This is a genomic window from Alteromonas lipotrueae (assembly GCF_019249255.1).
Classification (GTDB): Bacteria; Pseudomonadota; Gammaproteobacteria; order Enterobacterales; family Alteromonadaceae; genus Alteromonas; species Alteromonas lipotrueae.
Genome location: NZ_JAESDJ010000017.1, coordinates 1 through 57671, shown reverse-complemented (window position 1 = coordinate 57671; position 57671 = coordinate 1). Strand labels below are relative to the sequence as shown.

General features: G+C 44.8%; 52 protein-coding genes (1 of these 52 running past the window's edge). 29 read left to right on the top strand and 23 right to left on the bottom strand.

The window, feature by feature from the left end; translation table 11 throughout:
- On the top strand, positions 1 to 518 hold the final stretch of the coding sequence (locus KYS23_RS17930) for an AmpG family muropeptide MFS transporter (protein ID WP_218419671.1). Its footprint begins 817 nt before the window's first position; 518 of the gene's 1335 nt are visible here — the last part of the coding sequence; the start codon falls outside the window, past its left edge; it ends in the stop codon at positions 516 to 518.
- A 226-nt stretch (positions 519 to 744) separates the two neighbouring features.
- On the top strand, positions 745 to 2931 hold the full coding sequence (locus tag KYS23_RS17925; protein ID WP_218419669.1) for a response regulator: 2187 nt from the start codon (positions 745 to 747) through the stop codon (positions 2929 to 2931).
- Positions 2932 to 3012: 81 nt separating this feature from the next.
- Here the strand turns inward: KYS23_RS17925 and KYS23_RS17920 are convergent, their stop codons facing one another.
- From KYS23_RS17920 to rppH, 7 genes are read right to left on the bottom strand one after another with little or no spacing between them, the layout of a single operon-like run.
- A complete protein-coding gene (locus KYS23_RS17920) occupies positions 3013 to 3972 on the bottom strand; it encodes a sensor domain-containing diguanylate cyclase (protein ID WP_218419667.1) in 960 nt (319 codons plus the stop codon).
- Complete coding sequence (locus KYS23_RS17915) at positions 3972 to 4997, bottom strand: response regulator (RefSeq protein WP_159528578.1); 1026 nt, start codon at positions 4995 to 4997, stop codon at positions 3972 to 3974. The genes KYS23_RS17920 and KYS23_RS17915 overlap by 1 nt, the downstream gene beginning before the upstream one ends.
- Before the next feature lie 9 nt (positions 4998 to 5006).
- Entirely contained in the window at positions 5007 to 5840 is an 834-nt protein-coding gene (locus tag KYS23_RS17910) for a thymidylate synthase (RefSeq protein WP_159528576.1), read from the bottom strand.
- 12 nt (positions 5841 to 5852) lie between these two features.
- Complete coding sequence (gene lgt / locus KYS23_RS17905; protein WP_159528574.1) at positions 5853 to 6656, bottom strand: prolipoprotein diacylglyceryl transferase; 804 nt, start codon at positions 6654 to 6656, stop codon at positions 5853 to 5855.
- 4 nt (positions 6657 to 6660) lie between these two features.
- On the bottom strand, positions 6661 to 7467 hold the full coding sequence (locus KYS23_RS17900) for a sulfite exporter TauE/SafE family protein (protein ID WP_159528572.1): 807 nt from the start codon (positions 7465 to 7467) through the stop codon (positions 6661 to 6663).
- Positions 7468 to 7527: 60 nt separating this feature from the next.
- Entirely contained in the window at positions 7528 to 9819 is a 2292-nt protein-coding gene (gene ptsP, locus KYS23_RS17895) for a phosphoenolpyruvate--protein phosphotransferase (protein WP_159534349.1), read from the bottom strand.
- Between the two features lie 56 nt (positions 9820 to 9875).
- A complete protein-coding gene (gene rppH / locus KYS23_RS17890; protein WP_041453052.1) occupies positions 9876 to 10418 on the bottom strand; it encodes an RNA pyrophosphohydrolase in 543 nt (180 codons plus the stop codon).
- 116 nt (positions 10419 to 10534) lie between these two features.
- Between rppH and mutH the strand changes: the two genes are divergently transcribed.
- Positions 10535 to 11209, top strand: coding sequence for a DNA mismatch repair endonuclease MutH (gene mutH / locus KYS23_RS17885; protein WP_159528570.1), 675 nt, complete (start codon positions 10535 to 10537; stop codon positions 11207 to 11209).
- A 78-nt stretch (positions 11210 to 11287) separates the two neighbouring features.
- On the opposite strand, the gene KYS23_RS17880 is transcribed toward mutH, so the two are convergent.
- Both KYS23_RS17880 and KYS23_RS17875 read right to left on the bottom strand, forming a co-directional pair.
- Positions 11288 to 12373, bottom strand: a complete 1086-nt coding sequence (locus tag KYS23_RS17880) for a helix-turn-helix domain-containing protein (RefSeq protein ID WP_159528568.1) — start codon at positions 12371 to 12373, stop codon at positions 11288 to 11290.
- Positions 12374 to 12409: 36 nt separating this feature from the next.
- A complete protein-coding gene (locus KYS23_RS17875) occupies positions 12410 to 13915 on the bottom strand; it encodes a CYTH domain-containing protein (RefSeq protein WP_218398286.1) in 1506 nt (501 codons plus the stop codon).
- 177 nt (positions 13916 to 14092) lie between these two features.
- Here KYS23_RS17875 and KYS23_RS17870 point away from each other — a divergent pair, with 177 nt between their 5' ends.
- Positions 14093 to 14695 (top strand): TIGR04211 family SH3 domain-containing protein, encoded by a 603-nt coding sequence (locus tag KYS23_RS17870; RefSeq protein WP_201299236.1) that lies wholly within the window; start codon positions 14093 to 14095, stop codon positions 14693 to 14695.
- A gap of 120 nt (positions 14696 to 14815) precedes the next feature.
- Here the strand turns inward: KYS23_RS17870 and KYS23_RS17865 are convergent, their stop codons facing one another.
- From KYS23_RS17865 to KYS23_RS17845, 5 genes are read right to left on the bottom strand one after another with little or no spacing between them, the layout of a single operon-like run.
- Complete coding sequence (locus tag KYS23_RS17865) at positions 14816 to 16153, bottom strand: sensor histidine kinase (RefSeq protein ID WP_218419665.1); 1338 nt, start codon at positions 16151 to 16153, stop codon at positions 14816 to 14818.
- Positions 16146 to 16826 (bottom strand): response regulator transcription factor, encoded by a 681-nt coding sequence (locus KYS23_RS17860; protein ID WP_218419663.1) that lies wholly within the window; start codon positions 16824 to 16826, stop codon positions 16146 to 16148. Before KYS23_RS17860 ends, KYS23_RS17865 begins: the two co-directional genes overlap by 8 nt.
- 13 nt (positions 16827 to 16839) lie before the next feature.
- The gene (locus KYS23_RS17855) at positions 16840 to 19971 is read right to left on the bottom strand and encodes an efflux RND transporter permease subunit (RefSeq protein WP_218419661.1); all 3132 of its coding nucleotides are present in this window, start codon (positions 19969 to 19971) and stop codon (positions 16840 to 16842) included.
- On the bottom strand, positions 19964 to 21340 hold the full coding sequence (locus KYS23_RS17850) for an efflux RND transporter periplasmic adaptor subunit (RefSeq protein WP_218419659.1): 1377 nt from the start codon (positions 21338 to 21340) through the stop codon (positions 19964 to 19966). The genes KYS23_RS17855 and KYS23_RS17850 overlap by 8 nt, the downstream gene beginning before the upstream one ends.
- Entirely contained in the window at positions 21337 to 22710 is a 1374-nt protein-coding gene (locus KYS23_RS17845) for a TolC family protein (RefSeq protein ID WP_218419657.1), read from the bottom strand. Before KYS23_RS17845 ends, KYS23_RS17850 begins: the two co-directional genes overlap by 4 nt.
- Positions 22711 to 22875: 165 nt before the next feature.
- Between KYS23_RS17845 and KYS23_RS17840 the strand changes: the two genes are divergently transcribed.
- Positions 22876 to 24135 carry a YHYH protein gene (locus tag KYS23_RS17840; RefSeq protein WP_218419655.1) on the top strand — a complete coding sequence of 420 codons (1260 nt, stop codon included), beginning with the start codon at positions 22876 to 22878 and terminating at the stop codon, positions 24133 to 24135.
- A 148-nt stretch (positions 24136 to 24283) separates the two neighbouring features.
- Here KYS23_RS17840 and putA read toward each other — a convergent pair whose 3' ends face one another.
- Positions 24284 to 28081, bottom strand: coding sequence for a bifunctional proline dehydrogenase/L-glutamate gamma-semialdehyde dehydrogenase PutA (gene putA, locus KYS23_RS17835; protein WP_159528553.1), 3798 nt, complete (start codon positions 28079 to 28081; stop codon positions 24284 to 24286).
- 423 nt (positions 28082 to 28504) lie between these two features.
- Here putA and KYS23_RS17830 point away from each other — a divergent pair, with 423 nt between their 5' ends.
- The 11 genes from KYS23_RS17830 (at position 28505) to rpoS (ending at position 38599) form a co-directional block, all read left to right on the top strand.
- Positions 28505 to 30127: a methyl-accepting chemotaxis protein gene (locus KYS23_RS17830; protein ID WP_218419653.1), complete on the top strand. Its 1623-nt coding sequence runs from the start codon at positions 28505 to 28507 to the stop codon at positions 30125 to 30127.
- 141 nt (positions 30128 to 30268) lie between these two features.
- Positions 30269 to 31987, top strand: a complete 1719-nt coding sequence (locus tag KYS23_RS17825; protein WP_218419652.1) for a TIGR03545 family protein — start codon at positions 30269 to 30271, stop codon at positions 31985 to 31987.
- A 107-nt stretch (positions 31988 to 32094) separates the two neighbouring features.
- Entirely contained in the window at positions 32095 to 32385 is a 291-nt protein-coding gene (gene ftsB / locus KYS23_RS17820; RefSeq protein ID WP_013785529.1) for a cell division protein FtsB, read from the top strand.
- A 5-nt stretch (positions 32386 to 32390) separates the two neighbouring features.
- Entirely contained in the window at positions 32391 to 33122 is a 732-nt protein-coding gene (gene ispD / locus KYS23_RS17815) for a 2-C-methyl-D-erythritol 4-phosphate cytidylyltransferase (RefSeq protein ID WP_159528545.1), read from the top strand.
- Positions 33113 to 33586, top strand: coding sequence for a 2-C-methyl-D-erythritol 2,4-cyclodiphosphate synthase (gene ispF / locus KYS23_RS17810; protein WP_159528543.1), 474 nt, complete (start codon positions 33113 to 33115; stop codon positions 33584 to 33586). Before ispD ends, ispF begins: the two co-directional genes overlap by 10 nt.
- Entirely contained in the window at positions 33583 to 34653 is a 1071-nt protein-coding gene (truD, locus tag KYS23_RS17805; RefSeq protein WP_218419650.1) for a tRNA pseudouridine(13) synthase TruD, read from the top strand. The genes ispF and truD overlap by 4 nt, the downstream gene beginning before the upstream one ends.
- A 10-nt stretch (positions 34654 to 34663) precedes the next feature.
- Positions 34664 to 35407 (top strand): 5'/3'-nucleotidase SurE, encoded by a 744-nt coding sequence (gene surE, locus KYS23_RS17800; RefSeq protein WP_159528539.1) that lies wholly within the window; start codon positions 34664 to 34666, stop codon positions 35405 to 35407.
- Between the two features lie 42 nt (positions 35408 to 35449).
- A complete protein-coding gene (locus KYS23_RS17795; RefSeq protein WP_159528537.1) occupies positions 35450 to 36085 on the top strand; it encodes a protein-L-isoaspartate(D-aspartate) O-methyltransferase in 636 nt (211 codons plus the stop codon).
- Entirely contained in the window at positions 36082 to 36660 is a 579-nt protein-coding gene (locus KYS23_RS17790; protein ID WP_159528535.1) for a YqaA family protein, read from the top strand. Before KYS23_RS17795 ends, KYS23_RS17790 begins: the two co-directional genes overlap by 4 nt.
- 10 nt (positions 36661 to 36670) lie before the next feature.
- Positions 36671 to 37534 (top strand): peptidoglycan DD-metalloendopeptidase family protein, encoded by an 864-nt coding sequence (locus KYS23_RS17785; protein WP_159528533.1) that lies wholly within the window; start codon positions 36671 to 36673, stop codon positions 37532 to 37534.
- A gap of 72 nt (positions 37535 to 37606) precedes the next feature.
- Positions 37607 to 38599, top strand: a complete 993-nt coding sequence (rpoS, locus tag KYS23_RS17780) for an RNA polymerase sigma factor RpoS (RefSeq protein WP_129736278.1) — start codon at positions 37607 to 37609, stop codon at positions 38597 to 38599.
- A 62-nt stretch (positions 38600 to 38661) separates the two neighbouring features.
- Here the strand turns inward: rpoS and folA are convergent, their stop codons facing one another.
- Positions 38662 to 39150: a type 3 dihydrofolate reductase gene (folA, locus tag KYS23_RS17775; protein WP_159534347.1), complete on the bottom strand. Its 489-nt coding sequence runs from the start codon at positions 39148 to 39150 to the stop codon at positions 38662 to 38664.
- 347 nt (positions 39151 to 39497) lie between these two features.
- On the opposite strand from folA, the gene KYS23_RS17770 reads away from it, so the two are divergent.
- Genes KYS23_RS17770 through KYS23_RS17750 form a run of 5 tightly spaced genes read left to right on the top strand, consistent with a single transcriptional unit; the run spans position 39498 to position 41481 of the window.
- Entirely contained in the window at positions 39498 to 39866 is a 369-nt protein-coding gene (locus tag KYS23_RS17770) for a hypothetical protein (protein WP_159528532.1), read from the top strand.
- Between the two features lie 12 nt (positions 39867 to 39878).
- Positions 39879 to 40424 (top strand): hypothetical protein, encoded by a 546-nt coding sequence (locus tag KYS23_RS17765; protein WP_159528530.1) that lies wholly within the window; start codon positions 39879 to 39881, stop codon positions 40422 to 40424.
- Between the two features lie 31 nt (positions 40425 to 40455).
- Positions 40456 to 40662, top strand: a complete 207-nt coding sequence (locus KYS23_RS17760; protein WP_159528528.1) for a hypothetical protein — start codon at positions 40456 to 40458, stop codon at positions 40660 to 40662.
- A 4-nt stretch (positions 40663 to 40666) separates the two neighbouring features.
- Positions 40667 to 41164, top strand: a complete 498-nt coding sequence (gene sodN / locus KYS23_RS17755) for a superoxide dismutase, Ni (RefSeq protein ID WP_159528526.1) — start codon at positions 40667 to 40669, stop codon at positions 41162 to 41164.
- A gap of 2 nt (positions 41165 to 41166) precedes the next feature.
- The gene (locus tag KYS23_RS17750; protein ID WP_159528524.1) at positions 41167 to 41481 is read left to right on the top strand and encodes a S24/S26 family peptidase; all 315 of its coding nucleotides are present in this window, start codon (positions 41167 to 41169) and stop codon (positions 41479 to 41481) included.
- A 56-nt stretch (positions 41482 to 41537) separates the two neighbouring features.
- Here the strand turns inward: KYS23_RS17750 and cgtA are convergent, their stop codons facing one another.
- From cgtA to rplU, 3 genes are all read right to left on the bottom strand, one after another.
- Entirely contained in the window at positions 41538 to 42734 is a 1197-nt protein-coding gene (gene cgtA / locus KYS23_RS17745) for an Obg family GTPase CgtA (protein WP_218419648.1), read from the bottom strand.
- A gap of 172 nt (positions 42735 to 42906) precedes the next feature.
- Positions 42907 to 43164: a 50S ribosomal protein L27 gene (gene rpmA, locus KYS23_RS17740; RefSeq protein WP_013785541.1), complete on the bottom strand. Its 258-nt coding sequence runs from the start codon at positions 43162 to 43164 to the stop codon at positions 42907 to 42909.
- A 15-nt stretch (positions 43165 to 43179) separates the two neighbouring features.
- Positions 43180 to 43491: a 50S ribosomal protein L21 gene (gene rplU / locus KYS23_RS17735; RefSeq protein ID WP_013785542.1), complete on the bottom strand. Its 312-nt coding sequence runs from the start codon at positions 43489 to 43491 to the stop codon at positions 43180 to 43182.
- A gap of 791 nt (positions 43492 to 44282) precedes the next feature.
- Here rplU and ispB point away from each other — a divergent pair.
- Complete coding sequence (gene ispB / locus KYS23_RS17730; RefSeq protein ID WP_218398300.1) at positions 44283 to 45257, top strand: octaprenyl diphosphate synthase; 975 nt, start codon at positions 44283 to 44285, stop codon at positions 45255 to 45257.
- A gap of 4 nt (positions 45258 to 45261) precedes the next feature.
- Here ispB and KYS23_RS17725 read toward each other — a convergent pair whose 3' ends face one another.
- From KYS23_RS17725 to KYS23_RS17715, 3 genes are all read right to left on the bottom strand, one after another.
- Positions 45262 to 45981: a ZIP family metal transporter gene (locus KYS23_RS17725; protein ID WP_159528518.1), complete on the bottom strand. Its 720-nt coding sequence runs from the start codon at positions 45979 to 45981 to the stop codon at positions 45262 to 45264.
- A gap of 178 nt (positions 45982 to 46159) precedes the next feature.
- Positions 46160 to 47479: a Xaa-Pro dipeptidase gene (pepQ, locus tag KYS23_RS17720; protein WP_218419646.1), complete on the bottom strand. Its 1320-nt coding sequence runs from the start codon at positions 47477 to 47479 to the stop codon at positions 46160 to 46162.
- Between the two features lie 284 nt (positions 47480 to 47763).
- Positions 47764 to 49827, bottom strand: coding sequence for a transglycosylase SLT domain-containing protein (locus tag KYS23_RS17715; RefSeq protein WP_338081896.1), 2064 nt, complete (start codon positions 49825 to 49827; stop codon positions 47764 to 47766).
- Positions 49828 to 50276: 449 nt separating this feature from the next.
- Between KYS23_RS17715 and fadB the strand changes: the two genes are divergently transcribed.
- Positions 50277 to 52427 carry a fatty acid oxidation complex subunit alpha FadB gene (gene fadB / locus KYS23_RS17710; protein ID WP_218419630.1) on the top strand — a complete coding sequence of 717 codons (2151 nt, stop codon included), beginning with the start codon at positions 50277 to 50279 and terminating at the stop codon, positions 52425 to 52427.
- 18 nt (positions 52428 to 52445) lie between these two features.
- On the top strand, positions 52446 to 53609 hold the full coding sequence (gene fadA, locus KYS23_RS17705) for an acetyl-CoA C-acyltransferase FadA (protein WP_013785548.1): 1164 nt from the start codon (positions 52446 to 52448) through the stop codon (positions 53607 to 53609).
- Between the two features lie 89 nt (positions 53610 to 53698).
- On the opposite strand, the gene KYS23_RS17700 is transcribed toward fadA, so the two are convergent.
- The gene (locus KYS23_RS17700) at positions 53699 to 54667 is read right to left on the bottom strand and encodes an integron integrase (protein ID WP_159528510.1); all 969 of its coding nucleotides are present in this window, start codon (positions 54665 to 54667) and stop codon (positions 53699 to 53701) included.
- A 238-nt stretch (positions 54668 to 54905) separates the two neighbouring features.
- On the opposite strand from KYS23_RS17700, the gene KYS23_RS17695 reads away from it, so the two are divergent.
- The 5 genes from KYS23_RS17695 (at position 54906) to KYS23_RS17675 (ending at position 57491) form a co-directional block, all read left to right on the top strand.
- A complete protein-coding gene (locus tag KYS23_RS17695; protein WP_218419628.1) occupies positions 54906 to 55235 on the top strand; it encodes a hypothetical protein in 330 nt (109 codons plus the stop codon).
- Positions 55236 to 55374: 139 nt separating this feature from the next.
- Complete coding sequence (locus KYS23_RS17690; protein ID WP_218419626.1) at positions 55375 to 55749, top strand: hypothetical protein; 375 nt, start codon at positions 55375 to 55377, stop codon at positions 55747 to 55749.
- A gap of 100 nt (positions 55750 to 55849) precedes the next feature.
- Positions 55850 to 56197, top strand: a complete 348-nt coding sequence (locus KYS23_RS17685) for a hypothetical protein (RefSeq protein WP_218398127.1) — start codon at positions 55850 to 55852, stop codon at positions 56195 to 56197.
- A 108-nt stretch (positions 56198 to 56305) separates the two neighbouring features.
- Complete coding sequence (locus KYS23_RS17680; RefSeq protein WP_218398130.1) at positions 56306 to 56644, top strand: hypothetical protein; 339 nt, start codon at positions 56306 to 56308, stop codon at positions 56642 to 56644.
- Between the two features lie 571 nt (positions 56645 to 57215).
- On the top strand, positions 57216 to 57491 hold the full coding sequence (locus KYS23_RS17675; RefSeq protein WP_218419624.1) for a hypothetical protein: 276 nt from the start codon (positions 57216 to 57218) through the stop codon (positions 57489 to 57491).
- Positions 57492 to 57671 lie beyond the last annotated feature (180 nt).

Genomic DNA, 57671 nt, shown 5'->3' with positions numbered 1-57671 from the left:
TCGTTTTTTACAAAGAAATTGGTTTTTCAAATAGCGATATCGGCACTTACTCAAAGCTGCTCAACTGGTGGGTAACCATTATCTTTTCTCTGATAGGTGGGTTGGTCAATATTCGCTATGGTATTTACAAGGGCCTAATGACTGCCGGCATTGCTATGGCGGCTTCCAACCTTATGTTCTCACTTATTGCCACTACCGGGCCTGACGTTACGCTTCTGGCCGCTGCGGTCATTATCGACGGTTTTACGGCTGCTTGGAGCACCGTGGCCATGGTCGCTTTTATTTCCCTTTTGTGTAATCGCGCCTTCAGTGCCACGCAATATGCCCTTATGGCATCGTTGAGCGTAGCGGGAAGAACCTTGGTGGCCTCTAGTAGTGGATTTGTAGTTGATTTCCTTGATGGTAACTGGAGCCAGTTCTTTGTTATTACTGCACTTATGGTTATACCTAGCTTGCTGTTCCTACACAATATTCGGCATAAAATTACACATTTGGAGAAATCTAAAACTTCTGAGTAATAACGTTGCAATAACTCATTTCCCATCTAAAGTTAAACCATTGTGCATATAAGCAATGATGAGGAGATGGATTCGTAAGATGATGACCTAAACGAGTCTTACAATAAGCTTTCACTTAATTGCAATATAGCCTATTAAGACGTAATAGCGGCCTTAGAGAAGTCCAGTAAAAGCCAATAAATGGGTATAAGAAGACCAAGAGTAAGCGTAGTAGCATGGAGTCGCTATGAGCAAGAATGAAGTACCGTTCAACGAAGCAAAGCATTGGAATCTATACATCGCTACAGGGTTCGCTGTAGTTATATTGTGTTTTTTTGCCTATCTATATCACTTTTTACACACCCATTACACGTTGTCGCAATCGCTAAATGCGAGCAATTCACTGCATCATGCACTCATTGAAATAGAAAGACGCATTGAGACACTTACTGCTCCACAACCTTCAGATGAAATAGCCGCTATCCAGAGGGAATTAATGCCCCTTGCCGTTGAAGCAAAGTACCATTTTCAACATGCTTTTTTAATCGACGATGCACATTTCGATGACTTTACTACGCAAGCGCTAAGCCTAGAAACCTTTATCAGGGAGCAACAAAGAAGCACGTCGCTTACCCTTTCCGAGCAGGTTAAAGTCACCCTTAATTTACTACGCACCATTGTTGATTTACCCCCTAATGAAGTCGCGAACTATCTATCCCGCCCGCTTAGGCTTTCGCCACTCATCAAAGATATTCGGCTAGAAGAACAAATCACCTTAAATCGGCTAAGTCACAGTGCTCAGAATCTGAAGGTCAGCCTGTTCGTAACTACCGCCATGTTGGCACTTTCTCTTATGGCGCTGTGGTTATTTGTGTCCTCAAAAATTAACCGAAATAGAACTCCCTTGCCTAAGAGCGAAGCGCGTGTTTCTTCGAAACATCGAGAAGCCGAAGCCTTACTTGAGAATGAAAAGCGCGATTTTCTAAACTTAATGAGCCACGAGTTTAGAGGGCCAATTAGTGCCATTATTACTGCGCTAGAACTTATTCCTAACATGAAACAGCAGCAAGGAAAGCTTATTCAACAAGCTGAGCAATCATGCTATCGGCTATTGAATTTAACAAACAACTTACTCGATATCTTGTCGATTGGCAGCGAACAAGATAAACACATCGATCGTGTTGACCTCATCAGCTTGCTCGACGAATGCATCGCCCCTTACTCCGTTCAGGTCAGAGGTAAAAAAGTCGAATTCACGATGCATTGCAATCATAGCGTGCCGCGTTTTATCGAAGGAGATGCCACTAACTTATCTAAAGTCATCCGTAACACGTTAGACAATGCCGTTAAGTTTACACCCAATGGCATTATCCACGTAGATATCACAACCCGGATTAAAAACAAAAAAGTATTTTTGGTCATAAAAGTTAAAGACTCAGGACTAGGCATTGCAGATGACATAAAGCCTAAAATTTTTGAGCGCTTTTTCCGTGGGGAACAGCCGCTAGATCACAGGTTCCCGGGTGCTGGCATTGGGCTCACCATCGTACAAAAAAGCATTGTTCAACTCGGTGGCAGCCTTTCGTTTACTAGCCAAGAGGGCATTGGCACTGAATTTGTTGCTAATATTCCTATTACGCCTTTGCCAGATAACGCCCCCCCACAACCTAATACCAGCAATGCACGCTTCGCCATTGTTGATGATTTAGAAATTTCTCGACTGCATATTCAAAACATTATTACGAGCGAAGGATTTTCCGCGCGTTGTTTTGCTTCAGGTTCAGACCTACTAAGCCTGCATGATGAGTTACTTCAATACACCGCCATTTTCGCCGACCTTTACATGCCGGGTATCGATGGCCTAGAGCTTACTCGAACACTTCATGCTATTTACGGAAAACGTACGCCACCTATTGTGGTGTTATCGGCTACACCGGATATTGCCAACGTTATTGCAAACAGTCAGCTTGAAGTATGGCAATCTTTTGTTAAGCCTGTAGATAAGAACCGTATTGTGGATACCCTTCACCACTTAGCGCAGCCTAACAAATCCGCCTATCAGCCAGTCAATCATGCCAAAATACTGGTGGTAGAAGATGAGCCGATAAACGCACAAATGCTGGAAAACATGCTGATATGCATGGGGCACTCACCTAAGACAGTAAGCAATGGTAACGACGCCATCATTCTGGCCCGTGAAGAGTCTTACGACGCTATTTTGTTAGATATTAACTTGCCTGATATAAGCGGTTTAGAGGTGGCAAAGATTATCAAAGAGAAAAAGCCGAATATCCCCATTGTTGCTATTACGTCTAACGCACATAAAGACGATAGAAAGGCCTCTGAGCTTGCTGGTATTCGCTACCATTTGGTCAAGCCTGTTACCTTTCAAGAGTTGAAAAATACCTTAGGATTAACCCTGCTGAAATTATAAAGAGTAGACGCAGGGTTGTTGCGATAAACTTAGTACCAACTTAGCGTGAAGCGACCGGAAATGACGACGTAAATAGTAGCGTTAAACTTCAGCTAGCGGGCTAATACAGTATTTGTTTCGCCCACTTTCTTTAGCTTCGTAAAGCGCCTGATCGGCTTTTTCAAGCCAAGCCATGGAGCTTTTACTGTGAGGGTCGAACTCAGCTAAACCTAAACTCACCGTAAAAGTAATCTCTTCACCATCATGCTCTACCACCATACGCTCAGTTAAACGACGAATACGCTCAGCCACTATGACGGCTTTTTCAACTGAGGAATCAGTAAGAATAACGGCAAATTCTTCGCCGCCATAACGGCCCGCTAAATCAGTTTCCCTGACACAGCGCTTAATAAGGGCGGAAAGCATTTGAATAACTTTATCCCCTGCTTGATGACCATAAGTATCGTTCACTTTTTTAAAGTGATCGATATCTAACATCATAGCGGTGCTCGCCTTATCTTGGCGCTTTGCTAACTTATAAGATTGCTCCAAACGTTCCTGCCAGTATCGACGGTTGAATAACCCAGTTAAGCCATCAATTCGACTGGCTGTTTTTAACTCTTCATTCAGTCTTTCCATACCAATTTTGCTAAGCGCTTGGTCTGTTACGTCATAAACTACGATACAGAACTTCTCCACTTCACCGGATTCAGAAACTAAGGGAAACATAGTCACATTCTGATACATGTAACTGGCTTGGCAAGTAATAGGTCTATTACCGCCAAATTTAAATAAGTATTGGCGCTGTTCCCAAATAATGAATACGGGGCTTTTCAGATTAAAAACAGGGCCTGATTTAAGCCTTAACCATTTTTCATCAATCTCAGAAAAATGCCTAAACAACGAGGAGCCTTTAATATCGTGCGGTAAGATTGAAGAGTGGTTTTCCATAAATTTGTTCCACGCTTCAACTGTGAAATCTCTGTCTAACACGACAATACCCACTTCTATAGAGTCGAGCAGTTCAGCAGGTAAATTTCCGTTTTTGGTAAGTGAAATCATTATGAAGCTTCCTTTTCTACATCCACTAAACGACCATAAATATGGTTCATCGCTTCATCGGGAAACAGCAGTAATAAATCGAATGCAATATCTCTGGCTTTAATAGCGTAACCAATCTCAATTGCCATTACTTTACCCCACTTCTTAACGTTGTCGTTAAGTAACGCAGCAAGCCCCTGATGACGACCGAGCAATACGGGAAGCGTATGACTAAATGACACGTTTAATTGTTCAGACAGTCCATTTAGGCATGCGCCGATTAAAATGTTCGACACATCCATTAACGCTTCAAGCTCTAAGCTTCCAGTGGATTGGTGGGCATCATATTTTAATAACTCAACAATATTTTGCGAGTTAGTATCATTGAAGATAACCAACGCTTCACCACGAATTCCCGCACTGACGAAACCTTTTGACACCGCCGACACACAGTCGTTGCGATTTATCTCGGCGATAGCCATCGACAGTTCGTTACTTTCTAGCAAATTGACATTGGGAATAGGCAGGTGGACAAACTCGCCCATAAGCTGTGCTAGGCTTTCACCTGCCCGGCCCATAGCGATGTTAACCATTTCGCGATATGCATCTAGTTTGTCGTCCAACGACGACGCATCGGTGTCTCTTGCAACAGCTTCTCGCTGCACTGCAGTCGAAACACCACTATAAACACCATACGAGGCTAAAATGTTGGTGAGCTTTTCGTTATCGATAGGTTTACGAATGAAATCGATGGCACCTAAGGCCAACATTCGCTCTCGCGCTTGCGCTTGCACATCTCCCGATACCACGATAACTAAGCAAGGTAGGTCTTCTTTACGAATGGCTTCCATCGTTTCATAGCCATCCATGACAGGCATATTCAAGTCAAGAAAGACCACATCGCCTTTACCAGCACGTATAACCTCTAGGGCTTCTTGCCCATTGCCGGCAAATGAAATTTCTACATCCCAACCGTCTGGGATACTACGCGCCATTTGACGTCGTGCAAAGCCTGAATCATCACATATAAGAATAGGTGTAGACACAAAACCTCCTTATATTGCGACGGGTGCTTTTATGTGAGGGTGAGACTGATAGCCTTTAAGCGTAAAGTCCTCAAATGAAAAATCAAAAATATCTTTCACGCTTTCGTTTAATTCCATAACGGGCGGCGCGAAAGGCTCTCGGCTTAATTGCAGGTCAACTTGCTCTAGATGATTACTGTATAAATGCGCATCGCCTAATGTCAGAATGAAATCACCTGGTGCTAGGTCACATACTTGGGCGATCATCATGGTAAGTAAGGCATAGCTGGCAATATTAAAAGGTATACCTAAGAAAATATCACCGCTGCGTTGATATAACTGACAGCTCAATTTGCCATCAAGCACATAGAACTGAAACATGGTATGACAAGGCGGCAGCGCCTGCTTGCCCATACTCGCATTTTCACTTGGTGAATATTGCGTATCAGGCAGTACAGACGGATTCCATGCACTGACAATAAGACGGCGAGAATCTGGATTGGTTTTAATTTGTTCAATCACGTCAGCTATCTGATCGATAGTTGTGCCATCGCCATTGTCCCAACTGCGCCATTGCTTGCCGTATACCGGGCCTAATTCGCCATCTTCTGTTGCCCAACCATCCCAAATGCTCACGCCATTTTCTTTTAAATAAGCGATGTTACTTTCGCCTTTCAAGAACCATAGCAGTTCGTGAATAATGGATTTAAGGTGGCATTTTTTCGTGGTAACTAACGGAAAGCCTTGTTGTAAATCAAACCGCATTTGATAGCCAAATACACTTAACGTACCGGTTCCAGTGCGGTCTTCCTTTTTTACACCTGTATCACGTACATGGCGCATCAATGCGAGATATTCTTTCATCTTTCTTCTTATTTATTGTTTAGTTTGTTGCTGTTGGCGGGTGTAGGCTCGCACTATTAACCCTATGCCCAATGCAATCATAGGTAAACATAATAGCTGCCCCTGGCTTAGCCCCATTTGATACAAACCAATGTGAGCATCTGGCTCTCTAAAGTACTCCACGATAAATCGGAAACTCCCATAGCCAAGTAAAAAGACGCCACTTACCGCGCCAACCGGTCGAGGTTTAGCAGAATAAAGCCATAAAATAACAAACAATAATACGCCTTCCAAGGCAAATTCGTATAGCTGGGACGGATGGCGAGGTACATTACCGGCATTCGGAAAAATGATAGCCCAGGGCACATCAGTGGTACGGCCCCATAATTCAGCGTTAAGAAAATTTCCAATGCGCCCCGCGCCCAAACCAATTGGCACTAAGGGAGCAACAAAATCACCTAAACGTAAAAACGTGGTTTTCATTCGCTTAGCTTGCCACATCAAGGCCACTAATACGCCAATAAGTCCACCATGGAACGACATGCCACCTGCCCATATTTTAAACAAGTAGAGGGGGTTTTCTAAAAACATACCAAACTGATAGAAGAACACATAGCCTATGCGTCCACCTAAGATCACACCAACAAAGCTCCAGAACAATAAATCACTAAGTTGCTCTCGCGTCCATTCAGTTCGAGACAAGCGCTTTTGCGCTAACAAATACGCGGCGATAAAACCAACAAGGTACATCATGCCGTACCAACGGACACTTAATGGCCCGAGGCTAAAAATAATAGGGTCTATACTGGGAAAAACCAAATAACTGCTTTCAGCCATACGCTTAATTAATTCCTACAAACATTTTGATACTTACCAACACCAGCAAACACGCTAGCATTGCTTTTAAAACCCGAGTATTTACCCGCTGGCCCAACTTAGCGCCAACACCTGCGGTAAATATTGATGTAGTGACGATACCTGCCGTGGCTGGCAAATATACGTAACCTAAACTCCATTGTGGCATACCTGGTTGCTGCCAACCCGCAGCAACAAAACTGGCGGTGCCAAAAACCGCGATTAACAATCCACTAAATGCAGCGCAGCCAATCGCCAACCTTATATTAATTCTGAACCACACTAAGGCAGGCACTAACAAGGCACCACCACCAATGCCCATCAGTGCGCTAATTAAACCTGTGCCACTACCAACGCAACTTAGCACCCATGGAGATGCTTCACTGTCTGATGTTTTCTGCTTACCAAATATCATTTGTGCAGCAATAATAATCACCAAAATTGCAAAAATGTCTTTTAACAGTGCACCAGAAATATGACTGGCAATTTGTGCCCCTAAGATAGCACCTATGGCTATGCCCAACCCAGTATAAATCACCGTTGGTTTATGGATATTACCTAAGCGGTAGTGTGCGAACGCAGACGACATGCCGGTAAATATGATGGTAGAAAGTGAGGTAGCAATGGCCACTGGCATCACTGTCTCAACGGTCATACCAGCAAAGTGAATCAGTAAATAAGAGAGTACAGGAACGATGATAAGACCACCACCTATACCTAACATACCTGCTAATAAACCGACGACCACGCCAAGGGCTAAGCAGCTCACAAAAATGATGGTTAACGGTTCCATTCAACATCCTTTATCACACAGCAGAATCTAGCATTTACATTGCTAGCGCCATGTCTAATTTTACGCACCTGCCCGTATTAACCCACCTAAGCCTTTTGTCTCTAAATATTCGTTTAAATGTCCGAATACTTGTTCATGGCTTTGCGACGTTAACGCGAGAGAAAGAAGCTGTTTGCTTTCTGCCAGCGACACCTTACGAATAAGCCAATTAATTTTTCGAATGTTGAACGCATTCATACTTAAACGTCGATACCCCATGCCCATTAATAAAATGGCACCTGCTGGTTCACCGGCAATCTCGCCACAAATGGTAACAGGGATCTGGTTCTCGTTTGATTGCTGCACAATATCGTAGAGTGCAGCTAGTACCGCCGGGTGGTAACTGTTGTACAGCCCCGCCACACGGGTATTGTTTCTGTCTACGGCCAACAAATATTGCGTTAAATCGTTACTGCCCACCGAGAAAAAATCCACGTGTTTCGCAAGTTGAGGCAGTTGATACAACACCGAGGGCACTTCTAACATAATACCTAACTTAGGCCGCTGAAGTGTTTCACTCGACTCGCAAACCTCGTCACATATCTCAAAGTAAGCCTGGTTAACTAAGCGCTTGGCTTCTTGCACTTCTGCCACCGTGGATATCATCGGTAGCATAATGCGTAAGTTTTTAAGCCCGATACTGGCTCTTAGCATCGCTCGAACTTGTACCAAAAATATCTCAGGGTGATCGAGTGTTAATCGTATGCCCCGCCACCCTAAGAATGGATTCTCTTCATTGATGGGAAAATAAGGAAGAGGTTTATCCCCCCCAACATCAAGCGTACGCATGGTAATAGGTAAATCGGGTGCAGATTCTAAAATTTGTCGGTAAAGCTCGACTTGCTCTTGCTCAGATGGAAAACGCTCCCGCAGCATAAAGGGAATTTCAGTACGGTACAGGCCAATACCCGAGCCAATATGGCCAGCATTTAGCTCGGCTTCGGCTGACAATCCCGCATTGATATACAACGACATGCGGCAGCCATCTACGCTTTCACAAGGCTGCCCAGCTTCAGCGTCTATACGCTCTGTTATCGCAGACTCTTCTTCAATAAGCTGAATAAATTCAGTTTTGATGTTCCGCTCTGGGGAAACAATGACTTCGCCAGCATAACCATCGAGTAAAAGCTCTTTACCTTCAAGCAGTGCAGGAGACACATTCTGACACCCCATTACTGCTGGCACCCCCATTGCCCTTGCTAGAATAGCGGCATGAGAGTTATTCGACCCACGTATAGAAATAATGCCTTTGAGCTTTTCTCTTGGAAATTCAGCCAGCATAGTTGCCGATACTTCATCTGCCACCAAAATACTGTCTTCGGTAGCGAGTTTTTCTACCAGCTTTTGCCCTTGGCCTTCGGTAAGAATGTTGGCCAGTATGCGATCGGAAAGGTCAACAATATCAATGGCACGCTCTTGCATGTAAGGGTCGTCCATGGCGCGAAACCGCGCGGCATACCCATCGACTACCATTTTAAGTGACGACGCGGCATCCCACCCTTGCCTGATTTTCTCTTCTACTTCACGACCTAAACTATTGGCATCTAGCAAATGGTGGTAAAGCTGAAATATAGATTTAACGTCATCAGGAATATCATCATCTAAACTTTTCGATAAACCATCTACATGTTGGCGCGTGACTTCCACGCCTTTACGGTAGGTTTGTATTTCGTCGTTTGGATTTTTACTGCGTTTAACAACCCAGTTTTTTAGGTTAAGTGATTTATCGGGTGAGAAGCCTTTACCGATAGCTAACCCGGGCGACCCTGCAATACCAGAGACATTTTTTTGTAGGGCAATACTGTTCACACTGGCAGTATTGTTCAGTGCACCGCGCATATCAGCATTGGTAATTTCAAGTGCAAGTTGCGCCGCTAGGGTAACTAAGAACGCTTCTTCGTCTTCACTGAAACGGCGCATTTCACTTTGTTGTAGGGTTATGACACCTAACACTTTACGCTGGTGAATAATGGGCGTACCCAAAAATGCGTTATAATTTTCTTCTTTAACTTCAGGATAGTGTTTGAATCGAGGGTGATGCTGGGCGTTTACAATGTTAAGCGGTTCTTCACGCTGACCGACTAGACCAATTAAGCCTTCAGAAAAGCCAATATGAACTTGCTCTACTGCATCAGGGTGCAGACCATCGGTGGCCTTAAGAATAAAGGTTTGTTTCTCGTAATCGGCAAGATAAATAGAGCATGAGTCTACATCCAGCGTTTGCTTAACGCGAGATGCCAGACGAAACAAGGCAGTATCAAGCGCAGGAATTTGATTCATTTCCTGCACAATACGTTTAAGCGTGGTTAACATTGCGCCTTTGTGACCCTTAGTGTCCAATCGCTACTCCCTATACTTTCCTCGTTCGCCTAGCCTCGTCTTCGCTTTTTACCGCGCTTTTGCGACGACGTATTATGACGCTGTTGTGGGCGCTGTTGAGCAGCCATGACAACAGGGGAAAATTCCTTCATAACCCGGCGGTATACGTCTCGCTTGAACGACACGACATTTCTAATTGGATACCAATAGCTCACCCAACGCCAATCATCAAATTCTGGGTGCCCTGTTTTCAATACATTCACGTCCCGCTCATTACAGTCAAGCTGCAGCAGGAACCACTTTTGTTTTTGGCCTATACAGACCGGATTACTTCCCTGACGAATTAATCGCTTAGGTAGCTTATATCTAAGCCAGTTACGTGTAACACTTAAAATGGTGACATCTTTCGGTGTCAGCCCCACCTCTTCGTGCAGCTCGCGGTACATAGCTTGTTCGGCAGATTCCCCTTCATCAATTCCGCCTTGAGGGAACTGCCATGAATGTTGACCATAACGCCTTGCCCAAAATATTTGACCCATTTTGTTGCAAATCACTATGCCCACATTCGCACGGAATCCATCGGCATCTATCACATAGACTCCCGGGCACACTATACTTTTATATCTCTGCATTCTTCCATAATATATACACCATTCAAAGCATTAATCGAAATTCATGCTTTCCTTATAGAAAATTACTGAGCTTAACTATGCGTCCACCCGACTCTCCACCTGAAAATTCAACCACATTATTAGCGCGCTGTGATGCGATTGCGGGCTTAACCTTAGGGGAATTAGCAGCCATGGCTGACGTTGCCATACCAGAAAATTTACAGCGTCATAAAGGGTGGCCTGGCATGCTGATTGAGCGTTGGCTAGGTGCCAGTGCCGGCTCTAAGCCTCAACAAGACTTCCCAGAATTAGGCATTGAGCTTAAAACTATTCCCATTGATGCCAACTTTATGCCCCTTGAAACCACCTATGTTTGCTACGCCCCCTTGTTGATGCAGCCAGGATTAACATGGGAAACAAGTAATGTGCGCAATAAAATTCAACAAGTGCTGTGGTTACCTATCGAAGGAGACAGACGTATTCCATTGGCACAGCGCAGAGTAGCCAGTGCTTTTTATTGGCAGCCCAGTGAGCATGAAAATGCCATGTTACAGCAAGACTGGGAAGAGCTCACAGAGCAAATTCTAACGGGGCATGTGGAATCAATTACCTCTCGCCAAGGCGAGGCATTACACCTTCGCCCTAAAGCCGCCAGCGGCAAGATCTTAACTGATGCTTTAGGTCCGCAAGGTGAACGAATTAAAACTCGCCCTCGAGGGTTCTACTTGCGTAAAACCTTTACCCAGCAAGTGCTTTATAACGCATTTAGCTAATATGACCTTGAGCATGGCGTTGTAGCTTGGAGTAAGTTGAGTAAGTTGAGTAAGTTGAGTAAGTAAAATTCTACTGAACTAGCTTGTCTCTTCGCTGTTGCGTAGATGTTTCACTAACACATCACCTAGAAACTTATCAGAGTTTAGACCTAAGCGTTTTGCTACTTTCGCTATTTTTGCATCACTTCGCAGTAGCACATTTTTGGCGTAGTCTAGCCGGTACTGATACACAAAGCCGCGGAAGTTCTTCTTTAGTTCTTGGTGTAAAGCAATAGCCAGCGTAGTGGGATCTACTCCCGCCTCTTCGCTAAAGCCTTTTAGTGTTAGCCCGAGTTTTTTGTAGTTTTTACCATCAATCATGGTTCGCTTAGCTTGGCCAATAACCGCTCGTATTTCAGCCGGCTTTACCACGCCTTCGTCCAGTCGCTCGTAATCTAACGGTGACGGTGACGTAGTCCTGGGAAAAGTAAGGCTGAATAACACCACAAGTAGAGAAACGCCAAGGGCCATATGGTGTAGGCTTTCCCAATAAGGCACGATAAAAAAGCCAAAGGTAGCAGCAGTCACCAGTAAAATACTGGCAAACGCCACTACAACCGTGTTTGCCATTACGCTGGCAAGCCTTGGTACGCGAAACTCTTGAACGTCAGCCGCCTGCTCAGGTAAATGTCTATGGTACATTTGAATGTGTTCAGTGATGAGAATGCCAATGAGCAGCACGCAGAACCCCGTGGTTAAAGAGGCCAAATAAGCAGGCCAAAGCATTAATGGCTCACCGCTTGGAGAGGCTTCGAGCCACTGTAGTTTGGCTTCAGTCGGAATTAGTAAAATCGTTAGTTGCAACACGGCCATTACCCAAAAAGGCACCCACAATCGTGAGCGCTTAGATGGATAAGCCAACAACATAGGCTTTACCATTCTATAGCTACACGTCATCATCAGCACCGCAAAGACGTCTGACAGCCCATAAAGAGGCGCCAGTTGGGTTAACTGCCACAACCGCATCCATTCATCTAACATGAAAATGGGCCAGCACAGAATTGCAGCCGCTAGCCAAGGGTTTTTAAATATACGGTGACGATAATAAACAAACCTTACTACCACAATAAAATAGAAGAACAGCGCCGCATAAAGGGCGTAGTTGTACACAATATCTGCTTTCACCTTACTGCATCCTTGTTCGCGATTTACCTAATAGCATTACCAGTAAATATCTCGTTCTAATGCAACTGCGCGGGTTCGCTCCATCACTTTGACGAGCACGGTAAGCTTGCTGCTTGTCCATTTGCTAAGTTCATCTTGCGTTTCTAATTCTGAATCTTGTACTGCTTGGCGAAGCATAAGCAACGCATTAAGCTCTTCAATACCGGTTAACAAATCTAACCAAGGTGCTCTGAAATTGCCCCGCTCTTCTACAAATAAATCGCCGAGTAAAAAACCACTCCACAAGGTTTGTCGAAGCACGATCTCTACTAGCGTATAGTTTGCAGGCCCCATGGTTTTATTGGCAGGCATACTTTGCTGCACCGTTTGCCACCCCTGAGATAACCATCCTTTGGCATGATCTAAAACCAGCAAATCATACCCTGTGGCTTCTCTACGCCATGGCTTCGCGTTGATTAAATCGATAGCTTGTAACTTAATATCGGTAGCCATGCTATCGAAAAACAAACTCGCGGGATCATGGGCATGCAATAGCCCAGCTTTACGCCCCTGCAAGTAGCTGACTATAGCGGGGTGTTTGCTCAACGTTTTGTGAAACAAACTTTTTTTAGACAATAAATACCGCAAGCTTTGTAAATCGTCCTGCCATGCCCATTGCTGCGCATAAGCAATTAGCTTTTTGTGTAACGCGAGCATTTCAGGGCATTGTAGTACCGGCAAATACAAAGACACGCTTTGTAAAAGCAAACGTACGCTTTTGGCCACTTCAGCTAAAGTTTTGATAGAGCCACTTTCAATAAACACGTGTTCATGGTGCTGCCAATGGGCTAAAGCCAATTGAAGTGCATTTGAAAAGGCTTCTTCGGTAGACGACTTTGGATTGAGCGCTAAAAAATCGGGCAAGGGTTTTACTTTGGCGTTAAAACCATGCAGTAACTGATACCCCTGCGCTGCTTTAGACACATCACTTAGCCTGACATCCATACACGAGTTGATGTGTGTAGCTAATATAAACAGACTGTCTAGGTCACCGTTTTGCAGTTCGAGCTCAATTTCGTTGATGGGCGAACTGGCTTTATCGGTAGCCGCTTCGCCGCAATCGAGTACCACCTCTACACGGCTCTTCTCCACCTCTAGAATATAAGCATGACGGGTAAAGTGGGTACTAAACTGCTTTTCCAATTTACTATTCATGCTGGGAATATTCCAGCTAGAAGGCCATACTGAATTATCAAACAGGGTTAAGTCGGGTTCAGGCGAATCAAGATCAATATTGTATTCTGCACGTTGATGTAAACCACCACTGACTTTCCCATTGGTTTTTAAGGTTTGCTCGTAGCTGCCATTATTGCCGCGTACACGAAACCCCATCTTACTTTCTTGAAAATCATGATTGACGGTATCGTAATAATCGTTTTCAAGCCGAAGTTCGGTGTGAGAAATTAGGGTGATATTATTCTTTTCAAAAAGCGGAAGTACGCGGTCTTTAAATGCTTGATGCGCACCATCTTGAGTAACAAATTTTAGTTCAATTTCAGACATATTTGCGCAGTGGCACACGAGGTAATGTTGCAACCTTACCTGTCTCCAAACTAATTCGCAATGACACTGTTAACTGGTTGCGATGAAATTAACCAGTAGACAAAAGTGGAACAAACTTGCCTTTATCGCGGTCAACCAATACCATCTGATTGTTTTAGACGAGTATTTGGACTACCTATGATTCGAAAGTGGTTAGCAGTTGCCCTTTTTGCATGCTCTTGCCAAGCGCTGGCTCTTCAAGAGAGCGATACGCTAGAAGCGTCGTCGTCGCACTATATTCGCGATGATTTATTTATTTTCCTACACACGGGACCAGGCCGGAACTACCGTATTCTCGGGTCTGTAGAGGCAGGCACCCCGATTACTGTGATAGACCGTGATGCTGATGCTGAGTTTACGCAAGTAACCGATAATGAAGGCCGTAAAGGGTGGGTTGAATCAAAGTTTGTTAGTACAGAAATGTCGCAAGCGGAGAAACTCCCTATGCTAAGTGAGCAATTGGCACAAAGCCAAACCAGCTTACAAACTGCACAGCGGGAGAATGCGAACCTGCGCCAGCAGCTTAATGAAGCCCGCCAGCAAATCACGCAACTTACCACTGACACTGAACAGCAAAGCAACGATATTCAACGCTTAAGTGCACAAGTAGAAAGTGCCGATAAAGATGAATTGGTCACCTGGTTCACCCGTGGCGGTATGGTAGCCGGTATCGGTATTATACTAGGTGTTTTGATTACCTATATGCCTAAAAAGCGTAATCGCAGTAAAGAGTGGATGTAATTTATTGCGAGCACTCGCGATAACGCTGGTACTAAAAATGTAAATAAAGAAGAAGCGGCTTTAAAAGCCGCTTTTTTATTTCAGGACGAAACATCATGCACGCAAAAGCAAATTCATTTTTTAAGTATCTGGATCATTCGGTTCATGTAATTCGAGTTTAACGTGATACCCACTAGGCACAGCGCCCGCTTCAAATTCCCACTCTAACTTCTCTGTTAGCTTGGTAATTAATTTAAGTCCTAGGCCGTAACCTGTATCGTCTAGCTCTGGTTTGTGAAACATAGCATCATCAGCATTGTCTACACCGCCCACTCGCTCATGATTTTCTACCGTTAATGTATTGCCCTGTAAATTAATTTTCACCACACCGCAGTCGGTATGCTGAAAGGCATTACGAATAACATTGCCAATAATTATTCTACTGGCCGTATCAGGAAGGAACATTTCGGTACTCGGTACGATTAACTCGACCTCCACCGACTTTCCTTTTAATAAATAACTAAGATCGTCACAAAGCTGTCGCACCATTTCTGACACATCTACATTGTGATAAGGCAACGCTTGGTCGTTATCGCGGGCAAGCCAAAGTAAGGTTTCAGTTAAATCCGTCATGGTTTTCGACGCATTATCAATACGTGCCAATGCGTTTACTCTTTTACTGTTGGTAGTCGGCATATGCGATTGTTGCTGTTCTTTTGATAACACCCGTTGCAAGAGTTCGGTGCTACTACGTATCACCGCTATCGGGGTACGTAGTTCATGGCTAGCATGGTTCACGAAGGTGCGCTCTCGCTCCAGCGTTTGCCTGACACTTTGCAAACTGTTGTGAATGAGAGAAGCAAGTACATTAAGTTCTTGATATCTAAATGTTGGAATAGGCGCATCAAGTTGCTTTTCATCCAGCCCAGCAGCCCACTGTTGAAGTGTTTCAACGGGCCTGGTTACGCTGCGCATAATCAATAGCAAGCTGGCGGCGAAAATACCCAGCGCCGCTAATCCAATAAAAATACTCACCAATTCATGACTTAGCCATACAGGCCCTTTACCCCTCCCCCGTGGCCCACTAAACATTTGTGAAACATACCGTATTTCGCCATTATCTAGTGGCACCATTACTAGGAATCGTGCCGCATAAGGTCGCGTAAAAAACCAATCTCTTTTAAGGTCTTTTTCAAGCTGGTAGGGAATGAGCTTTTTACTTGAAAATGATTCAAGAATTTCATTTGGCTGCTGATCAAATTGAGCGCTAATGTAGAAGTTCAAAACGCTTTGTGGTGAGCTTTCAGATATGTCTGTGGTCGTGGCGACACGCACCATGGTGTGGCGCAACATACCGTCCATACCTTGGAAAAACCGATCTGAAGAAAATATAGAGAATAAGGTTATCAACACACCGCCGACGGCCAACAACGTCCATAAAACGTATCGTCGTAAACTTAGATGCAAGCCTTTAACCATGGTCTGCATCCTCGGCTAGGTAAAAACCACTATTGGGCTTACTTAATACTGAAATAGAGGCGTTCGCATGCTCTAATGCTTTGCGTAAATGATGCATATGCACTTTTAGCACATTGCTTTCAGGCACACTGTCCTTCCATGCTGCTTCTATCAGGCGTTCACGGCTCACTACTTCACCTTTCGCCAACATCAATTTTTTAAGTAAGGCGTAGGTAATTGGGCTTAGCTTGATATCGTTGCTACCAGCCTGTGCTTCTTGCCCGTTTATTTTCAAGGTTACGTTTCCCATCGCCACCTGATTCACTTGCGCCGAACGACGACCCGCTAAGGCGGTAACTCGTGCGACTAATTCTGCCATAGCAAACGGTTTCACCAGATAATCGTCGGCACCTTTTTGAAAGCCTGCAAGCTTATCTTCAAGCTGATCACGGGCTGTCAGCATGATAACGGGGGTGTCATTTCCATCATTACGCATGCGTTCGCACACGCTCAACCCATCCAATCGAGGCAAATTAATATCAAGTACTAACACATCGTATCGATGTTGATTGATTAGCTGCAAGGCTGCCACGCCGTTGCTGGCATGGTCGCATTGCATATCTTCTAGTTCTAAGTAGTCAAGAACGTTACCGGCTAACCCGATATCATCTTCAACCAGCAACACCCGAATCATCTCTTCCACCTTCTTAACCCGCCACCTGCATGGCGGCATTTTTGGTTTTACTACCAAATCGTGCTACATCTTCATAAATTAACAGCAATGCGGGGATTAATACTAATGTAATGGCGGTGGCAAACAAAATACCATAACCCAGTGATGCGGCGGCTGGTATTAGAAATTGTGCCTGAATAGAGGTTTCACCCAATATTGGGTACAGCCCTAAGAAGGTGGTGATAGACGTGAGTAATACCGCCCGAAGACGACTTGAACAGGCTTCAACCACAGCATCTTGCACCCGCATACCCGCTTCTTTCAATGCATTATAGCGTGACACCAATAGCAAGCTGTCGTTTACCACCACACCGCTTAATGCCAAAATACCATTGAGCGACAAAATGCTGAGCATTAAACCATTACTCCAATGCCCTAATACTGCACCAACAATGCCAAATGGAATGGCGGTCATAATAATCAGCGGCTGAATGTAAGACTTAAGCGGAATAGCCAGCAAAGCATATATAGAGATTAACGCTAATATAAATACGCTTTCCATGGAGCTTTGCGTTTCTTCTTGCTGTTCTGCTTCACCAGCAAAATGCAGTGATAAATCTTGGTACTGGCGAGATAGTGTTGGAACAAAGTTTTCGTTTAGATAGTTCACTAGTTCAGTGGCGGTTATTACATCGCTATCGACTGACGCACTAACAGTGAGTGCACGTAGCCCGTCTATACGCACGACTTGCTTTTGCTGAACAGCTGGCGTCATAGTGGCAATAACACTTAACGGTACTACCGTTCCATCATCTAAACGAACACGAGTATTCATTACATCCGATGGGTCCATTCGGTCTTCTTCTGGGTAACGCACACGCACTTTCACTTCGTTTTTGTTACGTAGGTAACGCTGAACAATTTCGCCGCCAAACGCTTTCAACAACTGTTGTGATAAGCTTTGGGTATCCATTCCAATGGCACGCCCTTCGGGGGTAAGTTCAAAACGCATCATGGCTTCACCTGGCGTTAACGAACTTTCCACGCCGAAGACACCGTCTATCTCTTCTAATGCTTCTTGGAACGCTGTATTTGCAGCGGTTAACGTGGCGTCATCAATACTTTTCAGCTCTACACGAAACGCATCTACCATTTCCCGCCTAGCCTGTATTTTAAGCTTTTTCACGGCCTCTAAGTTTCCACTTAGCGCAGCCCAACGGGCGGCTAATTCATCTAAGGTGTAAGGCTGCTTTTCGGCTAATGATATGGTGATAGTACCACTTTGATCGCCACTTGCAGTTACCTGCAAACTCTTCATACCGCTTTCACCAACGCCCTTTTCTTCCATCAATTGTTTATTGGCTTCAATCGCTGCGCGCTCTAAACGTAATAAATTTCGCTCAGTTTGACCAAAACTAGCATCGCTATACAAAGACATATTGGCCGATACCGTATCGCCCTGCATACTTGGAAAAAAGCCTACTCTAACCGCGCCGGTTAACGGCAAACTCATCACCACAATAAATAATGTGATGAACAGCAACACCGCGGCATAGCGATAAGTAATCGTCGCGCTTAGCGCGGGTTGATAAAGTTTTTCGTTAAACCAATTTAACCCATTATCCGCTCCGCCCTGCACTTTTCCCCATAACCCGGCAATGCCCTTTTTGCCCGTTTTTTTAGTGGGAAGGTGTGCTAAGTGGGAAGGTAAAATAAGTTTAGATTCCACTACTGACAGTAAAAGGCAAAGCGTAACAATGGTGCCAAACTGCGAGTACAAGGTACCCAAACCACCTGATACGTTCGACAATGCAAAAAAGGTAGCCACTGTGGTTAACACGCCAAATATGGTGGGCACCGCTACTTTACGGGTTCCTTCAATGGTGTTCGCCAAGGTGTCGCCGTATCGTTGCCGTGTGGAATAAACGCTCTCGCCCACCACTACGGCATCGTCCACCACAATCCCCAACGCCATAATGAAGCCAAAGGTGGTCATCTCATTAAGGGTCATACCGGTATACGAATCGGTCATGAAGTACAAAGTACCGAAGAAGATAAATGGCAAACCTGCCGCCACCCAAAAAGCGACACGCAAATTAAGAAATACTGCCAAGGTGATAAAAACCAGCACGATCCCCATCAAGGCATTGCTGGTTAACAAGTCTAAACGTTCGGTAATAAGCGTACTTCTGTCGTACCAAGTTTCCAACTGTACGCCTTCGGGTAATAAGCCACGCTCGTGCCAGTTATCAACTACGGCATGCGCCTGTGCAACCATGTCAGTCACATCGCCGTATTTATCCATGAGAACTTGCAGGCCATAACCATTTTGACCGTTATACCTCGCTAAAGAGTAACTATCGTCGGCGAATGTGTCGGTAACTTCTGCCACGTCACCTACGGTTAACACGGTTCCGTCGTCTGAGGTAACAAGGGGGATCTTGGCAAAATCACCCGCGTAATAAGCTTGTTCTGACGCTTTTAAGCGAATAACCTTCTCTTCGTTACGTAGGCTTGTGGTTAACGCGGTAGAAGACTCTTCGTTTATTCGCGAAGCCACATCAGATAAGGTTAAGCCGTACGCTTGTAGCTTGGCTTCATCTATTTCTATCGACATCATCGGGTCGATAAAACTGCCCGCATTAACATCTCGAATATCGTTTTGAGCCAACAAATCTCGCTCTAATTGCTCTCCTAAATACTGTAATTCGGCATGGCTGGCATTACCGAAAAGCTGCACCCAAATTACGTGTTCGTCACGAGTTGCTTTATCAATAATGGCGTTTTCGGCATCAGAAGGTAAGTTTGAAATACTGTCGACTTCGGTTTTTATGTCGTTGAACAATGTATCTAAATCGTAGTCTGTTTCTTTTTCTACCTGAACACTGGCGCCATTCGAATTAGACGTAGAGGTAATGCGCTTAATTCCCGGCACGGCTTCTAGTGCATTTTCGATTTTTATCGCAATGCCTTCTTCAGCTTGCTCGGCATCACCACTTTCGTAAGTCATAGAAATAGTGACAAACCTAGGCTCCATGCTAGGAAAGGCTTCTTTTCTAATGTCGCCGTAAGACACCAAGCCCAACACGATAAGACCAACCATCAAAAGGTTGGCGGCAACTGAATTTTGCGCAAACCATGCAATAATGCCTTTATGATTATTCATTGCCACTCCCGTCTATTACGGGCTTCACTGGCGTATTCACAAGGTAGTTATTCAATGGCCGCGCTACAATTAAGGCCTCGGAAGTCGAAGCATTGGGCTCAATGTAGGCGTAACCTTCATACTCAAAAAGTACGGTCGGGGTGAATTTATTGAGTAAGTTTGTATCTGGTGCAACAAACCATACTTCTTGTTTTTGAGATATTGCCGAAGAGGGGATCTTCCATACGTTGTCTAGCTCGCGCCCTTCTATTTCGGCCGCTAAAAATGTACCGAAATATAAAGGACTAGATAGCATAAGTGGGTTCTCTACCACGGCAATGGCGCGGCGCTGACGGGTATCTTCGTCTTGATGAAGCTCTATACGTTCAATAGTTGCACGCCAGTGGTGCTCGCCTGTGGTATCGGTTAACGACACGTCCCAACCAGGCTTTTCACCCACTTTTACTTGCGGTAACTGCGCCCATTGGCTCGGAGAAAGTGGGATGGATATTTCAGCCACATCGATGGAATACAACTCGGCCACTTGTGTGCCAATTTGTACATAGCTTCCAGGTTGAATGCTGCGGCTCACGACCAATGCATTAAATGGCGTACTAATATGTGAAAACGCTAAATCTCGCTTTGCAGCTGCTACGTTTTGCTCGGCTTCACGTAATGCAGCTTGGGCCGATTTGAGCTGTGGCGCGCGCAAAACTAACGCTGACTCAGGCTCACCAGTTAGGCCTGAACGCGTCCATTCATCTTGCGCCTGAATACCTTGAAGTCGTTCCTCTTCAAGGGCTACGTAGGCAGTTTCATAAGTGGCTTCTGCGGCGGCTAACGCTTGGCTATAGTCAGTTTCATCTATATAAGCCAATACTTCGTTTTGCTTCAATAAAGCACCGGTTTCAAAACGTGGCGACAAAGACGTTATTTGTCCGCTTACCTGCGCGGATAACGTTAGCATATGAATGGCTGCTGCCTGTCCATAGCCTTTTACTTTTGCACTGTACGTAGTTGGAAATATTTTAACTACGCCTACTTCAGCTATATCTGCGGCAGTGCTTGTTGTTCCTTGAGCTTGTTGCTGCCCTGAACGTTTTGCCATACCTTGATTTGGGTTAGACATTGCGCGCGGGCCAGGTTTGCCCGACTGAGGTCCACCCGCCGTTTCCATACCCTTTCGGCTAATTTTGTCGCTAGTTGGTTTTTCTGCACGTTGACTATCGGCCTGCTCAATCACGTTTTCGGCGTTAGCATTTCTAGGGCCATTGGCTCCTTTAGATCCTGGCCCCGGACGACCACCGCCTAGTTGGCTCATGGTATAAACTACGGCGATGACAATAGTCATAGCAGCAGCAAGGGTTACGATAATTTTTTTCTTGTTCATAGTGACACTCCAAGGCCTAGCGCAAAACCTAAGTCGATACGATTACTTAATTGAGAATATTGAAGCTCGACGCGCTGCGCCTGCAAATTGAAGGTAGTGTCGTAAACCGACAGTAAATCTAAAATATCCACCAAGCCTTGGCGATACTGCCCCGAAAATGTGTCGGCGCTACTTAAGGCATTCTGATAGGCGATATTTGTGTAGTACTGGCGCTGGCTGAGCGCTTTTTCATTGTCTAATGCGTCTTGTACTTCTTGCACAGCCGTTAGTAAGGTTTCACGATATTCCCACCAGCTATTCAGCGCGGTTAATTCAGCATCATCGATTTGTGCTCGTAAGGCCCCGCCTTGAAATAGGGGCGCGGTTACCTGCCCCAATAAATTCCACAATGGGTTAGTAAATAATGATTGAGACGGCGAAGTGCCAGTGTCAGTAAGACCTGCTGATAAATTAATACTGGGTAAAAGTGCTTTGTATGCCACTTTTACGTTGGCTTCACTGGCCTTTATTCCGAAATAAGCCGCTTGTAAATCTGGGCGTCTTGCTAAATCTTGTTCGGGTAAAGAAATTAAAGGCTCAAGTACCTCTGGAAATTCGCTGACTAAGGGAAAGTCTGACAAGGATTGCTCTTGGCGACCTAGCAATACGGCCAATGTGCGCTTCGCGACACTAATGCTGTTTTCATACAAAGCGATAGAGGCGCGGGTTGTTGCACTACTCGTCTTCGCGTTGTCTAAATCGTCTAATGTACCTAGCCCTGTGCGATAACGCTTAAGTATAATACTTTCGCTATTTTCATAAACGCGCAAACGTTCTTTTTCAATCGCAAGCAGTTGCTGCTGTGTAATAATATCTAAAAAACTTCGAATGACACTAGCTGCCAGTGCATCGCGAGAAGACTGATAAGCAGAACGTGCGCTGGCAGCATCAAAACTGGCAGCGTCCACGCTATCGCTAATTTTCTGCCATAAGTCCAACTCCCAACTTACGGTTAGCCCTGCAGTATAGCTTTCATTACTACCTTCAATTTTACTGCCTGAAAAGCTCGCATCAAGATTTAGGTTGTCTGCTGAATCTGCCGACTTTATCGCCACCTGTGCTTTTCGCAGCGTGATAAGGGTTTGCTGCAAGCTGGCATTATTTTCAAGTGCTTCATTTAAATAGCCTTGCAGACCTTGCACCGATACCAAGTTCGTTAGTGACGTTGCCGTTGCCGCTTCACTTGATTGTGCTTGCCAAGCAATATCGTCACCTGTCATTTCAGAGGCCGACTCGCTCAGCGAGGGCGTATCATGACTGGCACACGCACTTAAGCCAATCAGAAGCGCTATGGCCATTGGCATGAGTGATTTTTTACCTAACCCGTTCATAAGAATTCTTTTATTACCTATCCTGAACACAGGATGACATAACGAGGGTTAAGGCAGGGTTAACGCAATATTCACGGTAATAAAAACTCAACTTATGAACAATAATCTGAGTTAGGATGTAATGAGACGTACTGAATTTTTTAAGTTTTGACAGGAAATGGACTAATGCATAACTCATGTAAAATTGTGCCCCTCGCAGTCGCTATCGCATTAGCGGGTTGTTATGGCGATCAATCTGATGCCCAGTCAGATGGCAAACTTGGTTCAGAGCCTGAGTCAAAGCCTGAGTCAAAGCTTAGCGCCGTGAATCAAGAGGCGAGAGAAGGCAATACGTCAGCATTTAACAACGCTTCTTTAGTAACGCCAGTAACTACTGTTGACTGTACTTTAGAAGATGGGAGTAGCAGTGCGTGCATGCAAATTACGGTTAAGCACGTACCTGACGATTTGGAAATTGGCCCTTTTTGCCCAACAACCCTAGATGATGAAGGCGGCGTATGGGGATGGACTGGCGAAAACGCGGGTACCTATCGAATAAATGCTTCATTTTTAAAGATGCTAAATGAACTGGGCTATCATTTTTACGATGATGACGGCTCTGTACATGTGGTTGATACCCTTATGTCAGCGCCAGAAGAAGACAATACCTGCATTAATGTTGCCTTAGATGACTCGGTGACCATGACGATGTTAATCCCTACCGAGCCAAAGAAAGCGGCCTCGGCTACTCACTTAGATACGGTAGCAAAGGTTGGCGTTGGTTTAGACGGTGTACCTATTTTTGCCGATGCGCCCAGCATTCAAGAGACAGGCCACATGCCTGCGCTTGACGCCTGTGGTGGACATGTCGATCCTGGCGGTTATTACCATTGGCACGCCACAGCTAGTGACATAGATACCGCGTTCGCGACCGAAGGGGTAACCGCCGATTGTCACGTTCATCAAGATAGCTCAGCACAGTTTGGCTATGCGTTCGATGGTTACCCTATTTTAGGCAGTACTGACAACACCCACATTCAACCTGAAGATTTAGATGAATGTAATGGCCATACGGGTGCGTTAAAAGAAGGTGAGGCAGCGCAATATCACTATCATGCATCGACCGAATTTCCCAATCTACCGACATGTTTGGTCGGCGTACCGGCCGCAGATAATTTTTCTACTACTGCCAAGATAGGTATTGGCTCTGTCCGTCCTGAAGGACAAGAAGGCCCGCAAGCAGGTCATCAGCAAGGACCTCAATCAGGCAGAATGCCACCAGGTTTTGGTGAGGCGGCTGAGGCTTTAGGGATAAGTGAGCAAGCCCTAATGGAGGCGCTGAAAGCAAATGGCGGAAGGAATGCCGACTTATCCGCGGTAGCGGCCGACCTTGGCGTAAGTGAAGCCGACCTAAAAGCGGCATTGCCCAAACCTCCCAAGCGCTAAGGGCGTTTGTTGATACAACCCTCTATTGCAAAACCGTTCAGTAACAAAAAAGCCAGTCTTTACCAGACTGGCTTTTTATTTTTTATGCGAGCTAAGCGCTACTCGCTTTGTCTCTAAGGTTTAGTTAGCGACATTTGCGCAATAATAATTACTCGTCATCTTCAACTAAGGTCATTAGTGATGTATTACCACCGGATGCTGTAGTATCGATACTAATGGTTTTTTCAGTCATTAAACGCTGAATCAACTTGTCGTTATATTCAGCGGTGATCACTGGCAAGATAGCCCCTTCACGCGATGACAGCATTGCGGTAATTCGCGCCGTACGTTCAGTGCTTGAATCCACAACCACGCCCGCTAAGTCTTCATCCATCAATAAGGCATCGAAGTGACCTAAACGCGCTACTTGGAATACCCCTTTCGGCGCACCAGTAGATTCAAACTTGTTTTGAATCTCAATAGCTTCTTCGTAGAAGATTTCAGATACCACCGACACCACCGTGTTGCCTGTGGCAAGTGCAGTAACAATAGACAGCATCCAGTACTCAAACGATACGTCTTTATCGGCGAAACATACCAGGGTGCCTCTGGGTTCAAGGTAAAGTTTGTTAGATTCACCTGTAGGACCAGGAAGCTCGGTAGGTTTCGCTAACTTACGCTCAACACTGGTTAACTGCTGGCGGGCAGTGGCCAACGTGCGGTTTAAATCATCAGCTAGGTCGTCAACAATGTCGACCTTCGCAATTTTGGCTAATAGCTGACGCACCATAGATATACGGTCGTTTAACGCCATATGACGCCACTGGGCTTCAACTTCCTTAGCTTGATCCATCACTACATGGGCACGTTCGGCAATTTTATCGTCACCGACTAGCGCGTTATCAGTACCATCAACATCATCAATCAATGTTGGTTTCGGTGTAGCACGTTCCATCATTAAACGTGGCAAGTAGTTAGGCCCACCCGCTTTTGGACCCGTACCTGATAACCCACGTCCACCGAAGGGTTGTACGCCAACAATAGCGCCAATCATGTTGCGGTTAATATAGACATTACCTGCACGGCTCTTCGCAGCAAGCTCGTATGCACGCTCTTCAATGCGCGAGTGAATACCCATGGTTAGGCCGTAACCCGTACCATTAATTTGCTCTAAAACATTGTCTAGCTCTTTAGATTTAAAGCGCACTAGATGCACCACTGGGCCAAAGACTTCTTTTTCCAACACATCCAAGTTATCAATCTGATAAAGCGTAGGTGGGAAGAAAGTGCCGTTTTCAGTGCCTTCAGGCAGCTCGTTTCGATAAAGCAGTTTTCCTTTTCCTTCCATAAAGTCTACATGGTCGGTTAGGCTCTTCAGTGCTTTTTCGTCAATAACTGGGCCAACATCAGTGGCCAGCATGGTCGGATCGCCAATGGTTAACTCTTTCATGGCACCGGTTAACATCCTGATAAGATCATCAGCAATTTCTTCTTGCACGAATAATACGCGAAGGGCTGAACAGCGTTGCCCCGCACTTTGGAAACCAGAATGAATAACATCATCAACTACCTGCTCTGGTAGCGCGGTTGAATCCACAATCATGCAGTTTTGCCCGCCAGTTTCAGCAATTAACGGTACTTGCTCGCCACCACGGTTGGCAAGTTCTTGCGAAATTAGCGTGCCCGTTTGGGTAGAACCGGTAAACATCACCGCTTTAATGCGTTCATCAGAAAGCAGGGTTTCACCTACTTCTTTACCTGGGGCAATAATGAGTTTTAACGCGTCTTCAGGTAGGCCTACCGACTGCATAATGTCCACAGCGCGTTTCGCCACCATGCTGGTTTGTTCAGCTGGTTTGGCAATAACCGTATTACCGGTAACCAATGCTGCGGATACCTGACCTAAAAATATTGCCAGAGGGAAGTTCCACGGGCTAATACACAGCACCACACCACGAGGAAGCAAGCGCTTGTCTTCTGCAAGTTCTTGGGCACGGGCCGCGTAGTAACGACAAAAATCCACCGCTTCACGTACTTCATCAATGCTGTCTTGCGCGACTTTACCTGCTTCACGCATGCAAATAGCAATAAGTTCTGCCATGTGGCGCTCTAGGGCATCAGCGGAGCGATTAAGAATTTCAGCACGTTCTGAAGTGTCGCGCTTAGACCAGGCGTCAAAGCCTGCATCTGCGTCGTCCAACGCTTTGCGCATATCATCAGGTTGTGCGTAATAATGGTAACCCACCACATCGTCGTGGTTCATTGGGTTTCTTACCGCTGTTGCGCCCTCTGGAACACCATCGGTTACACTGTAAAACTCTTGCCAACGCTCTAGTTCGTGTTGTAGCGCGGTAACCGCGTTCACGTCGGTTAAATCTAGTCCGCGAGAGTTATCACGTTCAGGTGCGTATAAACCACGTGGTGTTTTAATTAGTTTGTTGAAACGCACTTTAAGGCGCTGGGTTTTTTCAACCGGATCTTCAAGCAATGACTCTACCGGCTTTTCATCGTCTACAATAGCGTTAACGAACGACGAGTTTGCGCCATTTTCTAATAAGCGACGAACTAGGTAAGCTAATAAGTCTTCATGTTCACCCACAGGCGCATAAACACGGCACTGAATTTTTTCTTCGGTTACTACCGTATCGTAAAGGGTATCGCCCATGCCGTGTAAGCACTGGAACTCAAATCCTTCTTTATCGTCGCCAGCCAGTTCAATAATTACTGACGCTGAGTAGGCGTTGTGAGTAGCAAACTGCGGGTACAAGGTATCGCGGTATTCTAATAGGCGATTTGCACAGGCATGGTAAGACACATCGGTAGATGACTTACGGGTAAATACAGGAAACTCTTCTAAGCCCGCTTGTTGGGTAAGCTTAATTTCCGTATCCCAGTAGGCACCTTTTACCAGTCGAACCATTAACGAACGGCCGACTTCGAGTGAAAGCACGCGCAAATGTTCAATCACATGGATAGCACGTTTTTGGTAGGCCTGAACTGCGAGACCAAAACCCGTCCATCCGTTTAAATCTTCATCACGGAAAACCGCTTCAATAATATCTAACGATAGCTCTAAACGGTCGGCTTCTTCTGCATCTACCGTTAAGCCTATATCGTACTCTTTAGCCAGCATGCATAGCGCTTTTAAGCGCGGCGGAATATCACGCATTGCGCGCTCTCTGTGCAAGAATTCAAAGCGCGGATGTATTGCCGACAACTTAACTGAAATGCCCGGCGAACGCTTAGGTCCGCGGCCGTTAGCGGCTTTACCAATCACTTCAATGGCTTTAACGTAAGAATCGTAATAGCGGTCTGCATCTTCCATCGTGCGGGCGCCTTCACCCAACATGTCGTAAGAATACACATAGCCTTTGGTTTCTTTTTCCTTCGCTCGTTCTACTGCGTCTTTAATGGTTTCGCCCATCACAAACTGACGACCCATTACCCGCATGGCAATATTCATTGCGCGGCGGATAACCGGCTCACCTAAGCGACCCAAGGTTTTCTTCAACAGTCCAAACTGTTCTTTCTTGCGCTTGTCAGCATAATTGACCATGTTGCCAGTAAACAATAAGCCCCATGCTGAAGCGTTCACGAACAAAGAATCTGAATTGCCAAGGTGTGGTGTCCACTGCCCTTTAGATAATTTGTCGCGGATGAGTTCATCTTGCGTATCGCCATCAGGCACACGCAACAAGGCTTCAGCCAAACACATCAATACCACACCTTCTGAGGTGGATAGTGAATACTCATTTAACAACGCATCTACGCCACCATGGCCTTCTTGGTCTCGACGAATTTGCAGTACCATTTTACGGGCGCGTTCCCACGCACGACTTCTCGCACGAGGGTTTACCTCAGCAATGGGTAAAATTTGATCTACAGCCACAGATTCACTAATTCGATAGTAGTCTCGAATGCGCTGGCGTAGGGGAGATGTAGTATGAAGTGTGTCGTTAATGAGCATTGCAACCCTTTATTCGAATAGCTGTAGAAAATGGTTCCGGTAACGTAAAACTAGCATAACGTTACATGGAAAAAATGAATTAACAAGTAAAGCTAAGCTTTGCTTGAAGCGCCCCACCTAAAGTGGGCCGCGCTTGCGTCAATAGGTATTTAAACTTCGATCTTCTCAATGAAGATCACGATATCGCCGAAATTGCGCGGATACTAGCATAAATGCGTCTTTCGCCAAGCCCTCGCTGTCAACTTTTTGCACCACTGTGATAGGGCACCTAAGAATGCAGATGAATAACATTTCGCAGATATTTATAAATAAGAAGCGACGCGCCAAGAATGTTAATTAAATGTTTAAAAAATCTAAAATTAAGGCCAATATCTCTAATATAAGGTCTACACTAGATAATATAAAAAGTGGAGGTTAACGCTAATGTGGTTACGCAATTTTAGTTTAATTCAAAGGCTCAGCATTATTGTTGCGCTTACAGCGCTGTTATTTCTGGTGCTAACCGGTGTGGTATTAAACCAGCACTATAAGGCTCTGAAAGAAAAGTCGTATAAAGAAAATCAACATCTAGTAGAAGTTGTTCATACCTTACTGGCTAATTTTGAAGCACTGGAAGGGGTTGATGAGGAAACCGCTAAACAGCAGGCGCTGACCGCAGTTAGCCGTCTTCGGTATGATGAAACCAATTATTTTTGGATTCAAGACGCCACCCCCGCTATGGTAATGCACCCCATCAAACCATCGCTGAACGGGCAAGATTTACGAAGCTTTAAAGATGGAAACGGTAAAGCGTTTTTTGTGGAAATGGCCCAACTGGTTAAGTCTTCAGGCAGTGGCTTTGTTGATTATGTTTGGCCACTACCAGGTGAGGAAACGCCGGTAGACAAAATTTCGTATGTTAAAGAGTTCAAACCATGGGGTTGGACTGTAGGTTCAGGTATTTACTTATCCACTCTTGAAGCAGAGTACGCCAACTTACGCAATTTGCTTATCGTTATTTGTATTATTAGCGTGTTATTGGTGGTAGCGCTTATCTTCTATATTGGCGGCAGTATTGTTAAACCTGTCCATGAAGTCACTGAAAGAATGAAAGATATTGCCATGGGAGAGGGCGATTTAACACGGTCACTTCCAGAATCAGGCCACGATGAAATAACGCGCCTTGCTCGCTACTTCAATGAATACACCAATAAAATGCGGCAATCCTTGTTAGGTATACGTGAAAATATCACCGCCCTAACGCAGCAAGCCGTTCTGGTTGAAACCGTTAGCCAAGACAGTAACAGCCAAGCGCAAAGCCAAAATGAAAACATGATGCAAGTTGCCGTGGCCATGGAACAAATGACCACCCAAATTCAGCAAGTGAGCCAAAATGCAGATACTGCTGAAACTAGTACTAGCGGCGCACGAGCCAATGTAGAACAAGGCACCAGCGTAGTAGAAAGTACCGTGAGTGATATTCGTTCTTTGACGTCGAACATTGAGAGCGTGAGCCATGTGGTAAGCGAGCTTGCCGAACAAACTAACAGTATTGGCGCGGTACTAGACGTTATTCGCGGCATTGCCGATCAAACCAACTTACTTGCACTGAATGCTGCTATTGAGGCCGCTCGCGCTGGGGAACAAGGCAGAGGATTTGCCGTGGTGGCCGATGAAGTGCGTACCCTAGCCAGTCGTACAGGCCAAAGTACCGATGAAATTCAGGCGATGATTGAGAAGCTACAAAGCAATGCAAAAGCCGCCGTAGACGCCGTGCAAGTCAGTCAGAATGCTTCAGCAAGTACGGTGGATAATGCCAACAAAGCGAACGATAGCTTAAAAGAAGCCGACCGGCTTATGAATGAGATTTCAGGTATGAGTAGCCAAATTGCTCGTGCGACAGAACAACAGGCAGAGGCCGCCAATGAAGCCAACATTCGCATCAATGCGCTGTCTGGCGCTGCCGATAACAGTCTAAAAACGGCGGAAAAATTAGCGAGTGCCAGTCAGGCACTCAAAGCTAGTTGTGTGGCTATAAAAGAAATTGCTAGCAAATTTAAACTTTAGTGAACCAAATTAGTCGTAAAAAGGAAGGTATTCACAGGTTTATACTACTTCCTGCGTATGGAAGTATTTAAAGCGGTGCTTTAGACTGGTTATCTACATACTGTAGATAACCCGCTAAACGTCGTTTACAAGGAGTGATATATGAGCAGTGATAGTAAAGGGATCCCAATCAAATTTTGGGTATTGGGCTTTTTTGTTCTACTTATCTTAGTGTATGTTTTATTTGCTAATACCATTATTAAAGCCGTACTAGAATCAAAATTAGGCGAATCTTATGGTGCTGAAGTCAACATTGCCGAATTTGATCACTCTTTATACCCTACCACTGTTACTCTTAGAGGCATTGGCTTAACCAACGCAACAAAGCCTTCTCACAATCAAGTGCTAGTTGGCGAAGCAAATGCTGACGTTGCCCTAATGCCGCTGCTTTCCAATCAAGTTGTGGTAAACAACCTGAACTTACTTGATGTGCAATTTGACCAAGTCCGTGAGCACGAAGGTGAAGTTTACCGGGTGCCTGAAAGCTCACTGTCCTACGATGAAATTAAAGCAAAAGCCAAAGAAGCAGTGCCTTCTGTAGACGAACTGCTTGCCCGTAATCCATTAAAAACGACCGCCGCTGTTGCCGAGGCAAAAGAAGCCTACGCCACCTATTCTGAAGGCTTGAAGCAAGAATATGAAAACTTGCCTGATAAAGCACGTATCGACTATTACAAAACCCAGGTTGCTGCGCTTAAAGAAACGAATTACAAAGATCCTCAAGCCCTCATTCAAGCCAAATCATCGTTAGATAAATTAAAAGAAGAAATGAGTGCAGATCGTGCGCTTATTAGCAGCTTTACCGAAAAAGCGTCGAATGCTAAGAGTGCGTTGAGCAACTCGGTAAAGGCCTTAAAAGAAGCGCCTAGTGAAGATTATGCATTACTTAAAGGCGTGATTGCGGGCGATGAAGCGGCATTATCTCAAGTGACTTACTTTGTATTTGGCGACAAAGCCGCTGAATATACAGAGTATTTAATGTCGGCCATGCAAATTGTGATGCCACTACTTCAAGGCGGTGATACGCCCGAGGAACCTGCAGCCGATATGCCTTCTATTTTGGTGAAACAAGCAAACGTGTCTGTGCTTTGGCAAAACGAGTCGATAAGCAGCTCATGGCAGAACATCACCAACACCCACAGTGTGTTTGGTGACCCAACGACCTTTACCATTGAAGCGGCAGGCGACATGCTTAAGCAATTTACCTCAAGTGGTGAATTCTGGATTGATGAGAGTGGTGTAGATGCAAGCCAAGTGTGGGAACTAGCTGGTGTGAATATGTCGAATATTCCAGTAAGCGGTAATGAAACACTTAATGCCGTAATGAAAACCGCACTCATGGCGACTACCGGCTCAATGAAAGTCGTTGATAATCAGCTTAGCGGCAACGGTAAAGTTAACTTGCAAGAGTTAGTGATGGAAGCCACAGGTACTAGCGATGTAACTAGCGCTATTGCCTCTGCACTTCAATCGTTAAGTAGTTTATCAATGACCATGCTACTTGATGGCACCATAGCTAACCCTGGATTTAATATTAAGTCAGATTTAGATAACAAACTGGCGCAAGCCGCTATTTCTCAGCTCACCGCGTCTCAGCAAGATAAGCTTGATGAACTTAATACCAAGCTAAATACGATGGTTGCCAGTGAGCAAGATGCCCTGTCTGGTGAATTGGTTGATATTAATGCAATGCTAAGTGCGGCACAGGGCGACAGCGGCGCCTTACAAGAATTGCTTCAAAGCCAATTGAGCAGTGTGGTTGAAGAACAAAAGAATAAATTGTTCGACAAACTCAAAGGTAAATTAGGACAAGGTGAATAAAGCACCTTTGATTCCTTTGCCCTTCGCGGCATAATAGGTAATAACGCAGAGGGCAGTTTACTGCCCTTTTTAAATTTTCCTCCGCTTACCGGTTTTCAGGTGACTTTGTGTGGCAAGATAAATGGCTTCCTATTGTACTCATCACCCTATTAGGGTTGTTGCAGTATCGGCTATGGTTTGGGAAAAATAGTATTCCTGACTACCTCAGTCGAGAGCAGGAAGTGAAAACTCAAGCGCAGCAAAACGCAAACCTTGCACAGCGAAATGCCCTGCTAAACGCAGATATCACCGACCTTAAAGTGGGTTTAGAGGCTATTGAAGAGCGCGCTCGCAACGAACTAGGCCTGATTAAGCAAGGGGAAACTTTTTACCGGATTTTACCGCCAGAAACTAAGTGAGTAACATGACATCCTCCTCTGTAGTTGCGGTTATTCCCGCAGCTGGTATTGGCAGCCGAATGCAGGCTGATCGCCCCAAGCAGTATTTACCCCTTCAAGGGAAAACGATTCTTGAACACACCGCTGAATTACTGCTAAATCATCACGCCATCGATTACCTTGTTATAGCCATCAGCTCTCACGATACTTACTTTCCCTCTCTTTCCCTTGCTAATAATCCCAAGGTGAAAGTTGTAGAGGGTGGCAATGAACGGGCTGACTCTGTGCTAAATGCAATAAATACCCTACCAGAAAATACCTGGGCATTAGTGCACGATGCCGCGCGCCCTTGTGTAAGCGCTCATGACATTACTAATTTGCTGGCGGTGATGGATAATAGACAGGTAGCTGGTGGTATTTTAGCTTCTCGGGTTCGAGACACCATGAAACGAGGCTCTGCCAAGCAAGCGGTTAATGCCGGCTTCCCCACTGTTCTTCATACTGAAAGCAGAGAAAATTTATGGCATGCCCTTACGCCGCAGTTGTTTCCCACTACGCTACTTAAAAGCGCCTTGCGGGATGGCCTAGCTGCTGGCGCAACAATTACCGACGAAGCATCAGCCATAGAGTACGTTGGCCACACGGTTGCACTTATTGATAGCGACCCTGCAAATATTAAAATAACCCACCCAGGGGACTTACCCTTGGCAGATTTTTACTTACATCAACGACAGAAGGCACAAACAGAATGCGAATAGGACACGGTTTCGACGTTCATAAATTTGGTGGCGAAGGCCCCATCGTTATTGGTGGTGTAAGCATTGACTATGAACACGGCCTAGTCGCCCATTCTGATGGCGACGTATTGCTACATGCATTATGTGACGCATTACTTGGTGCTGCAGCCTTAGGGGATATTGGCAAGCATTTTCCCGATACCGATGATGCCTATTCAGGCGCCGATAGCCGTGTATTACTCAGGCATGTTGTTCACGTAATAAATGAAAAAGGCTATACCTTAGGCAATGCAGATATGACGATAGTGGCGCAGGCCCCGAAAATGGCACCCCACATTCAGGCCATGCGAGAAATCATTGCCAAAGACTGTCATTGCGAGCTTGATGCGATCAACGTAAAAGCTACCACGACAGAAAAGTTAGGATATACAGGCAGAAAAGAAGGCATAGCTGCTCACGCGGTAGTGCTACTGGAAAAGATATGAAACCATTACATACACAACACTGGAATTACTATTATAGTAAACCCGTATCTACCGGTTTATTTAAGTTTCAAGCCGACGACTTTCAAGTGGTGGAAGATTTAGGTTACGAGCCCTACGGTGAAGGCGAGCATCAGTTTGTCTTTGTCGAGAAAGTGAATACCAATACTGCTTTTGTTGCTGAGCAACTTGCTCGTTACACCAAATTACCCCTTCGCCAAGTGACGTACGCAGGCAGGAAAGATAAATATGCTCTTACCCGTCAGTGGTTTGGTTTACATGCGCCAGGGCAAGCTGATTTCGACTTTAGTGATTTTGAGCTAGAAGGTGTACGGGTTATTAAACAAACTCGCCACAATAGAAAACTTCGCACCGGCCAATTAAAAGGCAATGCTTTTACCATTACTCTACGCCAAGTTGTGCATCCAGAAGCCATTGAAGCGCGTCTTCAGGAAATCGCTAAACATGGTGTGCCAAATTACTATGGCGAACAGCGATTTGGCGTCATGCGGGTGAACGAGCAAGGAGAAGTACAGCGCGGTGGCAACCTGGCCATGGCCGAGCGTATGATAAATGGCGAAACCATTCGCCACAGAAATAAGCGCTCTATGGCACTGTCGGCCTTGCGTAGCTGGCTATTCAATGAGGTCATATCTATTCGTTTAGAAAAGGAGACCTTCGATAAAGTACTTACCGGTGACGCATTGGTATTAACCGGCTCAAACAGCTTCTTCATTGACGATGACAAGCAGCAAGACAGTCAGCAACGTTATGAAGACAAAGATGTATGTCCTTCGGCACCGCTGTGGGGTAAGGGTGACTTGATCACCACGTCAGAGGCAAACGCCACCGAAGAGCAGGTTGCATCTACTCACCCAGAAGTTATCGACTTCTTAGGGCAATGTGGGTTCGAGCAAGAACGCCGTGCTATAAAAATATGGCCATCGCAACTTGAATGGCAAAGTAAGGGTGATACATTAACCCTATCGTTTTCATTACCTAGCGGCTGTTTTGCCACATCCGTACTTAGGGAATGTGTTGAAACCGTTTCTCCCATTCATAGTATTTAGTTGAGATTGTATGAAGATCCTAATGAGTAACGACGATGGCGTGTTTGCAAAAGGCTTAGCTATTTTGCACGAAACCATCTCCAGCGAGCACGATATTACTGTTATCGCCCCCGATCGTAACTGTAGTGGCGCAAGTAACGCCCTTTCGTTACATCAACCCCTTCGTATTCAACGTATGGATAGTGGGTTTTATTCTGTCAACGGCACGCCATCAGACTGTGTTCATTTAGGTATCAGCCGAATTCTAAAAGATGACCCAGAATTGGTAGTATCTGGTATTAATCATGGTGCTAACTTAGGCGATGATGTAGTTTATTCGGGTACGGTAGCGGCGGCGACGGAAGGCAGATATATGGGCTTACCCGCCATTGCAGTGTCGCTTGCCAGCAAGAAAGGTGAAAACTTTGAAACGGCGGCACGGGTAGTGCTAGATATTATTCGTAAACTTCAATCTCATCCTTTACCTGCAAATCAAATTTTGAACGTAAATGTTCCGGATATACCTTATGATGAGCTTAAAGGTATAGAAGTAACCAGACAGGGTCGCCGACATCGCGCTGAACCTATGTTTGAAGATAAAGACCCGTTTGGCCAAACCATCTATTGGTATGGCCCAGCAGGTTCAGAACAAGATGCCGGCCCAGGTACAGACTTTCATGCAGTGGCAAACGGGTATTGCTCCGTTACCCCACTCAGTGTTGATATGACTGCCTACCAAAGCTTAGACAATATGAAAGAATGGTTAGCAAAATAACCTAATTGCGCGCAGCAGATAACAAGGATAATAAGCACCACCATGAGAGCCTCCAGAAAAGGGGATGCGCTAGCACAACTGCTTTATGACGAAGGGATCCGTTCGCAGCCTGTGCTCAACGCCATTGCCGGTACACCCCGGGAAACATTCTTACCTGATGCGCTTAAGCATAAAGCCTATCAGAATACTGCGCTGCCTATCGGGCAGGGGCAAACTATTTCGCAACCCTATATTGTTGCGAAAATGACTGAACTGCTGCTAGATAGTCCGAATAAACCCGAAAAAGTGTTAGAGATTGGTACAGGCTCTGGTTATCAGACCGCTATTCTTGCGCAACTTTTTTCGAGTGTATTTAGCGTAGAACGAATCAAATCGCTACAATTTCATGCAAAAAGACGGATGAACCAACTCGATTTACACAATATTGCCATGAAACACGGCGATGGGTGGAAGGGGTGGACATCTAAAGGTCCTTACGATGCCATTATTGTGACGGCTGCGGCCAGTAGTTTGCCGCAAGATTTATGCGATCAATTAAAAGAAGGAGGCCGTCTGATCATTCCTGTAGGAAATGAACAGCAGTCTCTATTATGTATCGACAGGATAGAAGGCGAACTAAAAACCACCACCATAGAGGCGGTACGTTTTGTTCCCTTAGTAGCAGGAGAGCTATTGTGAAATTGTTCGAGCCAATGTACGACATGGCACTTCGATGGGCTAGACACCGCCATGCGGTTAAATATTTAGGGGGGCTTAGTTTTGCTGAGTCAGTATTTTTCCCTATTCCGCCTGATGTCATGCTCGCGCCCATGTCGTTGTCTCAACCCGACAAAGCGTGGCGCTTCGCCCTTATTACTACGCTTGCGTCTATTTTGGGGGGGATTGCAGGTTATTGGCTGGGTTATTTTGCCTTTGATGCATGGTTAGCGCCTATCATTGATAGTTGGGGCTATACCCACAAAATAGAAACTGCCACGCAGTGGTTTGCCGATTATGGCGTTTGGGTGGTGTTTGTTGCTGGGTTCTCGCCTATTCCCTATAAGGTCTTCACCACAAGTGCTGGCTTTCTACAGATGGCCTTTTTTCCTTTTCTTATTGCGTCTGCGGTAGGCCGTGGCGCAAGATTCTTCTTGGTCGCAGGACTTATGCGCTGGGGCGGTGCCCCTATGGAAGCCAAACTGCGCCAATATGTGGAAGTATTAGGCTGGGCAGTGGTGCTATTGGCTGTTGCCGCTTACCTCATCTTGCGATAATGGCAAAGCGATGTCATACCGCTTCTTTCTGATCAGTGTTGTGCTACTGCTACTACAAAGTTGCAGTAGCCGTACCGATCCTGCCCCTGTTGTTTTATTAAATAGTCAAGCAGATCAAGAGTCTGGTGGATTCACATCAGATACCTATAAAGTACAGCCAGGGGACACCCTTTTTGGTATCGCTTGGTACACAGGAAATGACTATCGAGATATTGCTAAATTTAACAGCTTATCAGAACCTTATCGCATTTTCCCTGGTCAAGAATTACGCATTTCTCCCCCACCCAAAATTGTAAAGATTTTGTCAAGACCCAAGCCACAGACCACTCAGTCAGCAGATCCGACCACAACAACAGTAGACAAAAGTTTGATTGACCCCCCTAAACCACGGGCGTATGGTGAAGGTGAAAAAGTTGTTAAGCGACAAAACGTTACGAGCGTCAACAGGCCGCCAGAAAGCGTCAAAATAACGGCACCCAACAGTTTTCCTAACAAGATAAAAAAGTGGGTTTGGCCTAGCAAGGGCAAGATTGTTGAAACGTTTAGTAAGTCAGAGTCGGGCAACAAAGGAATTGATATCGCTGCGGCTAAAGGTACATCGATACACGCGGCAGCAGATGGCAAAGTTGTTTACTCAGGAAGCGCCTTAAGAGGCTATGGTAAATTGGTTATTATCAAACATACCGACACCTTTTTAAGTGCCTACGCATACAACGACACAATAATCGTAAAAGAACGAGATTGGGTGTCAGCGGGGCAAAAAATCGCCACCATGGGAGACAGCGGAACAAATTCGGTAAAACTTCATTTTGAAGTTAGATATCGTGGTAAGTCTTTAGACCCACTGCGTTATCTGCCAGCTACACGACCATAATAATAACAAATAATAATAAGAAACGAATTAAGGAGAAACGTCGTAAGGTAACCTTGAAGCAGGAGATTCATTGTGGGTCATATAAATCAAAGCCTAGAATCAAATACGAAAGATGACTTAAACGTCATTGATATGCCAGCCGATCTGAAAACGGATAAAATAATATCTGATGACACTGACACCAATTCAGAAGAATTAGTGTTAAGCCAAGACGACCAACCAAAAAATCTAGACGCCACTCAGTTATATCTAGGTGAAATCGGTTTCTCGCCTCTGCTTAGTGCAGAAGAAGAAGTGTTTTTCGCCAGAAAGGCTCTACGTGGATGTGAAGCCTCACGCAAGCGCATGATTGTAAGTAATTTACGCCTAGTTGTAAAAATAGCGCGTCGATACAACAACCGCGGCCTTGCTCTGTTAGATCTAATCGAAGAAGGGAATCTAGGACTTATACGTGCTGTTGAAAAGTTCGATCCCGAACGTGGTTTTCGTTTTTCAACGTACGCAACGTGGTGGATTAGACAAACCATTGAACGCGCAATTATGAACCAAACGCGCACTATTCGTTTGCCTATTCACGTCGTTAAAGAACTTAATGTATATTTACGTGCAGCTCGTGAGTTATCTCAAAAACTTGATCACGAACCTACTGCCGAAGAAATTGCACTTGCCTTAGACAAACCTGTCGAAGACGTTACCAAAATGCTGCGACTTAATGAACGTATTACGTCAGTAGATACCCCAATTGGTGGCGAAAACGATAAAGCGTTGCTAGATATTCTGGCCGATGAAAAAGAATTCGGTCCAGAAGAGAACTTACAAGATTCAGACATCAAATCAAATATTGTTGGCTGGCTTGAAGAGCTCAATCCTAAACAACGTGAAGTGTTGGCAAGACGCTTTGGATTAATGGGTTATGAGCCTTCAACGCTTGAAGATGTTGGTGCTGAAATTGGTCTGACTCGGGAACGAGTTCGCCAAATTCAAGTAGAAGCGTTACGTCGGTTGCGAGATATTCTAGGCCATCAAGGCCTATCGCTAGAAAATTTATTTAACCAAATGAATTAATAGCACATTGCACCAACACCATGCCGAGGCGCACTCTGTCCTCGGCATTTTTGTTTGTAGTACTAAGCTCTAGTTAAGCTCACGAAAACATAGTCATGTGGGTTTTTCTCATCCGCAGAGTGTGCTTCGCGGCTAATCTCCTTCCACGATCCCTGGGCTTCATAATCGGGAAATTGCGTATCGCCTTCTACCGCTAATTTGATAAATGTCAGGTGCAAGGTATCAGCCTTATCCAAAAAGGCCTGATAAATGGTCCCACCACCGATAATCATCACCTCATCTGGCTGACTCTCTAAAGCTAAAGCATGCTCAATGGCCGCTTCAGGTGACGATACCACCGTTGCGTCTGGCAAACTGTAAGCACTGTTAGTAGTGATAACGATATTCGGCCTTCCCGGCAAAGCACGGCCGATAGACTCATAAGTTTTACGGCCCATAATGACAGGCTTACCCATGGTGATTTGCTTGAAATGTTTCAAATCTGCTGGCAAATGCCAGGGCATGTCGTTATCTGCGCCGATAACGCGTTTGCTTGCCATTGCGGCAATCATGGCAATTTTCATAGTGATACTGACCAAAAGTGTTTCAATAACGACTATGATAACTGATTACCACCATCGCGATAACTCTTGCGTTAATAACAATCCGTTATTCCCCCGCCTCATTGTGTAAATTGGCCCCTCTATTACACCTTGTCCATTTTATTTACCTATCTTGTTTCAATTAACCGAATATCAACCGATATTATACGAGCTGTGGTGTAGTGGTAAAAACTTCTGTTCCCCTATAGTGATTACTCATTTGTTTCTTATTAAAATCCAATCAAATGTAAATAATAACAATTATCATTTGCGATCGTGATTTATATCGACTAGGGTGTAATCAGGAGGGCAAGCAAATGCAAATAACGTACTTGTGTGCAAAACACGAAGATTGGATTTATAGCAACCCGGAGCAAGCGCTTCACTTTATGGCCAGAGATGAAATGCAGGGCACGCTTTTACTGCATTGCGGCCAATACACCGATGCCATACCTTACTTAGGTTGTGCTTTTGATATTGCAGTCATTCTTTTAGAAGTGGATGGCGGCGAAAATGAAGCCATGAAGAGCAAAGTAAAGGGGTTGGCAGGATTACTCGAAGAAACTTATTACCACCTTAAGCTTCCCGTTTACAGAAATGCCATTTTAGACAGGGCGAATTCCGTATTGCAAGCTACAGAGTCGGCTTTGCTGACCGCATTTTTACTCAAATCTGTACATCCATAAGTTGAAAATACTATGCATACTTATCTTGCAGCACCCCTTAATCGCAACGTTAAAAAGTATGATACTACCGACTTTAAAACCTTATTAGGTAACTGGGAAAAGCGCATAGTAGCAGGCAACAATGCGTTCTCTCAAAAGCACTGGTTATCAAGTATCGCGTTGTACTACCAAGCTATTGCGCTAGCTAACCAATTAATGAGAGTTTCTCCTTACCGTAAGGAAGCTACGGTTTCCTTACTCGTGAGTTTTCATAACCTTTCCGATACCTACTTGCAGTTCGCTACCGAGACTAAACCCGATGAGAGAATGGGTATATACCAAATGGCGCTTACGGCTTTATGTGAAGTGAAGAATCGGATAGATGCAGTAGCCATATTGCTTCCAGATAATCCCGATGTACGCCGTGCTAAATGCATAGCGCATCAACAGCGATGGTTGTTATCAAAGCAACATCCTCAATTGGCGACAGACTTAACTAGCACGCTAGCATTCGACACATCGTCCACCCCCCTAGTGGCTTATACGAGTAAGGTCGCTGCTAGTCAGGCAAACCATTAACAGATGCTATTTCACTTGATTAGGAGTTTATATGAAAACAGCGATTAATAACGCTATCTACGCAGCAGCGCTATCGTCATCACCGGCTTTCGCCCATGCAGGTCATGACCATGGTCATTGGAGCAGCCAAATTTTACACGGACTCTTTTTCCTTTCACTTGCCGCGGTAGGTGCTGCATGTGTATTCGCTGGCTATAAGGCCTTTTCTCGTAAAAAAAGACAACTAAATAGAGCCTGAAACTATGTTAAATACTTTACTCTCTTCTCTTCATCGCCGTGCCCCCTTTGCCAAAGCCAGCGCGCATTGCGATATTCCTTGTAAAATATACGACCCTATTTCAGCGCAATTAGCTGCACTTAGCGTTATTCGTTTTGTTGATTTGCTGAACGAATTGAGCGAAAAAGAAAATCTATCCTTTAGCGACCATGCTCAATTTAGCCGCTTGATCAGCGAAAAAGAGATCCACGCTGAAAAAGTCAAACACGAGACTAGGGTAATTTGGGGCGACTACTTTAAGGCACCTCAGTTTGAACAATACCCCGATACTCACAAACTGGTGCATAACATTATGCTAACCGGCTCGGCATGTAAACAGCATGTTTCACGAGAAAAAGCAGAGGCATTGCTTCGTTTAGTGAATGAGTTTGCCGCGAGTTTCTGGGCAACTAAAGGCGTTGAAACCTATACAGCTACCTGCCCCTACCCACCAGCAGAGAACGTTGTTTACCCTAAGCTTTAATCGTGTTTCGACTATTAGCGATTGAGGGCAACAGCATGCAGCCTGTGCTATTTGCAGGGGATTTTATCTTAACCTGCAAATGGCCAATGGCTTGGCTAAAAAGCGGCCATCTTGTCGTTGTTCACAGTGAAAAATATGGTGTTATCGTTAAACGCGTCATTGAAGTTTGCCGCCAAAGAGGCGTACTACTGCGCGGTGATAATGCTTATGAGAGTGTGAGTACTAAGGCGATGGGTTGGATTAGCCCCAACGCCATTGTAGGCAAGGTTATTTATTCATCGCCCGCTAACCATCTTTTAAACGATAAACGCCGCTAGTTAATGTTAACTCGCGGCGTAATATTTGGATTGTTGCTGTCAGCGATGTGGGTTAATTAACGACGGTACTCTACTTCAACGTCGTAGTCATCTTCGTCCCAATCTTCATCATCATCTAAGTCATCACTTAAATCGTCTTCGAAGTCGTCGCCCAAGTCGGCCTCTTGTGCTTCTAACGTATTACGATGGTAAGTATCCCATTTGAACTCAACATCTTTCGTTTCTTCTTCTGCGATAACTTCGGTTGGAAGCGTATCGATGAAGTTCATGATTTCTCGGCAAAGCGGCTCTAAGCCAATCTTCTGGAAAGCAGATATTTGATAAATTGGGCCTTCCCAACTAAGTTGTGCGGCAATTTCTTTGCAGCGCTCGTTGGCTTCTTCTTCAAGCATCAAATCAACTTTGTTAAACACTAACCAGCGAGGCTTACTGGCTAGTTTAGGGTTGTACTTTTCGAGCTCTTCAACAATAGCCTTGGCGTTTTCAGCTGGATCGCTTTCATCCACTGGCATAATGTCTACAACATGTAGCAGTATACGACAGCGCTCTAAATGCTTAAGGAAACGAATACCTAAGCCCGCGCCGTCAGCTGCACCTTCAATAAGCCCAGGAATGTCGGCGACGACGAAGCTGCGTTGTGCGTCTTGACGAACTACACCTAGGTTTGGCACAAGCGTAGTAAACGGGTAATCAGCCACTTTAGGTTTTGCTGCAGATACAGAGCGAATAAAGGTAGATTTACCTGCATTCGGCATACCTAGAAGACCAACATCGGCCAGAAGCATTAATTCGAGTTTTAAGTTACGAATTTCGCCTGGCGTACCATTGGTTTTATGACGTGGTGCACGGTTAGTACTGCTTTTGAAACGCGCATTACCTAAACCGTGAAATCCACCTTGTGCCACTTTAAGCTGTTGCCCATGACGAGTAAGGTCGCCAAGTACTTCTCCAGTATCGCTATCGGTAGCGCGGGTTCCCACAGGAACACTTACCGTTAAATCTTTACCGCCACGGCCTATACAGTTAGCACCTTGACCATTTTGGCCGCGCTCTGCACGGTGAAAACGCTCGAAACGATAGTCGATCAATGTATTCAGGTTTTCATCGGCAAGAAGAAAAACACTACCGCCGTCGCCCCCATCGCCACCATCAGGGCCACCTTTGGGAACATATTTTTCCCGTCTAAAGCCAATTACGCCGTTGCCACCGTCGCCGGCTTCAACACGAATTTCAGCTTCATCTACAAATTTCATTTATCACTCCGGGCATTGTTGCCGTAGGGGTTATTTATACTCAGTATTCAACTACTAAGTTTACACCAAATTATTATGTACTGCCCAAATACTAAAGCTCGGGTTTCCATAAAACAAAAAACCCCGCAAGCGCGGGGTTTTTCTAAGCCTGTTCGGCGAGTAGCTAAGGCGCTTACTCTGCTACGATGCTTACAAATTTACGGTTGTTCGGTCCTTTAACATCAAACTGAACTTTACCGCTTTTTAATGCAAACAACGTGTGGTCTTTACCGATACCCATGTTGTCACCAGCGTGGAAACGAGTACCACGTTGACGAACAATGATGTTACCAGCAAGAACAGATTCTCCACCAAAGCGTTTAACACCTAGGCGTTTACTCTCTGAATCACGACCGTTTTTGGTACTACCACCAGCTTTTTTATGTGCCATGTGTTCGTGCTCCTATTAAGCGTTAATGCCAGTAATTTTCACTTCCGTGAACCACTGACGGTGACCCATCTGCTTGCGTGAATGCTTACGACGACGGAACTTAACGATTTTAATTTTATCGCCACGACCGTGTGTAACCACCTCAGCAGTCACCTTACCACCAGCAACGTTTGGTGTGCCGATTTTTACGTCGTCACCGTTGCTTACCATTAAAACTTTGTCGAATTCAATCGTGTCACCTGGGGCAACTTCGATTTTTTCTAGACGAACGGTTTGGCCTTCGGCCACACGGTGTTGTTTACCGCCACTTTGGAAAACCGCGTACATAGTTAACTCCGCTCTGCGTCACTGACGCAATCAATTCAAAAAACAGGGCGCGAATTGTACGTGAAACATCCGTAAATCACAACCCCGATTCTGATAAAAGTAGATTATTTTTCCAACATGGGTGAATTTTTGCGTGAATTCACCCAAAAATGCACGATGCCACACTTAGAAAACAGAACTAAGTGAATGACAAACGGTAAAATTCAAGATGATAGCCGCCAAATTCGATAAGCATTTTTTACTTAAAAAAGCATGGGATGCGTTATCTGTAGATGGAAAATCGAATACGATCCAACCGAGGCGATCTGATCATGAAAAACACGCATGAACCACGCACTTTAATCACGATGATCTAAAACGATCGAATAACAGATCTGAGATTGTAGCATTTTGATCGTCACTTCGCAGCTAGCAAAAAAGAATTTTTCCAAAAATACACATTTCAGACCAAAATTAAGTAGTAGGGCTCATAATGAGACTTATATTAATAATAAAAATCGTATAAAACGCTTAGATGGGATGTGAAAATAGCGCAAACTCACGTTTTTGCATTCGTTCTTACATACTTAACGCAGCCTCGAACATTAAAACAGTATGTTGAGAATTAAGACGAATACAAAAAAGCGCTCCTATTTAAAAGCCGTTCTAGGGCTAAATGAGGTTAATTCAGAGCCTATATAAGTTCAATTGGGTGGCAAAATACGTTTAATTGGGTGGATAGTATGCTGCATTCAGGTACAATCAGCCCCTATAATTGCCTATGAAATGAATAAGTTTTTACGCCCATGCCAATGGATATAAATCAAATACGCGCACTATCAGATAACGATATGCAAGCGGTTAACCACCTGATTCAACAGCAAGTCGACTCTGATGTTGCGCTTATTAATCAATTGGGATTCTACATTGTTAATAGTGGCGGTAAGCGCCTTCGCCCATTATTAACGGTGCTAAGTGCACGTGCAATGGGCATTGAGAATGCGGAGCATCACACCCTTGCCGCTATTGTTGAATTTATACATACCGCAACGTTGTTGCACGATGATGTAGTAGATGAATCGACCATGCGACGTGGACGTGAAACCGCTAACGCTGTATTTGGTAACCAAGCATCGGTTTTAGTAGGTGACTTCCTGTATACCCGCTCATTTCAAATGATGGTAAGTTTGAAGCGCATGCGCGTAATGGACATTTTATCTGAAGCAACCAATCAAATTGCTGAGGGTGAAGTATTGCAGTTAATGAATTGCAACGATGCCTCTACCACAGAAGCACGGTATTTCGATGTAATTTACGGTAAAACCGCCCGCTTGTTTGAAGCGGCTACGCAACTGGCAGCGGTATTAACCGACCAACCAGAAAACGTAGAGCATGCCATGCAAGAATACGGCAAGCACTTAGGTACCGCCTTTCAGTTAGCCGACGATATTTTAGATTACATGGCCGACAGTGATGAAATGGGCAAGAACGCTGGCGATGATTTAGCGGAAGGAAAGCCAACGCTACCATTGCTATACGCTATGTGGAATACCGACAGCGAAGAAGATAAAGCGCTTATTCGTGATGCTATCGAGCAAAGCAACGGGCTACCCCATCTTGATCGCATCCAGCAAATTATGGAAAGCACTGGTGCGCTAGATTACACCCGCACGTGTGCCAACGATGAAGTGAAAATGGCCATTGATAGTTTATCTATTATTCCAGATTCACCTTATAAAGAGGCATTGATTGCTCTTGCTCATATTTCGGTAGAACGCACTAGCTAGTGCGTTAACCCGCTTCAAGCATAGCCCCCACCAGCCCCACCAAGAAGCCGAATATTGCCCCTAATGGTGGCAACCAATGTTTTTCCATGCGAATGCCTGGGGCTATGTCTTGAAATACTGAATACAAAATTCCCCCAGCTGCAAAAAGCATAATGCCACTCATGACTACAGGGAAGCCTGCCAAATAATAAAACCCTATCGCACTCATTATTGGGCCAAGTAAGCTCATCAATACAAAAATCCAAATAAGCTTAGTGCTACGGTTTTTGTTCGTTGGGGTCATTTCACGATAAGCATTAAACCCTTCCGGTAAATTTTGTACCGCAATTAACACGCCTAACAACATAGTACCGCCACCTAATGCGGCAGTGGTGCCTAGCGCTACCGACTCAGGCACAAAATCACTTAACATGGCGGCAAGTTGGCTTCCTGCGGTTTTCTTTTTTGCCAGATAAATATCCAACGTCATAAAGGCAAGTGCCCCGCCGACAAAGCAGCAACACGCCATAAATACTGATACGTCTTTGATACCTTCAGGCACCAACACTAATGCGACCGCTGAAATTAACGCCCCTGCCCCCAAGGCTAAAATACCGTGACGTACTTCTTGCTCTAACCATTTAGGGTGCAAACCTTTCACCCTCGATAACAGCGCACCTGCTGGCATAGCCAGGCCAGCTAACGTTGCCACAATAATTAGATTTAGGATATCGGGTTGCTGCATGTTTGCTCCCTATACGTTGAATAATTCCATCGTTTGACCTAGCACTATTGGCAGAATGCTCAATCACAACTAAAAAAGACAGCTCAAGTGGCTGTCTTTTTTCATTGTTCTCGCTGAGCGCATTTATAAAATATAAAGCCTTACGCTATTAATCATATAGTAATGCGCCATTATGAGATCATTTCAAATTAAGATCTCGGGTCATGTTTTCGTTTTTGTCGCGGTGCACAATTATATTGTCTTCAATACGAATACCGCCAAATGGCCGATACGTATCTACCGTATCCCAATTGATGTATTTCGACGCTGGGGTTGCTTTTAAGTCTCTGAGTAAGCTATCAATAAAGTACAAACCAGGCTCGATGGTAAACACCTGACGCGCTTCAATAATGCGCGTACAACGCAAGAAAGGATGTTCTTCAGGAGCAGGTTTAGGGGTACCTCTGTCGTCATTTACTAAACCGCCGACATCGTGTACTTGTAGTCCTAAGAAATGACCAATACCGTGAGGGAAGAACGTTCGCGTAATGCCTTGTTCGACAATATCTGCCGCAGGAAGATTCACAATGCCAGTGTCTTGTAGGATTTGAGCTATACCTGCATGGGCAAGCAAATGGATATCGGTATAGGCGACACTTGGCTTAAGGGAATCAACCAAGGTTAGCGTGACTTTATCAACGGCTTGAATAAGGTCGGAAAATAACGTGGAGTTTTGACTGTAGGTTCGGGTGATATCAGCAGCATAGCCGTGGTAATTCGCCCCCGCATCAATCAAGAACGAACGAGACTGCTTAGGTGCAATGGTATCGCACTGCATGTAGTGCAGTATTGCCGCGTGTTCATTCAGCGCAATAATACTGGTGTAAGGCACGTCGTTATCGCCTTGGCGGCACGCTGCGCTGTACGCTAAATTGATATCGAATTCGCTCTTACCTTCAAGAAACGCCTGTTCTGCTGCTTTATGCCCCGCTACCGCCAGCTTGTTTGCTTCTCGCATACACTCTAGTTCGTAATCGGTTTTATACGCCCGTTGGTAATGTAAATAATGCAGCACTCTGTCTGGGTTTACGTTCTCAAACCCTAACGCTTTGGCTACTTCAATGTATTCACCAACATAAGCAAAACCGCGCTTATCGTAAGGCAGGTGCTTTTCAACAGCATCGGCTTGTTGTAGCAAAATGATATTAAAGCTATCGGTCCAAAAATCTTGTGGCGCTGGCGGTACTTTGTGCCAAAAATCTTCAGGGCGATAAAAAATAAGGGTGGGCTTATCTTCACCATTAACCACTAACCAGCAATTGGGGTTATCGATAACCGGCACCCATGCTTTAAACTGTGGGTTTACCTTAAACGGGTAATGGTTGTCGTCTAAGAACAAGCGCTTGCCTTGCCCCGAATGGATGACTAACCCTTCTAGTCCTTCACGCTGAAGTGCTTCGCGAGTGCGAGATTGAAGTTCCTCGATATGTTGCTGATAGCTTGCCTGATGTTTTGACATAACACCTCATTTAAGTTTTTTAATTTGCATGGCTAACTGGCCTTCTTCCATTAGCAATGGGTTACCCGCCGTTTCAAATGCGCTGGTTCCACGCTAGCTTCGCTAAAATGCGAGAAGAGAATAATATTAGCCATTGTCGTTAAGTGCGCTTCTCTTTTAAAGTGACTTAAATACGCTTCTCTTTTAAGGCGACTTAAGTAGGCTTCTCTTAAAGGAGAATAGTGTACCACGATAGCCGCTCGGCTTTCACCGAGCGGCTTGTATGCATTAGTTATACATCTGCGCTAGCGAGGCGCTAATTGCAAGGTTCCCGTTACAGGATGCGTGCTAACTGCACTTGATGAAGGAATAACATCTTGCGTAAGCTGCGGAAATACATTTTTATTTTCCCCCAACTGATGCTCGTAAATATACTGATAAGCCAATACCGCTTTCACGTAACTTCGGGTTTCTTTGTAAGGAATATTCTCAATCCAGATATCTACCGGCAACGCTTCGCCTGCGGGTAACCATTCCAACACTTTACGCCAGCCAGCGTTATACGATGCTGACACCAACACGGGATTATCGTTAAGCTTATCGCCTAAATAACGTAAATACTGCACGCCGTAGTCGAGATTATTATCAACTTGAAACAAGCTATTTCGACTGACTTTCTCTTTAGCCAAATACTGCGCTGTACCGGGCATAAGTTGCATTAACCCTGCCGCACCTACTGGCGACACCGCATCTACCATGAACGAACTTTCACGACGGGCAATAGCCATCGCAAATGCTTTTGATACGTCATAGGTTTCACTCTTTTCACTAAATTGTGACTCGTAGGCCAAAGGAAAACGACGCTCAACATCGTCCCAATAACCACTTTTTGCAAAGCTGATGATGGCTTGGTCGTATATACCCCATTCGTATGCCAGCACACCAGCATCGGTTACCTGAGAGTCGGGTAAATTCGATAGCAAATATCGCCACTCTCGACGTGCACTGGTAGAACGTTCTAAGCGGTAGAATTCCATTGCCCGCTGGGTAGCAGGGGTATTGGCAATAGCGTGCACCGCACTTTGCACTCGAGGCGCGGGTGTATGCGACAAGTTCGGTTGGCTTTTAATACGAGCACTGGCCATAAAGCCATAATAATTGCGTTCGTTGGCTAGCTGCTGATACATCACCGTAGCCTGCATCACATTACCAAGTTCTTCGAGCGCGCGGGCTTTCCAATAGCGGAAGTTTTCCTCTTGTTGGAGTTCAGGACTAGCGGCATCAATCACATCGACGACCCGCTGCCATTGTTTGCCGCGAAGCAAAAACGATACATGCCAAAGTTTCACATCATCGCTGGCACCCGCGATATCGGCTTTATCTAGCCATTCGTGGGCTTCAGGTAAGAAATCTAAGGTAGCGCTTAACGCAATAGCCCGTTGAATAATATGTAATTCAGGCCCTGAGAAAATATCTTTCGGAGCGTAGGTATTGTAAGCCTTCATTGCCGCTTTGGGGTTTCTCCACGCCAGCTTTTCTATACCCCAGGTTAATATTTCGGCTTCGCTGTTTTTGTGTTTCAAAGGAAACAAACGGCTTCGATTAACTAAACTCACATCGCGAGATACTGCCGACCACGCATCGGCAAGATATTGATAACTGACTGGCAATTGGCGCTTAAGGTAAGGAATAATGCGGCGATTATCTTCTTTCGCAGCAATGGCTATACGCTTAACTACTTTGTCTGGCGTCATGAGGCCATTACTTCGCCACTTTGCAAATAGAGGGTCGCATTCATCGGGCTGTGATTGACCGCTATACCAAAGTGGGTCGACATCAATTAACACAGGTTTGGGATCGTCGGTACGTTTTAATTTGTAACCCAACGCTTGGCAAGTAAGTTTAGCGCCCATGCCATTTCGATAACTGTTTAAAAACGCGTTTTCGTGCCCCCGGGAGGCAAGGTAGTTTAACCAGCGATAGCGTAAACCATAACTGACAGGTTGCCCCGCGTAATCCTCTAAGAACTGTTCGACTTCACGCTGGGTTTTAAGCGACATGGTGCGTTCTAATCGCAAACGTAGTAGATAGGGATAAAGGGGGTAATTCGCTAACCCGTAAATTTCTGCGTCTAAATCTTCTAAACGCCTTTTAGGTAAGGTTCGTAAGCTTTTTTCTAAAATTAAGAAACGAGCTCGCTCATCGGCGTAGATGTCATCGGGGAATAACGGCGAAACTTGCGCATGACTTAGCTGAAAGCAGCTTGAGATAGCGATCAACGTGAAAACGTGAAACGACTTGTGCAAAGGTAATCGCTTGAAGCACGTTACCGCTGTTGATAGAAAACTTACACCTACTTTATTCGACACAATATGAACTCCTACCCCTTGTTGCATTCAAACACACCAGAGTTGTGTGTAATTATAGAATGATGCTTGCTTGAAAGCCGATAAATTATCGGCGTGGCTCCATGCCACAGAAGTAAAAAGTGCCAGCGCTGTTAGTTATACCTTACAAACATTAGTGCCATGATTGTAGATTATTCTTATGCTGGATTGGCGCTTTGCGCCAATAGTGCCCATTATACAAGCACTATTATTGAAATCGAGCTTGATTTTCAATGAATGGCCACCATTTTTAACAATTGAAACACTCGTTTGAATTTTTCATTGATATTTTGTTTAAGTTTAGTTAAAAAGCTAGCCACCCTAACGCATTAGTGTTGTGGTACGACCAGAATGTATAATTGGTTTATACGCTTATAGCGAATGGTTAGATTGCTACACTACTATCCCGGCCAACGCCGAAGGAGATGATAATGATATACACAGGCAAGAGTTTATCCGTCAGTCTATTAGATGACGGCTTTGCTGAACTGGTATTTGATGCCGAAGGTTCAGTAAACAAGTTCGACCGCCAAACGGTGACAGAACTTGATGAAGCAACCCAAGCATTGCTTAAAGAAAGCGGTGTTAAAGGCTTAGTAGTACGCAGCGCAAAATCTGCATTTATTGTAGGTGCTGATATCACCGAATTTACCGGCTTATTCGCGATGGATGAAGCCGAAGTACTAAACTGGGTAGCAAACACGTCTCAAGTGTTTGACCGCTTCGAAGATTTGCCTTTCCCTACGGTTGCTGCCATTAACGGTTTCGCATTAGGTGGCGGCTGTGAAATGACATTAGCTTGTGACCTTCGCGTTGCAGACACGACAGCCTCTATTGGCCTGCCAGAAGTTAAACTAGGTATTATGCCTGGCTTCGGCGGCACGGTACGTTTACCTCGCTTAATTGGTGCCGACAATGCACTAGAGTGGATGACCACAGGTAAAGACAGAAAAGGCGCAAAAGCCCTTGCTGAAGGTGCCGTTGATGCAGTTGTAGCACCAGAGTCATTACGCGACAGCGCACTTTCTATGCTAAAAGATGCCGCAGATGGCAAGTTCAAATGGGAAGCACGTCGTGCTCAGAAGAAAGCCCCATTACAGCTAAATAAAAACGAAGCTATGATGAGTTTTTCTACCGCACAAGCCATGGTATTTGCCCAAGCAGGCAAGCACTACCCTGCTCCGCACAAAATGGTAGAAACCGTTCAAAAAGCCGCAGGCCTTGACCGCGATGGCGCACTTAAGCTTGAAAACGCTGGCTTTGTTGCCCTAACTAAAACCGATGCAGCGCAAGCGCAAATTGGAATTTTCCTAGCCGACCAGCTAGTAAAAGGAAAAGGTAAGAAACAAGCCAAAGCTGCCACAAAAGAGGTAAAACTTAATGCCGTACTGGGTGCGGGCATTATGGGTGGCGGTATTGCGTATCAAAGTGCTGTTAAAGGCATGCCAGTGATAATGAAAGACATTAACACTGAAGCACTAGATCTAGGCTTAAACGAAGCTGCCAATATTCTTGGTAAAGGTATGCAGCGCGGTAAAGTGGATGCCAAAACCATGGCAAAAACCCTTAACGCTATTACGCCTACCCTTGACTACAACACGCTTAAAGATGCAGATCTTGTGATTGAAGCCGTTGTTGAAAACCCGAAAGTGAAAGGCATAGTGCTTAAAGAAGTAGAAGACGTTGTGGCCGACGACGCTATCATCTGTTCTAACACCTCTACTATTTCAATTAACCAATTAGCGAAAAGCTTAGATAAGCCAGAACGCTTCTGTGGTATGCACTTCTTTAACCCCGTACACCGCATGCCATTGGTTGAAATTATTCGTGGTGAAAACACCTCGGAAGACACCATCAATGCCGTAGTGGCCACCACACTTCGCATGGGTAAAACCCCTATTGTGGTTAACGATTGCCCAGGGTTCTTAGTAAACCGCGTATTGTTCCCTTACTTTGCAGGCTTCAGTAAGTTGCTAATAGATGGCGCTGATTTTGTTGCTGTTGATAAAGTAATGGAAAAACAGTTCGGCTGGCCAATGGGCCCTGCTTACCTAATGGATGTTGTTGGTATTGATACTGGCGACCACGCTGCAGACGTTATGGCTGCAGGTATTCCAGAGCGTATGGCACGTATTGGCGACGACCCAGTAACCGTGCTTTATAAAGAAAAACGCTTAGGCCAGAAAAATGGCAAAGGCTTTTATAACTACGGTAAAGACAAGCGCGGTAAGCCTACGAAAGTGGCTGCTGAAGAAGCATACAGCTTGCTTGCTCCTATTACTGCCGATACCAAAGACTTCGACGCGCAAGACATTATTGCACGCTTGATGATCCCTATGGCTAACGAAGCAATTCGTTGCCTAGAAGAAGGCATTGTAGGTACTGCAGCTGAAGCAGATATGGCCTTACTTTACGGTTTAGGCTTCCCTCCATTCCGCGGTGGTGTATTCCGCTGGATTGAAACAATGGGATTAGCGAATTTTGTCGAACTCGCTGACAAATACGCCAGTCTTGGCCCGATTTACCAAATTTCAGATGGCGTTCGCAAGATGGCCGCTGAAGGTAAATCTTACTTCGCTTAATTCCCAAGGAGACTAATAATGAAAGAAGTCGTAGTTATCGATTGTGTTCGTACCCCTATGGGACGCTCGAAAGCCGGTGTATTTAGAAATGTTCGTGCAGAGACTATGTCTGCCGCGCTAATGACCGCATTACTTGAGCGCAACCCAGGTGTTGATCCAGCAGAAATTGAAGACATTATTTGGGGCTGTGTACAGCAAACCAAAGAACAAGGTTTCAACATTGCGCGTAATGCGCAATTGCTAACCCAAATTCCACGTACTACAGGTGCAGTAACCGTTAACCGTTTATGCGGTTCATCGATGCAAGCATTGCATGATGCGACTAGCGGCATTATGAGCGGTCGTGGCGATATATACATGATTGGTGGTGTTGAGCACATGGGCCATGTACCTATGAACTACAACATCGACTTTCACCCAGGCCTTGCTAAGTACACCGCAAAAGCCTCTGGCATGATGGGTATGACCGCCGAGCTACTTGGTCGTCAAAATGGTATCACTCGTGAAATGCAAGATGCGTTTGGCGCACGTTCGCATCAGCTAGCGCATAAAGCACACCTTGAAGGCCGCTGGGCTAATGAGATTGTGCCTATCGAAGGCCATGATGCCAACGGTACGCTTAAACTGATTGACCATGATGAAGTTATTCGCCCAGAAAGCACAGCTGAAAGCATGGCGCAACTTCGCCCTGTGTTCGACCCAGTAAACGGTACAGTTACAGCAGGTACATCTTCGGCGTTGTCTGACGGTGCGTCTGCCATGTTGCTTATGTCTGCCGACAAAGCAAAAGCACTAGGTTTAACACCTCGCGCTAAAATTCGCTCAATGGCAGTGGCAGGTTGTGATGCAGCTATTATGGGTTACGGCCCAGTACCGGCAACACAAAAAGCCCTTAAACGTGCTGGCCTTAGCATGGACGATATTCAACTGGCTGAGTTCAACGAAGCCTTTGCTGCCCAAGCACTATCATGCATTAAGCAACTAGGTTGGATGGACAATCTTGATGACAAGATTAACCTTAACGGCGGCGCCATTTCACTAGGCCACCCTCTAGGTTGTTCTGGTTCACGTATATCAGGTACCTTGATTAACCTGATGGAATCGCAAGATGTAGAGCTAGGCTTAGCCACCATGTGTATTGGTTTAGGCCAAGGTATAGCCACTGTATTTGAACGTGTTTAATTAGTTATTCACGTTTTATTGAAAGGGCCTTCGGGCCCTTTTTTGTTGCATGAGGTTCGTAAAGCTCAATACAGCTTGAGCAAACACGACTATTTTAAAACACGGGAAAGCGGGCTAACTACACCCTGCGCCCCCTGTTGTAATACATGAGTGTAAATTTGCGTAGTTTTCACATCAGAATGACCAAGTTGCGTTTGCACAGTACGAATGTCGGCACCCGACTGTAAAAGGTGAGTAGCAAACGAATGTCGCAGAGTATGCGGCGTAACCTTCTTTTTAAGCCCACACGCACTTGCGGTTATTCTTATCGCCTTTTGTATGCTTGACTCATCAATATGATGGCGACGCGTTTTTCCATTCTCGGGATCAACCGATAAACGCGCAGAAGGAAAAAGATAATGCCATCCAAGCTCTCTAGGTGCATTTTGATATTTAACACGTAAACGATGGGGCAAATATACCCCTTGGTAACTAGGGTTTTCTAAATCTGCAACAAGGTAATTTTCAACTACACTTATTTGCCGATTAAGCCCAGGTTTTAGCTCTGCTGCTAAAGTAACAACACGATGTTTTCCGCCTTTACCATCCCAAATTCGAATAGCGTTATAGTCGAAATCAATGTCTTTTACCCGCAACCTCACAGCCTCCATTAAACGTAACCCGCTTCCATAAAGTAACGAAATAGGTAACTTTAAATGAGCAGGAAGTTGAGCAAAAAGCGCAACCACTTCGTCTTGCGTAAGCACAACAGGTAACTTGGCTTGCCTGCGACTTGTAACAAAATCAAGACTCAAGGAAAGAGGCTTTTCTAGTATGTCTCGATAAAGAAATGCCAACGCATTGAGTGCGCTGGCTTGAGTAGCCGGCGCTACATTCTTTTTATTCACTAAGTGAGATAGAAACAACTCTACTTCTTTGTCTCCCATCTCGGCAGGATGCCTAGTATTGTGAAACCGGATATAACTAACAATCCACCCACTATAAAGCTGTATAGAGCGCTTAGCGTAACGGCGATTTCGCATGTGTTGAACCACCATTTGCATAAACATTGATTTCATTTTTATTTTTCACATTTCAACTGTAATTACATACAGCATTACGATTTTTTAGTACGCCGTAAAATAAAAAGGAAACATTCCGTACTTAAGTACAGTGTTTTCAGATACAAAGTGTAGGATATTGATATAAGTTAACTTCCGTGCGAAAGTTAAAATATTATTTGGGTGATATATGGAAACTTTCCGCCTTGCATAAAGGATTTTTTCCGTACACTAAATTGTTAGGTGCAAAGGAAGTATGACTGAAGCTGACAAGGAAATTATAGATATACTCAAGGAGTTGTTTCGTAATAAAAACAACGAATTTGTTGATCCCGACGATCTACTTCGAGAGCAAATTGTTAAGTGGTCTATTTATCTGGCTGTATTGGGGTTACTTATTCTTTTGCCTATCAAAATCTTTGGTAACGCCGACCAATCTGCTGCAAGTAGCATGTTATCTGGTATCGTTGGCGTAGCTTTTACACTTTTGTTCATTCATTTAAATATAAAATCTAAAAATCCAAGCATAATAATGTATGTGCTCACATGGTTTTCGTTAATGTTAAGCTTATGGCTTGCCGGTTAGTTGCACCTAACAATCACATTAAGCCGCTCGCAGGCTCGCTGGGACAGTAACACGTGGGCTCTGTCGCTTCGCTCGGATTTTAGCCCACGTGTTACTGCCCCTTATGTGGGTGTTATATTGCTAATGGAGTCAGCATCTCTTGATACACTTTTCGTTTGTAGCAACTGATTCAACCAAACCAGAATTCCTTAATGATCTTGAAGCTAGATTTGAGCTTCAAGAAACAGTGGCTCTAGAGTCGTTTGATGAACTGGTAATATTACTAAAACTCTTTGGTACTTCTATAAAACTAGTGGATTTTCCTGACGTTGATGATATAGAAAATTCTTGGGTGTTATCGCGGGAAATTAAGCACTTCGAAGACCCTGAATTCGACCTTTTCTATCAAGAGTGGTTACAGCAAACTGGTCGCGACAATAATATGGATGAGTATGGTCAACTACTTCATCTTAATAGCTTTGGTGTTACACTAAATCAAGCTAATCATAAGGTTGTGTTGCAAGAGGCAATATAACAAGTCAATTAAAAGGACGCAAAACGCTTGGCTTGCGCTCCTTCGTCGCTAATTATAGCCAAGCATTTGTGCGCCCATTATTGAGGCGTTAGGTGCTACGGTGAAAAGCCATAAATCGTCATTCTTTTTAGTACCATTTTTATTGTTAGCAGCTCCTTTTGCTTTTGCTGCTAAGTTTTTCGAAAATCGAATCGAACTGTCACAGAGCGAAGTGGGGAATATCCTTGATAGAATGCTTAGAAATGAGCCTGATGAGCATCTTTGGGATGACTTTTTAAGTGTTCCAATTAAAGATAGAACATTGGATATGATTCGTGAAAAAGTTGAGGTCTTGTGGGCTTACGATGTGTACCTAACCCAAAACGCAAGTGGTCAGTATATACTTAATCAGAAAGGCCTCGACGAATTAGCAAATATAATTAAGGAGCTACGTTTTGGTCGCACCTAACAAAAAAATTAAGTCGTGCACCAAGGCGCACTGGGACGCTAACACGCAGGGCCGCTTCGCTATTATGCCCTACGCGTTATCGCCCCTTATTCAAAAGTTAGATGCCTAGTGAACCCTGTACGTTTTTTTGCTAAAGAATTTACTAAGGTTAAATACAAATACCTGAATAAATCTATTATCGAAAATGTCGACACAGATTTGTTCAATGAAATACTTGAACAGTTTCTCGATAACGGTTGGGAAAAAATTTATGAGTACGACGCATTCGATGCATGGATAGATTTTGGTAAGGTAAAAATTGGAAAAGGTAAAACGGTTCTTTTCTTCGAGTGGGACAACTATATGGAAGGCGTTATCAAAGGGGATAAAAATGAAATTGAAAAAGTTGCTAAACAGTATTGTCTCCAATCGAGCAGCGTTCCTAGCTACATCAATGAAAGCACCTAACAAAAAAATTAAGTCACTCACTTCGTTCGCTGGGACGCATACACGCGGGGCGGCTTCGCCATTATGCCCCACATGCCTGCGCCCCTTATTTAGAAGTTAGTTACCAAAGGGAATTTTAGCTATCAAGGAATGTAGTAAACCTGTTCACCAAACTCCGACCGTATACGCTATTGCTTTAGGTGCTTTAGTAACTTCAGCCACCTTTGGGTTCATTGAACTAAGTACGTATACATTAAGTAAGTTCGTACTATTGTTTATTATAGTGTTGGGTTGTTACAACATTGTCAGCTCATACAAAACAGGGGTTGCTTTTAGCGCAATCAAAATTTCCTATAAAGAAAACGCCTATTCTTTTCTAGTAATTCAATTTTGTTTTTCATACGCTGTTTTCTTTAGTTGTATTATGCTGCTCACACGGCTTTATTTGCATGGTAACTAACAAAAAAATCAAGCTCGCCCGCTGCGCGGGCTGGGACGCAAACATGTGGGGCGGCTTCGCCATTATGCCCCACACGTCTGCGCCCCTTATTTAAAAGTTATGTGCCAATGGTAATTGAACAGGGGTTTTCATTTGGGGATTAAAAAACGGAGTAAGCCCATCCAAGAAACAGAGGTTGAAGGCATTGGTGTTGTGCGCGCCGGAAAACTGGTTTCACATCCAATGTTTGGAGAAGGTGAAATTATTGGGATTGCAGAATGGGAAAGTGGTGAAATTACTATTAATATTGAATTCACCAATTACGGTTCAAAATGGCTGGTTCCAGAATTTGCAAAACTATCTGAAGTGCCTGAGAAATCAAAGGAACCAAGTAAAAAAGGCTTCCTAAAGTGGTTGTTTAAAAAATGAAGGCACATAACAACTCAATTAACTCGCTCACTGCGTTCGCTGGGACGCATACACGCGGGGCGGCTTCGCCAGTATGCCCCACGCGCCTGCGCCCGTTATTGAAAAGTTATACATCAAGGAGGACACTTTATGTTTATCGTAATGTTTGAATTTGTAGTCAAGGATGGCTGTAAAGACCAA

Bases quoted from the DNA above. Each gene is read 5' to 3' on its own strand.
- KYS23_RS17845 (WP_218419657.1), bottom strand. From the start codon at position 22,710: ATGAACGGGTTAGGTAAAAAATCACTCATGCCAATGGCCATAGCGCTT.
- KYS23_RS17860 (WP_218419663.1), bottom strand. From the start codon at position 16,826: ATGATTCGGGTGTTGCTGGTTGAAGATGATATCGGGTTAGCCGGTAAC.
- rplU (WP_013785542.1), bottom strand. From the start codon at position 43,491: ATGTACGCGGTTTTCCAAAGTGGCGGTAAACAACACCGTGTGGCCGAA.
- putA (WP_159528553.1), bottom strand. From the start codon at position 28,081: ATGCTCATTAACGACACACTTCATACTACATCTCCCCTACGCCAGCGC.
- KYS23_RS17695 (WP_218419628.1), top strand. From the start codon at position 54,906: ATGACTGAAGCTGACAAGGAAATTATAGATATACTCAAGGAGTTGTTT.
- cgtA (WP_218419648.1), bottom strand. From the start codon at position 42,734: ATGAAATTTGTAGATGAAGCTGAAATTCGTGTTGAAGCCGGCGACGGT.
- KYS23_RS17770 (WP_159528532.1), top strand. From the start codon at position 39,498: ATGCAAATAACGTACTTGTGTGCAAAACACGAAGATTGGATTTATAGC.
- KYS23_RS17725 (WP_159528518.1), bottom strand. From the start codon at position 45,981: ATGCAGCAACCCGATATCCTAAATCTAATTATTGTGGCAACGTTAGCT.
- fadB (WP_218419630.1), top strand. From the start codon at position 50,277: ATGATATACACAGGCAAGAGTTTATCCGTCAGTCTATTAGATGACGGC.
- KYS23_RS17900 (WP_159528572.1), bottom strand. From the start codon at position 7,467: ATGGAACCGTTAACCATCATTTTTGTGAGCTGCTTAGCCCTTGGCGTG.
- folA (WP_159534347.1), bottom strand. From the start codon at position 39,150: ATGATTGCCGCAATGGCAAGCAAACGCGTTATCGGCGCAGATAACGAC.
- KYS23_RS17795 (WP_159528537.1), top strand. From the start codon at position 35,450: ATGAGAGCCTCCAGAAAAGGGGATGCGCTAGCACAACTGCTTTATGAC.
- ispF (WP_159528543.1), top strand. From the start codon at position 33,113: ATGCGAATAGGACACGGTTTCGACGTTCATAAATTTGGTGGCGAAGGC.
- sodN (WP_159528526.1), top strand. From the start codon at position 40,667: ATGTTAAATACTTTACTCTCTTCTCTTCATCGCCGTGCCCCCTTTGCC.
- KYS23_RS17760 (WP_159528528.1), top strand. From the start codon at position 40,456: ATGAAAACAGCGATTAATAACGCTATCTACGCAGCAGCGCTATCGTCA.
- KYS23_RS17920 (WP_218419667.1), bottom strand. From the start codon at position 3,972: ATGATTTCACTTACCAAAAACGGAAATTTACCTGCTGAACTGCTCGAC.
- KYS23_RS17700 (WP_159528510.1), bottom strand. From the start codon at position 54,667: ATGAAATCAATGTTTATGCAAATGGTGGTTCAACACATGCGAAATCGC.
- pepQ (WP_218419646.1), bottom strand. From the start codon at position 47,479: ATGTCAAAACATCAGGCAAGCTATCAGCAACATATCGAGGAACTTCAA.
- ispD (WP_159528545.1), top strand. From the start codon at position 32,391: ATGACATCCTCCTCTGTAGTTGCGGTTATTCCCGCAGCTGGTATTGGC.
- KYS23_RS17830 (WP_218419653.1), top strand. From the start codon at position 28,505: ATGTGGTTACGCAATTTTAGTTTAATTCAAAGGCTCAGCATTATTGTT.
- KYS23_RS17875 (WP_218398286.1), bottom strand. From the start codon at position 13,915: ATGTCTGAAATTGAACTAAAATTTGTTACTCAAGATGGTGCGCATCAA.
- mutH (WP_159528570.1), top strand. From the start codon at position 10,535: ATGCGTCCACCCGACTCTCCACCTGAAAATTCAACCACATTATTAGCG.
- KYS23_RS17765 (WP_159528530.1), top strand. From the start codon at position 39,879: ATGCATACTTATCTTGCAGCACCCCTTAATCGCAACGTTAAAAAGTAT.
- KYS23_RS17840 (WP_218419655.1), top strand. From the start codon at position 22,876: ATGCATAACTCATGTAAAATTGTGCCCCTCGCAGTCGCTATCGCATTA.
- KYS23_RS17925 (WP_218419669.1), top strand. From the start codon at position 745: ATGAGCAAGAATGAAGTACCGTTCAACGAAGCAAAGCATTGGAATCTA.
- KYS23_RS17825 (WP_218419652.1), top strand. From the start codon at position 30,269: ATGAGCAGTGATAGTAAAGGGATCCCAATCAAATTTTGGGTATTGGGC.
- KYS23_RS17850 (WP_218419659.1), bottom strand. From the start codon at position 21,340: ATGAACAAGAAAAAAATTATCGTAACCCTTGCTGCTGCTATGACTATT.
- surE (WP_159528539.1), top strand. From the start codon at position 34,664: ATGAAGATCCTAATGAGTAACGACGATGGCGTGTTTGCAAAAGGCTTA.
- truD (WP_218419650.1), top strand. From the start codon at position 33,583: ATGAAACCATTACATACACAACACTGGAATTACTATTATAGTAAACCC.
- KYS23_RS17865 (WP_218419665.1), bottom strand. From the start codon at position 16,153: ATGGTTAAAGGCTTGCATCTAAGTTTACGACGATACGTTTTATGGACG.
- lgt (WP_159528574.1), bottom strand. From the start codon at position 6,656: ATGGCTGAAAGCAGTTATTTGGTTTTTCCCAGTATAGACCCTATTATT.
- KYS23_RS17855 (WP_218419661.1), bottom strand. From the start codon at position 19,971: ATGAATAATCATAAAGGCATTATTGCATGGTTTGCGCAAAATTCAGTT.
- ispB (WP_218398300.1), top strand. From the start codon at position 44,283: ATGGATATAAATCAAATACGCGCACTATCAGATAACGATATGCAAGCG.
- ptsP (WP_159534349.1), bottom strand. From the start codon at position 9,819: ATGTTAACCACGCTTAAACGTATTGTGCAGGAAATGAATCAAATTCCT.
- rpmA (WP_013785541.1), bottom strand. From the start codon at position 43,164: ATGGCACATAAAAAAGCTGGTGGTAGTACCAAAAACGGTCGTGATTCA.
- fadA (WP_013785548.1), top strand. From the start codon at position 52,446: ATGAAAGAAGTCGTAGTTATCGATTGTGTTCGTACCCCTATGGGACGC.
- KYS23_RS17910 (WP_159528576.1), bottom strand. From the start codon at position 5,840: ATGAAAGAATATCTCGCATTGATGCGCCATGTACGTGATACAGGTGTA.
- KYS23_RS17870 (WP_201299236.1), top strand. From the start codon at position 14,093: ATGATTCGAAAGTGGTTAGCAGTTGCCCTTTTTGCATGCTCTTGCCAA.
- KYS23_RS17785 (WP_159528533.1), top strand. From the start codon at position 36,671: ATGTCATACCGCTTCTTTCTGATCAGTGTTGTGCTACTGCTACTACAA.